At 53.5% G+C, this 57,073-nt stretch carries 55 protein-coding genes and 2 tRNA genes (1 of these 57 cut by a window edge); 27 read left to right on the forward strand and 30 right to left on the reverse strand.

All coding sequences use genetic code 11. The features are described 5' to 3' along the window. Positions 1-301 precede the first annotated feature (301 nt). The 4 genes from AAC086_RS20180 to AAC086_RS20195 form a co-directional block, all read right to left on the reverse strand. Positions 302-1,132: a class III extradiol ring-cleavage dioxygenase gene (locus tag AAC086_RS20180; RefSeq protein WP_339781460.1), complete on the reverse strand. Its 831-nt coding sequence runs from the start codon at positions 1,130-1,132 to the stop codon at positions 302-304. 153 nt (positions 1,133-1,285) lie between these two features. Further along, positions 1,286-1,510, reverse strand: coding sequence for a hypothetical protein (locus tag AAC086_RS20185; protein ID WP_339781461.1), 225 nt, complete (start codon positions 1,508-1,510; stop codon positions 1,286-1,288). A gap of 144 nt (positions 1,511-1,654) precedes the next feature. Then, complete coding sequence (locus tag AAC086_RS20190; RefSeq protein ID WP_339781463.1) at positions 1,655-1,867, reverse strand: DUF3185 family protein; 213 nt, start codon at positions 1,865-1,867, stop codon at positions 1,655-1,657. A gap of 283 nt (positions 1,868-2,150) precedes the next feature. Continuing rightward, positions 2,151-5,867 (reverse strand): vitamin B12-dependent ribonucleotide reductase, encoded by a 3,717-nt coding sequence (locus AAC086_RS20195; protein WP_339781464.1) that lies wholly within the window; start codon positions 5,865-5,867, stop codon positions 2,151-2,153. An 877-nt stretch (positions 5,868-6,744) separates the two neighbouring features. Here AAC086_RS20195 and AAC086_RS20200 point away from each other — a divergent pair. The 4 genes from AAC086_RS20200 to AAC086_RS20215 all read left to right on the forward strand — a co-directional run bounded on the left by AAC086_RS20200 (position 6,745) and on the right by AAC086_RS20215 (position 8,495). Continuing rightward, positions 6,745-7,107, forward strand: coding sequence for an NADH:ubiquinone oxidoreductase subunit NDUFA12 (locus tag AAC086_RS20200; RefSeq protein ID WP_085581472.1), 363 nt, complete (start codon positions 6,745-6,747; stop codon positions 7,105-7,107). Between the two features lie 76 nt (positions 7,108-7,183). Then, positions 7,184-7,675, forward strand: coding sequence for an outer membrane lipid asymmetry maintenance protein MlaD (mlaD, locus tag AAC086_RS20205; protein ID WP_339781467.1), 492 nt, complete (start codon positions 7,184-7,186; stop codon positions 7,673-7,675). Between the two features lie 134 nt (positions 7,676-7,809). After that, entirely contained in the window at positions 7,810-8,052 is a 243-nt protein-coding gene (locus AAC086_RS20210) for a hypothetical protein (RefSeq protein WP_339781468.1), read from the forward strand. Then, positions 8,052-8,495, forward strand: coding sequence for a DUF2155 domain-containing protein (locus tag AAC086_RS20215; RefSeq protein ID WP_339781470.1), 444 nt, complete (start codon positions 8,052-8,054; stop codon positions 8,493-8,495). Before AAC086_RS20210 ends, AAC086_RS20215 begins: the two co-directional genes overlap by 1 nt. Positions 8,496-8,660: 165 nt before the next feature. Here AAC086_RS20215 and AAC086_RS20220 read toward each other — a convergent pair whose 3' ends face one another. Then, positions 8,661-9,356 (reverse strand): alpha/beta fold hydrolase, encoded by a 696-nt coding sequence (locus tag AAC086_RS20220; protein ID WP_339781472.1) that lies wholly within the window; start codon positions 9,354-9,356, stop codon positions 8,661-8,663. A gap of 495 nt (positions 9,357-9,851) precedes the next feature. Here AAC086_RS20220 and AAC086_RS20225 point away from each other — a divergent pair, with 495 nt between their 5' ends. Further along, positions 9,852-11,183 (forward strand): MATE family efflux transporter, encoded by a 1,332-nt coding sequence (locus tag AAC086_RS20225; RefSeq protein ID WP_339781474.1) that lies wholly within the window; start codon positions 9,852-9,854, stop codon positions 11,181-11,183. A 67-nt stretch (positions 11,184-11,250) separates the two neighbouring features. Here AAC086_RS20225 and AAC086_RS20230 read toward each other — a convergent pair whose 3' ends face one another. Further along, positions 11,251-11,730, reverse strand: coding sequence for an Lrp/AsnC family transcriptional regulator (locus AAC086_RS20230; protein WP_339781476.1), 480 nt, complete (start codon positions 11,728-11,730; stop codon positions 11,251-11,253). Between the two features lie 579 nt (positions 11,731-12,309). Here AAC086_RS20230 and AAC086_RS20235 point away from each other — a divergent pair. After that, positions 12,310-12,807: a GNAT family N-acetyltransferase gene (locus AAC086_RS20235; protein WP_339781477.1), complete on the forward strand. Its 498-nt coding sequence runs from the start codon at positions 12,310-12,312 to the stop codon at positions 12,805-12,807. A gap of 3 nt (positions 12,808-12,810) precedes the next feature. Continuing rightward, positions 12,811-13,257, forward strand: a complete 447-nt coding sequence (locus AAC086_RS20240; RefSeq protein ID WP_339781479.1) for an Rrf2 family transcriptional regulator — start codon at positions 12,811-12,813, stop codon at positions 13,255-13,257. Positions 13,258-13,406: 149 nt separating this feature from the next. On the opposite strand, the gene AAC086_RS20245 is transcribed toward AAC086_RS20240, so the two are convergent. Next, positions 13,407-15,650 carry a DEAD/DEAH box helicase gene (locus tag AAC086_RS20245; RefSeq protein ID WP_339781481.1) on the reverse strand — a complete coding sequence of 748 codons (2,244 nt, stop codon included), beginning with the start codon at positions 15,648-15,650 and terminating at the stop codon, positions 13,407-13,409. 206 nt (positions 15,651-15,856) lie between these two features. Here AAC086_RS20245 and AAC086_RS20250 point away from each other — a divergent pair, with 206 nt between their 5' ends. Beyond that, positions 15,857-16,423, forward strand: coding sequence for a hydrolase (locus AAC086_RS20250; protein ID WP_339781482.1), 567 nt, complete (start codon positions 15,857-15,859; stop codon positions 16,421-16,423). An 82-nt stretch (positions 16,424-16,505) separates the two neighbouring features. Here AAC086_RS20250 and AAC086_RS20255 read toward each other — a convergent pair whose 3' ends face one another. Both AAC086_RS20255 and parE read right to left on the reverse strand, forming a co-directional pair. Next, the gene (locus tag AAC086_RS20255; protein ID WP_339781484.1) at positions 16,506-17,117 is read right to left on the reverse strand and encodes a hypothetical protein; all 612 of its coding nucleotides are present in this window, start codon (positions 17,115-17,117) and stop codon (positions 16,506-16,508) included. Between the two features lie 360 nt (positions 17,118-17,477). Further along, entirely contained in the window at positions 17,478-19,460 is a 1,983-nt protein-coding gene (gene parE / locus AAC086_RS20260; RefSeq protein ID WP_339781485.1) for a DNA topoisomerase IV subunit B, read from the reverse strand. A gap of 244 nt (positions 19,461-19,704) precedes the next feature. Between parE and yciA the strand changes: the two genes are divergently transcribed. Then, positions 19,705-20,130 (forward strand): acyl-CoA thioester hydrolase YciA, encoded by a 426-nt coding sequence (yciA, locus tag AAC086_RS20265; protein ID WP_339781487.1) that lies wholly within the window; start codon positions 19,705-19,707, stop codon positions 20,128-20,130. 99 nt (positions 20,131-20,229) lie between these two features. Here yciA and AAC086_RS20270 read toward each other — a convergent pair whose 3' ends face one another. The 10 genes from AAC086_RS20270 to AAC086_RS20315 all read right to left on the reverse strand — a co-directional run bounded on the left by AAC086_RS20270 (position 20,230) and on the right by AAC086_RS20315 (position 29,421). After that, complete coding sequence (locus AAC086_RS20270; protein ID WP_339781489.1) at positions 20,230-20,979, reverse strand: SDR family oxidoreductase; 750 nt, start codon at positions 20,977-20,979, stop codon at positions 20,230-20,232. 166 nt (positions 20,980-21,145) lie between these two features. Further along, positions 21,146-22,096, reverse strand: coding sequence for an AraC family transcriptional regulator (locus AAC086_RS20275; protein ID WP_339781491.1), 951 nt, complete (start codon positions 22,094-22,096; stop codon positions 21,146-21,148). 77 nt (positions 22,097-22,173) lie between these two features. Next, positions 22,174-23,223: a membrane dipeptidase gene (locus AAC086_RS20280; protein ID WP_339781492.1), complete on the reverse strand. Its 1,050-nt coding sequence runs from the start codon at positions 23,221-23,223 to the stop codon at positions 22,174-22,176. A gap of 11 nt (positions 23,224-23,234) precedes the next feature. After that, the gene (locus AAC086_RS20285) at positions 23,235-23,999 is read right to left on the reverse strand and encodes an ABC transporter ATP-binding protein (protein WP_339781493.1); all 765 of its coding nucleotides are present in this window, start codon (positions 23,997-23,999) and stop codon (positions 23,235-23,237) included. A 4-nt stretch (positions 24,000-24,003) separates the two neighbouring features. After that, on the reverse strand, positions 24,004-24,846 hold the full coding sequence (locus AAC086_RS20290) for an ABC transporter ATP-binding protein (protein ID WP_339781494.1): 843 nt from the start codon (positions 24,844-24,846) through the stop codon (positions 24,004-24,006). Between the two features lie 2 nt (positions 24,847-24,848). Continuing rightward, the gene (gene nikC / locus AAC086_RS20295; RefSeq protein ID WP_339781495.1) at positions 24,849-25,772 is read right to left on the reverse strand and encodes a nickel transporter permease; all 924 of its coding nucleotides are present in this window, start codon (positions 25,770-25,772) and stop codon (positions 24,849-24,851) included. A 5-nt stretch (positions 25,773-25,777) separates the two neighbouring features. Continuing rightward, positions 25,778-26,845: an ABC transporter permease gene (locus AAC086_RS20300; RefSeq protein WP_339781497.1), complete on the reverse strand. Its 1,068-nt coding sequence runs from the start codon at positions 26,843-26,845 to the stop codon at positions 25,778-25,780. 13 nt (positions 26,846-26,858) lie between these two features. Further along, positions 26,859-28,448: an ABC transporter substrate-binding protein gene (locus AAC086_RS20305; protein WP_339781499.1), complete on the reverse strand. Its 1,590-nt coding sequence runs from the start codon at positions 28,446-28,448 to the stop codon at positions 26,859-26,861. 462 nt (positions 28,449-28,910) lie between these two features. Next, a tRNA-Asp gene (locus tag AAC086_RS20310) sits at positions 28,911-28,987 on the reverse strand. Positions 28,988-29,344: 357 nt separating this feature from the next. After that, positions 29,345-29,421, reverse strand: a tRNA-Asp gene (locus AAC086_RS20315). 298 nt (positions 29,422-29,719) lie between these two features. Between AAC086_RS20315 and AAC086_RS20320 the strand changes: the two genes are divergently transcribed. Then, the gene (locus tag AAC086_RS20320; RefSeq protein ID WP_339781501.1) at positions 29,720-30,145 is read left to right on the forward strand and encodes a hypothetical protein; all 426 of its coding nucleotides are present in this window, start codon (positions 29,720-29,722) and stop codon (positions 30,143-30,145) included. 351 nt (positions 30,146-30,496) lie between these two features. Here AAC086_RS20320 and AAC086_RS20325 read toward each other — a convergent pair whose 3' ends face one another. The 3 genes from AAC086_RS20325 to AAC086_RS20335 all read right to left on the reverse strand — a co-directional run bounded on the left by AAC086_RS20325 (position 30,497) and on the right by AAC086_RS20335 (position 32,334). Beyond that, positions 30,497-31,009 carry a transcriptional regulator gene (locus AAC086_RS20325; protein ID WP_339781503.1) on the reverse strand — a complete coding sequence of 171 codons (513 nt, stop codon included), beginning with the start codon at positions 31,007-31,009 and terminating at the stop codon, positions 30,497-30,499. Between the two features lie 79 nt (positions 31,010-31,088). Continuing rightward, a complete protein-coding gene (locus tag AAC086_RS20330) occupies positions 31,089-31,589 on the reverse strand; it encodes a response regulator (protein ID WP_339781505.1) in 501 nt (166 codons plus the stop codon). A 217-nt stretch (positions 31,590-31,806) separates the two neighbouring features. Next, positions 31,807-32,334 carry a dCMP deaminase family protein gene (locus AAC086_RS20335; RefSeq protein WP_339781507.1) on the reverse strand — a complete coding sequence of 176 codons (528 nt, stop codon included), beginning with the start codon at positions 32,332-32,334 and terminating at the stop codon, positions 31,807-31,809. 274 nt (positions 32,335-32,608) lie between these two features. Between AAC086_RS20335 and pyk the strand changes: the two genes are divergently transcribed. The 3 genes from pyk (at position 32,609) to AAC086_RS20350 (ending at position 36,941) form a co-directional block, all read left to right on the forward strand. Continuing rightward, a complete protein-coding gene (pyk, locus tag AAC086_RS20340; protein ID WP_339781508.1) occupies positions 32,609-34,033 on the forward strand; it encodes a pyruvate kinase in 1,425 nt (474 codons plus the stop codon). A 406-nt stretch (positions 34,034-34,439) separates the two neighbouring features. Next, positions 34,440-36,005 (forward strand): DUF2336 domain-containing protein, encoded by a 1,566-nt coding sequence (locus tag AAC086_RS20345; RefSeq protein WP_339781509.1) that lies wholly within the window; start codon positions 34,440-34,442, stop codon positions 36,003-36,005. Positions 36,006-36,011: 6 nt separating this feature from the next. Then, positions 36,012-36,941, forward strand: a complete 930-nt coding sequence (locus AAC086_RS20350) for a hypothetical protein (protein WP_339781510.1) — start codon at positions 36,012-36,014, stop codon at positions 36,939-36,941. A 142-nt stretch (positions 36,942-37,083) separates the two neighbouring features. On the opposite strand, the gene AAC086_RS20355 is transcribed toward AAC086_RS20350, so the two are convergent. The 3 genes from AAC086_RS20355 to AAC086_RS20365 form a co-directional block, all read right to left on the reverse strand. Next, positions 37,084-37,425 (reverse strand): ribbon-helix-helix domain-containing protein, encoded by a 342-nt coding sequence (locus AAC086_RS20355; RefSeq protein ID WP_339781512.1) that lies wholly within the window; start codon positions 37,423-37,425, stop codon positions 37,084-37,086. 334 nt (positions 37,426-37,759) lie between these two features. Then, positions 37,760-38,341 (reverse strand): DJ-1/PfpI family protein, encoded by a 582-nt coding sequence (locus AAC086_RS20360; protein WP_339781514.1) that lies wholly within the window; start codon positions 38,339-38,341, stop codon positions 37,760-37,762. A gap of 232 nt (positions 38,342-38,573) precedes the next feature. Further along, on the reverse strand, positions 38,574-39,554 hold the full coding sequence (locus AAC086_RS20365) for a mechanosensitive ion channel domain-containing protein (RefSeq protein WP_339781515.1): 981 nt from the start codon (positions 39,552-39,554) through the stop codon (positions 38,574-38,576). Positions 39,555-39,783: 229 nt separating this feature from the next. On the opposite strand from AAC086_RS20365, the gene AAC086_RS20370 reads away from it, so the two are divergent. Both AAC086_RS20370 and AAC086_RS20375 read left to right on the forward strand, forming a co-directional pair. Continuing rightward, on the forward strand, positions 39,784-40,692 hold the full coding sequence (locus AAC086_RS20370) for an OmpA family protein (protein ID WP_339781516.1): 909 nt from the start codon (positions 39,784-39,786) through the stop codon (positions 40,690-40,692). 181 nt (positions 40,693-40,873) lie between these two features. Then, positions 40,874-41,554, forward strand: coding sequence for a hypothetical protein (locus AAC086_RS20375; RefSeq protein ID WP_339781517.1), 681 nt, complete (start codon positions 40,874-40,876; stop codon positions 41,552-41,554). Between the two features lie 179 nt (positions 41,555-41,733). Here AAC086_RS20375 and AAC086_RS20380 read toward each other — a convergent pair whose 3' ends face one another. Beyond that, positions 41,734-42,180 (reverse strand): CoA-binding protein, encoded by a 447-nt coding sequence (locus AAC086_RS20380; protein ID WP_339781519.1) that lies wholly within the window; start codon positions 42,178-42,180, stop codon positions 41,734-41,736. Positions 42,181-42,439: 259 nt separating this feature from the next. On the opposite strand from AAC086_RS20380, the gene AAC086_RS20385 reads away from it, so the two are divergent. Further along, a complete protein-coding gene (locus tag AAC086_RS20385) occupies positions 42,440-43,312 on the forward strand; it encodes a protein-methionine-sulfoxide reductase heme-binding subunit MsrQ (RefSeq protein WP_339781521.1) in 873 nt (290 codons plus the stop codon). A gap of 49 nt (positions 43,313-43,361) precedes the next feature. Here AAC086_RS20385 and AAC086_RS20390 read toward each other — a convergent pair whose 3' ends face one another. Continuing rightward, complete coding sequence (locus AAC086_RS20390) at positions 43,362-43,997, reverse strand: LysE family translocator (RefSeq protein WP_339781523.1); 636 nt, start codon at positions 43,995-43,997, stop codon at positions 43,362-43,364. A 229-nt stretch (positions 43,998-44,226) separates the two neighbouring features. Beyond that, complete coding sequence (locus AAC086_RS20395; protein ID WP_339781524.1) at positions 44,227-45,024, reverse strand: enoyl-CoA hydratase; 798 nt, start codon at positions 45,022-45,024, stop codon at positions 44,227-44,229. A 159-nt stretch (positions 45,025-45,183) separates the two neighbouring features. On the opposite strand from AAC086_RS20395, the gene AAC086_RS20400 reads away from it, so the two are divergent. The 5 genes from AAC086_RS20400 to AAC086_RS20420 all read left to right on the forward strand — a co-directional run bounded on the left by AAC086_RS20400 (position 45,184) and on the right by AAC086_RS20420 (position 48,696). Beyond that, entirely contained in the window at positions 45,184-46,047 is an 864-nt protein-coding gene (locus AAC086_RS20400) for a hypothetical protein (protein WP_339781526.1), read from the forward strand. Between the two features lie 152 nt (positions 46,048-46,199). Further along, positions 46,200-46,553, forward strand: coding sequence for a PaaI family thioesterase (locus AAC086_RS20405; protein WP_339781527.1), 354 nt, complete (start codon positions 46,200-46,202; stop codon positions 46,551-46,553). Between the two features lie 159 nt (positions 46,554-46,712). Continuing rightward, positions 46,713-47,180: a 50S ribosomal protein L13 gene (rplM, locus tag AAC086_RS20410; protein ID WP_339781529.1), complete on the forward strand. Its 468-nt coding sequence runs from the start codon at positions 46,713-46,715 to the stop codon at positions 47,178-47,180. Further along, positions 47,180-47,665 (forward strand): 30S ribosomal protein S9, encoded by a 486-nt coding sequence (gene rpsI / locus AAC086_RS20415; RefSeq protein WP_339781530.1) that lies wholly within the window; start codon positions 47,180-47,182, stop codon positions 47,663-47,665. Before rplM ends, rpsI begins: the two co-directional genes overlap by 1 nt. A gap of 110 nt (positions 47,666-47,775) precedes the next feature. Further along, the gene (locus AAC086_RS20420; protein ID WP_339781532.1) at positions 47,776-48,696 is read left to right on the forward strand and encodes a GNAT family N-acetyltransferase; all 921 of its coding nucleotides are present in this window, start codon (positions 47,776-47,778) and stop codon (positions 48,694-48,696) included. Positions 48,697-48,752: 56 nt separating this feature from the next. On the opposite strand, the gene AAC086_RS20425 is transcribed toward AAC086_RS20420, so the two are convergent. Continuing rightward, positions 48,753-48,947 (reverse strand): hypothetical protein, encoded by a 195-nt coding sequence (locus AAC086_RS20425; RefSeq protein ID WP_339781534.1) that lies wholly within the window; start codon positions 48,945-48,947, stop codon positions 48,753-48,755. A gap of 232 nt (positions 48,948-49,179) precedes the next feature. Here AAC086_RS20425 and AAC086_RS20430 point away from each other — a divergent pair, with 232 nt between their 5' ends. Further along, entirely contained in the window at positions 49,180-50,517 is a 1,338-nt protein-coding gene (locus tag AAC086_RS20430; RefSeq protein WP_339781536.1) for a hypothetical protein, read from the forward strand. 157 nt (positions 50,518-50,674) lie between these two features. Beyond that, the gene (argC, locus tag AAC086_RS20435; protein WP_339781537.1) at positions 50,675-51,721 is read left to right on the forward strand and encodes an N-acetyl-gamma-glutamyl-phosphate reductase; all 1,047 of its coding nucleotides are present in this window, start codon (positions 50,675-50,677) and stop codon (positions 51,719-51,721) included. A 93-nt stretch (positions 51,722-51,814) separates the two neighbouring features. On the opposite strand, the gene AAC086_RS20440 is transcribed toward argC, so the two are convergent. Then, a complete protein-coding gene (locus AAC086_RS20440; protein WP_339781539.1) occupies positions 51,815-53,230 on the reverse strand; it encodes a PLP-dependent aminotransferase family protein in 1,416 nt (471 codons plus the stop codon). A 114-nt stretch (positions 53,231-53,344) separates the two neighbouring features. Between AAC086_RS20440 and AAC086_RS20445 the strand changes: the two genes are divergently transcribed. The 4 genes from AAC086_RS20445 to AAC086_RS20460 all read left to right on the forward strand — a co-directional run. Beyond that, a complete protein-coding gene (locus tag AAC086_RS20445) occupies positions 53,345-54,217 on the forward strand; it encodes a DMT family transporter (RefSeq protein ID WP_339781540.1) in 873 nt (290 codons plus the stop codon). A gap of 105 nt (positions 54,218-54,322) precedes the next feature. Further along, positions 54,323-54,883, forward strand: coding sequence for a gamma carbonic anhydrase family protein (locus tag AAC086_RS20450; RefSeq protein WP_339781542.1), 561 nt, complete (start codon positions 54,323-54,325; stop codon positions 54,881-54,883). A gap of 196 nt (positions 54,884-55,079) precedes the next feature. Further along, positions 55,080-55,982 carry a DMT family transporter gene (locus tag AAC086_RS20455; RefSeq protein WP_339781544.1) on the forward strand — a complete coding sequence of 301 codons (903 nt, stop codon included), beginning with the start codon at positions 55,080-55,082 and terminating at the stop codon, positions 55,980-55,982. A 142-nt stretch (positions 55,983-56,124) separates the two neighbouring features. After that, positions 56,125-57,073, forward strand: partial view of a cytochrome c peroxidase gene (locus AAC086_RS20460; protein WP_339781546.1) — the 5' portion only. 401 nt of this gene lie beyond the right edge of the window; the window shows 949 of its 1,350 coding nt (coding positions 1-949); its start codon is at positions 56,125-56,127; its stop codon lies beyond the right edge, outside the window.

Consider the following 57,073-nt stretch of genomic DNA (forward strand, 5'->3'; position numbering starts at 1 on the left):
ACTGTTGCAAGACGCCCCTTTCTGTTTCAGGCAGCATTAAAGGAAACGTGCTTTAAAGCACATTTCCTTTAATATGACCCATTTTGTTTGTTTTTGGCGTGTCGTTTGGCAAGGCACAGCGCGCTGCGCGATGCGGCGCATCGGGCGAGCGGTGTAACGCCGCCAAACACCGCCAAAAACAAACCCTGTGGGCCAGCGCAGTCTGCCGCCTGGCCGCGTCGAAATCCTTGTCCGTAAACCCATTACGCCCGGCGGACTTCTCCTTGCCAGGCGGCAGACTGAGCTGGCAAAATGGGGCATATTAAAGGAAACGTGCTTTAGAGGATGGCACCGGATCGTAAAAGCGCAGGGCCGTCATGGCAAGGTTTCCAAATTCGATGCTGTGATGCAATGTCTTGCAGTCATAGTGCGGGTTCGCAGCCCCCAGTGCCACGTAAAACGGCATCAAATGGTCATCGTACGGATGGGCCATGCGGGCGTGGGGGGCCTTGCTGCGATACGATAACAGGTTTTCAATATCGTGCTGGCTGGCGGCATTGACCATCCATTGGCAAAATTCCTCGGCCCACGGGTCGGTATTGGGGCCGTCATTTTGGTCAAGTGCCCGTAAATTATGGGTCATCGCCCCGCTGCCGATAACAAGAACCCCCATGTCGCGCAGGTTTCGTAATTTTTTGCCAAGGGCGAAATGGTCTGCCGGGCTGCCATTTTCAATCATTGAAAGCTGAAATACCGGAATATCGGCCTGGGGCCGGGCCAACATCATCGGCATCCATGCCCCGTGATCCAGCCCGCGGCGATCATCGGTGGCTGCACCCATTTGGGCGGCAATATTGCGGGCAAGGTCGGGGGCGCCAGTAACGTCATAGTGCAACTGATACAGGGCATCGGGAAAGCCATAAAAATCGTGAATGGTTTCCTGGTGTGCGGCTGTTGAAAGGGTGGGGACGGGGGCTTGCCAATGGGCTGATACGATCAGGATGGCGGTGGCACCGATAAGGTGATCGGGCAATTCGCGATGTAAAAAATCGAAAGCAGGGGTGCTTTGCCGCGCCACCAGCATGGGCGAGCCGTGGGAAACAAAAACAGGTGCCAGCGTTTGTGGCAGGGTGTTGGGTGACCGGGGGTGCATTTGGCTCTCTCGTGTAATGAAATCTGTTAGGGATATCATTACGCGAAACCACCTGCCTTACCAGTGCCGGTTTGGCAACAAACTGTTCACAAACCCGTCGGACCGGGCCTTATGGTTCGTGTCACTTAAAATACGGACGTCGCGATGGCCGACTTATTGGCTGCGACCATGTCTGGCGCGAAATTCCGCCTGCAAGGAAAAGGCGGCTTCGACATCCTGGATATTTTCGCGTAGTTCCGGTTGGGGGCCGCCCGTATAGGAAGCATCGATTTCCAATGCCTGAATAAGCATTTCGGCGACTTCTACCTTGCCGTCTTCAACGGCTTGACGATGGGCAATAATGATCTTGTCCGACAGTCGCTGTCCAGTCTGGGACATTTGTGGTTTCTCCCGACGCGAAAACACTTAACATTGCAGCAGTATAACCTCTGCTCGAACAAAGACTATAACGCGTCAGTGCATATGGGAACCGATGATTGCTTTTACATCGGAAGAAACCGTGTTTTTGTGATCTGCGCTGGTTTAGCCGCGACGTCCGCCAAACAGAAACATCAGGATGCCGGCCACCGCAGCGGCCCCGCCACCGACCAGATACCACATGGTTTCATCGGTATAACGCCCAAGGAATGTGTTGGATAATTCTTCAACGGGTTTGTCCGTGGCATTCATGCCAAAAACCAACAAGATAATGCCAACGACCAGCAAAACGGCACCCAGAACTCGGCTCATCGCCATTGGGGAAACTCCTGTCTGAAAGACTTTGTTATTTTTGGTGCTTGCACGCCCTCGCAGGGCGACAACAAGCGAACCCAACGGTAACGCGGCGGCGATAAAGATGTTCCGCTTGTTCGGTGTGTCGGCACATAAATAACAACGGCAGGTGCGGATGTTGAGAGGGGATTGATGAGGGGGACCTTGTGTTCTTTTTGTTGCGTTCAGCGGGCAAAATCAAAACCGGCGGGGAAATTATCCCCGCCGGTTTCATGATCAGATCCGTTTTATGATGTCTTTGCGGCTGTTACGAGCAACCGGTGGTGCCGCCGCAAGAGTCGCATTTCAAACAGGTGCCGTTGCGCACCAGCGTGAAGTTGCCGCAATCAGGGCAGGCATCGCCTTCGTAACCCTTCATCCGGGCTTCGCGGATGCGGTCTATTTTCGCATCGGTTTTTGACATTACTTCTTCGCTCACCGTCAGAATGGCGTTGTTTTGCGAAGCTGATACATTGCCAGCGGATGTCGAGGCCGTTTCAGCATGATGGCTGTGATCATGATCGTGGCTATGCGCATGATCCGTGCCGGTTGCTTTCAGAGCCACGGTTTCTTCTGTGGGCAGTCCACCATTAACAACATACAGGTTGCGACGGACAAACCCGCTTGAAGCGACCTTGCGGATGGTTTCGATGGCCTGGTCTTCGGCCTTGGTATTCTCACCAAGATTGCCTTCGGCAACGCCTGAACCAACGGCGTCGGGCAGAATGTCGTTGGGTTGAACATGGGCAAGATCATTGCGGCCCAGATAGGAAATGGCAAGTTCGCGGAACATGTAATCAAGGATGGAGGTTGCCATCTTGATGGCATCGTTGCCAGAGACCATGCCCGACGGTTCAAAGCGGGTGAAGGTGAAGGCTTCGACATATTCTTCCAGCGGCACGCCATATTGCAGGCCAATGGAAACCGCGATGGCAAAATTGTTCATCAACGAGCGAAAAGCAGCACCTTCCTTGTGCATATCGATGAAAATTTCACCCAGTTTGCCGTCTTCATATTCGCCGGTGCGCAGGTAAACCTTGTGGCCGCCAACGGTGGCTTTCTGGGTATATCCCTTGCGGCGCGATGGCAGCGAACGGCGGTCGCCACGAATAACGCGCTCGATGATTTTTTCGACGATTCTTTCCGAGGCCTGGGTTGCCTTGGCGGCACTCGGCTGATCGATGTAATCATCTTCTTCAACCAGGGCCGAGTTAAGCGGTTGGCTGAGTTTTGACCCGTCGCGATACAGCGCATTTGCCTTCAGGCCCAGTTTCCAGGAATGGATATAGGCATCCTTGCAATCCTGGATCGAGGCATTGTTGGGCATATTGATGGTTTTGGAAATCGCACCGGAAATAAACGGCTGGGCGGCTGCCATCATGCGAATGTGGCTGTCGGCCGAGAGATACCGCTTGCCGGTACGGCCACAGGGATTGGCACAATCAAACACCGGCAAATCTTCGTCGCGCAAATGCGGTGCCCCTTCCAGGGTCATCGCACCACAAACATAGGTGTTGGCGGCTTCGATTTCTTTTTTGCTAAAGCCAAGGGCGGCCAGCATGTCAAAGTTGATATCGCTGATGGCTTTGCCATCCAGGCCCAACTGCTTGACGCAGTATTCTTCACCAAAGGTGTATTTGTTAAAGACAAATTTGATGTCGAATGCGTTTTCAAGCGCACTTTCAACCTTGGCCAGGGCCGCGTCATCAAACCCTTTGGCGCGAAGCGCCTCGTGGGTGATGGTCGGCGAGCCCTTGAGCGTGCCGTAACCAACCGCAAACTTTTCCATGTCGCGGATCTGGTGTTCGGTATAGCCCATGGTTGCCAGAGCCACTGGAACAGTACGGTTGATGATTTTGAAATAACCGCCACCGGCCAGCTTTTTAAACTTCACCAGGGCAAAGTCCGGCTCGATCCCGGTAGTGTCACAATCCATCACCAGGCCGATGGTGCCGGTCGGGGCGATAACAGTGGTTTGGGCGTTGCGATAGCCATGCTTTTCGCCCAGTTCCAGTGCCTTGTCCCATGCCGCACGGGCGGCAACAGGCAATTCGGCATAGGGGCTGTCGGCAGCAATCAGCGGAACAGGGTCAATCGACAGGCCTTCATAACCTTCCTGTTCACCATGTGCCGCGCGGCGATGGTTGCGCATCACGCGCAGCATTTCATCGGCATTGTCGGCATAACCGGCAAAGGCACCCAGTTCGCCCGCCATTTCGGCAGAGGTGGCATAGGAAACACCACACATGATCGCGGTCAGGGATGCGCAAATCGCACGGCCTTCGTCGCTGTCATAGGAAATGCCCATGCTCATCAGCAGGCCGCCAATGTTGGCATAGCCCAGGCCAAGGGTACGATAACGATAGGATAGTTCGGCAATGCGGTCTGAGGGGAACTGCGCCATCAGAACCGAAACTTCCAGAACCACCGTCCACAAACGCACCGCATGTTCATAGGCTGCAACATCAATGCCACCATCATCAGAACGGAAGTTCATCAGGTTCATGGATGCCAGGTTACAGGCGGTATCATCAAGGAACATGTATTCCGAGCACGGGTTGGACGCATTGATGCGGCCAGAAACGGGGCAGGTGTGCCATTCATTGATGGTTGTGTCATACTGGATGCCGGGATCGGCACAGGCCCAGGCGGCTTCGCCAACCTTGTCCCACAAATCGCGTGCGCTGATGGTCTGCGCAATTTTGCCATCGGTCCGGCGGATCAGGTTCCAGTTGCCATCATCGAGAACGGCCTGCAAAAAATCGTTCGAAACACGGACCGAGTTATTGGAGTTCTGACCCGAAACGGTCAGATAGGCTTCCGAGTCCCAGTCGGTGTCGTAGGTTTTAAAGCTTATTTCGGTGAAGCCTTCACGGGCGAACTGAATGATCTTGTTGATGTAAGAATCAGGGATCATGACAGAGCGCGCGGAAATAACGGCTTCTTTAAGCTGCGGGTTGCGGCGCGGGTTCAACCGGTCGTCAGAATCGGCCGCACCATCCCAGTTGTTACACGCGGTCAAAACGGCGGTCAGGTGTTTTTCGGCCAGTTTGGAACCGGCAACAAGGGCTGCAACCTTTTGTTCTTCAACGACTTTCCAGTCGATATATTTTTCAATATCGGGGTGGTCAATATCCACCACAACCATTTTGGCCGCCCGGCGCGTGGTGCCGCCCGATTTGATGGCACCCGCTGCGCGGTCGCCGATTTTAAGGAAGCTCATCAACCCCGAAGAGCGCCCGCCACCCGAAAGCGATTCGCCTTCGCCGCGCACGTTGGAAAAGTTTGATCCGGTACCCGACCCGTATTTGAACAGGCGGGCTTCACGGGTCCACAAATCCATGATGCCGCCTTCATTGACCAGATCGTCAGAAACCGACTGGATGAAACAGGCATGGGGCTGCGGATGTTCGTAAGACCCGGTGGATTTGGTCAGTTTACCCGTAAGGTAATCGACATAGGAGTGGCCCTGTGCCGGGCCGTCAATGCCATAGGCCCAATGCAGGCCGGTGTTAAACCATTGCGGCGAGTTCGGCGCGCCCATCTGATGGGCAAGCTGATAGCGCATTTCATCAAAAAAGGCGCGGGCATCGGATTCACTATCAAAATAGCCGCCTTTCCAGCCCCAATAAGCCCATGTGCCGGCCAGACGGTCAAACACCTGGGTTGCACTAAGCTCGCTGGTATAGCGCTCTTCTGCCGGCATTTTCTCCAGTTTGGTTTTGTCGGCCTCGTGGCGCCAAAGCCACTGGGGAACGTCTTTTTCCTTGACCGGTTTCAAGGCAACCGGAACGCCCGCCTTGCGGAAATACTTCTGGGCAAGAACATCACTTGCCACCTGCGACCAACTTGACGGCACGTCAATGTCGTTCATTTCAAAAACGGTCGAGCCATCGGGGTTTTTGATTTTGCAGGATGACTTGCGAAAATCGATGTCGGCATACGGGCTGACATCTTCCTGTGTGAACTGCCTGGTAATCCGCATGATTTGCTCCGTTCCCGGCCAGAATACGGCGCAATGCGGCCAGTATCCGATAGACCAGATATTGTTTGCTCAAAACGTCAAGCCGCCCCACCGACCTTAAACGAATTGGTCGTGTCCGGTTTGGCCAAATTATTGGTGGAATTCACCCTGGGGCACAAGGCCCGCGGGAGTGCATTATAAGGGGATGGAAAACGCCCCGTCCACCAAACTTTGTGGTTGACATCAAATTAAGCTACTACATGTAGCATTATGCCGCGTCTTTGCTGTTGGGATAGTTTTTGCCGATCTGGTTAATAATAGTTGAACAACCCACAAGCATCTGGAATATCGGGGTTTTTTATCGGCGGTGTCTTTGGGCGGCCGAGGGACTCGCTATACAATACGCTACATATAGTATGTCGATGGCCGCGAAATTCTGTGCGTGGCACAAGCTACCTTTGTTCGCCGTTGAAATCCAGCTTTGAGGGTTAACGAACTGTTATGCGCGCCTGAAATCTGACAGATTCTGACAGCTAAGTTCATGTAATTTATGTGAAAAAAGTATGTGATGCGGATTGGTAAAACTATAGATTTCCCTTGTTTTCAAAGGGTTTCCGCGTCATCGTGGTTGTGGATAACCCGGGGGACAAAACCCTCAAACCGCTTGGTTTCAAAGAGTCGTGCCTTGTCACGTCCTTGTGGGAGAATTTTAACCACGGTTTTTGGAGTGCGGACGGCCGGGCGACGGGATGATGGTGCTGTGCAATGTGCTGGCTTGAAACATTGACTTTGCTATGACATCGGGACATATAAGGTGCGTAATTGTCCTCGGTGCGCGCTCGCGCAACCGTCGTCCTGTCTGGCAGGGCAAAAACAATTTGGAGAGAGAACGCAAATTATGGCCACCGTCGGGACCCGTATCTTTACTTCGCTGTTTGGCAAGCGCGTTGGCGAAGACCGTTATGGTAATGTTTACTATACCGAAAAAAAGGCCGCGCAGGGCCGTAAAGCAAAGCGCTGGGTAATCTATAAGGGCATCGACGAAGGCTCGAAGGTGCCGGCAGAATGGCATGCATGGCTGCATTATACCCTTGATGCGCCGCTGTCTGAAAAAGCCGAAGACCGTTATGACTGGCAAAAAGAACACCAGCCGAACCTGACGGGCACCAAACATGCCTATCGTCCGAAGGGCCACGATTATCAGGGCGGGCAGCGTGCCAAGGCCACTGGTGATTATCAGTCCTGGACTCCGGAAGGCTGATTTTGCAGCCCCCGTTTTGGATCAATTCCGTTTTTAACGGGAAATGTGCGACATTATTGCGAGGATGGAACAAGGTATGAGCAACAGGCTGGTCGAGACACTGGCAGGTGGTGCTGTTATTTGCGTCGCGGTCGCTTTCGCCGTTTTTTCCTATTCCCGTGCGGGGTTGCGCTCGGTCGAGGGCGGGTACGAGCTGAGTGCCAGCTTTAACCGCATTGACGGGCTGGTGACCGGTAATGATGTCCGGATCTCTGGCGTCAAGGTCGGGTCGGTGGTGTCACAGGATCTTGACCCGAAAACCTATATGGCCGTCGTGCATATGAAGATCCGCTCTGATGTGGAACTGCCGACCGACAGTGCCGCAAAAATCGCATCTGACGGGCTTTTGGGTGGCAAGTTTGTCTCGCTTGAACCCGGTGGCGATGTGGATATGCTGGCCCCGGGCAGTTCGGTGGAATACACGCAAGGTTCGGTTAATCTGGAAGAGCTGATCGGTCAGGTGATTTATTCAAACAAATCATCGGGTGGTGGCAATGCCAGCGACAAGGCCGATCCAGCGGGCAAATAGGCCCGTCGCGCGGGGGCGACACGATGATGCGTAACCGGTTGTCATGATTTTGCCCGGTTTGGTTTGCATATTTTGTCCAAGCGCCACTGTTTTACAGTGGGATGTACGGTGCCCTGATGTGGAGCGGAGCCGATATGAGCAACTCAGACATCACAACGGACATGCCAAGGTGGCATAATCCCGAAGGTGCGCCATTGTCCTGTGTCGAGAAAATCAGGGTTCTGAACGAAAACTTTGTCGAGCTGCGTGAAATGATGCAAGACGCGCTTGAAGATGCCCTGTTGATGGGCTGCGACGAAGCACAGTTTCGTGCAGTGATGCGTGATGTTGTCGCGGAACTTGAGAATCCCTATGGGACGGCGGAGAAAAAATCCTGATGAAGGCTCAAATCTTGTTGGTTACAGGTGTTCTTGCAGCCGGTTTTGGGGTTGCAGGGGGCCCCGATGCATCTGCGCTGGATTATCGCAAGTCCGAAGTTGCCCAGCTTCAGGGACTTGATAAAATTACCGCGCGCATTTCAACCTTTGACGTGCCGGTTGGCCAAAGTGTTAATTTCGGTTCGTTGACGATCAAGGTTGATGCCTGCTATCGCACGCCGCCTGAAGAACGGCCTGAAAGTGCCGGTTTTCTTGAAATTACCGATCATCGTTCCGAAGACAAAACCGATGTGAAGGTCTTTGATGGCTGGATGTTTGCCTCAACACCGGGCCTGTCGGCGTTAGAACACCCGGTTTATGATGTGTGGGTCAAGGAATGCATGGAGCCGAGCGATAAAAGCCCGAAGGCAGGTGATGCGATGCCGTCTGAAAATAATGGATAACGCCTGAACTTCTTGGTTCATTTGCATTTTTCGAACCCGCGTCATTGATGAAAACCTCGCCAGTAATGAACTGCCCCCGAAAGTTGGACATCAACCTTCGGGGGCAGTTCACAATCCGGTGGTTTTTTCATCAATATTGCAATCGCGACTGGAAACTGTTTCGCATCATGACAGATGATGCTTGAGAAAATTCCCAGCGATTACAAGGCCTTCTCCGTCAATCCCGTGTGGCAGGCCCGGGCGTTCATACAGGCTGACATCAAAACCATTTTCGGCCAGAACCGTTTTCGCCATATGCGATGCCTGTACCGGCACCACTGGATCGGCGCTACCGTGAATCAGTGTGACAGGCGGGCGCGACACAATTTCGGCGGCCAATGTGTCTGTCCCCAAAAGGGCACCGGAAAAACCGACAATACCGGCCAGTTTGTCCGGGTGTCGGGGCCCGAACTGCAATGCCATCATTGTGCCTTGCGAAAAACCAACCAGAGCAAGTTTGCTGGCATCCAGCTGATGGGTTGCCAGCACGTCGGCAACGAAGCCTGCGATTGATGCGGTATTTTCGCGCGCTCCCCGGGCCAATGCCTTCAGGGCTGTGGGCATGGTTTTGGCATCGCGGCGTAAAAATTCCGGGTCATAGGACGCCAGGCTGAACCATTGTCGGCCAAAGGGCGACATTTCGCACGGGTGGGGCGCGTTGGGTGAATAAAATACGGTATCAGGCAGGAATTTTGCCAGCTCCGGGGCAAGACCGATCAGGTCGTTGCCGTCGGCACCATATCCGTGCAGCAAAACGACGATGCTTTTGGTGTTTCCCGATGCAGCCGGAACGACTGGACCTTCAAGGGTAATTTGCGACATATGTGTGTTTCCAAACCTTGGTCAAACTGAAGTGCACCCTGCCGGAACCGGGGGGACAGGGCAAGGGTTTGTCCTGCAAAGTCAACATTTGACGACAATTGTGGGTAAAATTGTGGATAAATTCTGGGGTCATATGTTCAGTACATTGGCAAATTTTCGATGATCGGCTGTAATATACGCCAATTACAGAATATTTTAACGACACACCCTTGGGTCGAAAATAAATTTAATTCATTTTTATTTTGTGGATAATTGTTCGGGGCGATGTCGTTTGATCGGGAACAAACCCCGTAAAGGATATTGGATACAACCGACAATTCCCGGAAAACTTCCGGGAATCTGACTGTTTTTAACGCGTGCCAGGGTGGTTTTTACAATCAAATCTCGCCAAGGGGACGGGTGCGCGATAAGAAAAAGACACGGTTTCAAAATTGCTGCCAGGTAATTGAAACAAAAACCGTCTGTTGATCTGTTTTCATGTTTTATGAGGTCGCCATGTCAAAATCTCGCCGCTGGCTGGGCAAGGGGGACCGACGTGTTTTAACCCTTACGGTGCCGATTATTTTGTCTAATGCGACGGTGCCTTTGCTGGGCGCTGTTGATACAGCCGTGGTGGGCCATCTTGACAGCCCGCATTATATTGGCGCGGTGGCGATTGGCGCGCTGATTTTCAGTTACGTGTTCTGGAGCTTTGGCTTCCTGCGTATGGCGACGACCGGGTTGGCCGCCCAGGCCGCAGGCAGGCGCGATGCCTGCGAAGTGCGCGCCGTATTTGCCCGGGGTGCTTTGATTGCGGTTGTCGCTGGTCTTTTGGTGATGGTGCTGCAATGGCCGATCATGGAACTTGCCATGCGGCTGATTGCGCCGACACCCGATGTCGAGGCCGCAGCGCGGGAATATTTTCATGTTCGGATTTGGGCATCGCCCGCGACGTTAATGCAATATTGTATGTTGGGCTGGTTGCTGGCGATGCGCGACAGCCGGGCGGTGTTTATTTTTCAGGTGGTCCTGAACTCGCTTAATATCATTCTTGATATTTTGTTTGTTCAGGGCTTTGGCTGGGATGTAAGCGGGGTCGCCGGGGCCACGGTGATTGCCGATTATTCCGGTGTGATATTGGGCTGGTTTTTAATGCAGCCCCATCTGGCACGGTTGGGCGGGCGCTGGCGCGATGTTGCCCTGTTTGATCGCGTGCAACTGTTGCGCTTAACAAAGATCAACGGTGACATTTTTGTGCGCACGCTGGCGCTGACGTCGGCTTTTGCCCTGTTTACCAGTTTCAGTACCCGGTTTGGCGAGGTGACGCTGGCGGCCAATGCCGTTTTACAAAATTTCCTGATGTTCGGCTCGTTTGCGCTCGATGGTTTTGCCCATGCGGCGGAAACACTGGTTGGCCAGGCTTATGGCGCCGAACGGCGCAAGCAGTTTTTGTGGGCGGTGCGCAAAACCACGATCTGGGCGGTGATATCGGCCTGCGCGATGGCGCTGGTTTTTGCTGTTTTAGGGGTGCCGATCATTGACGGGCTTACCAGCATTGATGAAGTTCGCACGACAGCCTATCAATATTTGCCCTGGGCGGTCATGTTGCCGGTAACCGGGGTGCTGGGGTTTCAGTTTGACGGGGTGTTTTTGGGGGCGATGCAAACCCGGCACTGGCGCAATATGATGCTGTGTTCGGTGGCCTTGTTTGCGGTTTTCGCCTGGGGCGCGGTGACGATGCAAAGCAATCATGCCCTGTGGGCGGCATTTAACCTTTTTTTCTTGCTGCGCGGTTTAACTTTGGTGGTGTTGTTTCCCACCATCATTCCGCACAAGGCCGCAGATTGAGCGCCGTTAACCCGCCCGTATTATATGTTTATATGGCCGTTGCAGGTGCTGGCAGAACGGGGAGGGATCAGTCGGTTTCGGGAACGGGCAGGCGGGTGCTGTTTTTGACTTCGTGCAGGGTAAAGCTTGATTTGATGTTTGAGACACCGGGCAGTTTCATCATGACGTCGGATAGGAAGCGTTGATAGGCGGCGGGGTCCTGAACCACGATCCGCATCATATAATCCTGATTGCCGACCATGGCATAACAATCGACAATTTCGGGATGTTGTTGCAATGCGGTTTCAAAGCGGCGGAGCGACGGTTCGTCATGCTGGGTTAGCGAGACGGTGACAAAAACATTTACACCCAGATTTAAATGAGACGGGTTGAGCAGAGCGACATATTTACGAATGACGCCGCTTTCTTCGAGCTTGCGCAACCGGCGCAGACAGGGCGAAACCGAAAGGCCGACCTTGTCAGCCAATTCGACCATCGATATGCGGCCATCTTCCTGAATTTCACGAAGAATATTGCGGTCAATTGCGTCAAAACCGTTGCGCGCCATAGCGTGCCCCACTCCTCTGGACGAAAATGCTGATCGATTGTCAGGTACGGGCTGCGCAAAATTTTTGCCCGAATGGTAATTTTTACGCAGCAATCTCTTTGGCGCGATAAGCCATGACTTGGCCCTTCTGTCAATCATTGCGTGGTATATCGGGGGCATTCTGTTGGTATAAATCCTGTCAATCGTGCGGCGCTACGACGATGGGGTGTGAGCACGCGCATGCCAACGGTTTGATAAGGCTTGCCTTAGGGGGGGATCATAGTGCCCGGCCATATGAAAATCGAAAACGGCTTCGGCCTTGCATTGCCGATGCGCTGCTTTATTGTTCCCAATTGCAATTATCTGTTGCTGCAAAGCACCATGAAGGTTATTGCAAAACCGAAAAGGTGCTTTGCTGTGCCGTGCGATTAAAGCGGGCTCTGCGTTTTGCGCAGGGCGATGACGGAACTTATCATTGCTGCTTGCAATCCTGACAGTGTAGTATAATCGTACTTAATTACGTATTTGGGATGGGCGACATCTCCTGCACAAGCATGTTGGAACCAGTTGGTTGCCAGCGGGACAGGAAAGGCAGTTTTGGTGGACGCAGCACAAGACAAGCCGGGATATAACCTGGTTTTTATCGACGATCATAAAATCAATATTCGGCCCGCCGTAAAAGGGGATCTGCCAACTGTGGTGGATCTTGACGAGCGAACCACAGGCTTGCGCAAGCCCGATTACTGGGACGATTTATTCGTTCGCTATGGCAACCGCAAAGACAGCCGGTTTTTCCTGATTGCGGAAGAAGGTGACACATTGCTGGGCTGTATCTTTGGCGAAGTGCGCTCGTGGGAGTTTAATTCGGTGCCGTGTGGCTGGGTTGGCACGGTCAGTGTCGAGCCGGATTTGCGCATGGGCGGTGTGGGGACGATTTTATATCGCGAAATCTGTAAATGTTTCCGTCATGCCGGTGTGACAAAAGTTCGCACCATGATCCCGCGCGACGCGACCGACCTGATGTCGTTCTTTCGCGCCCAGGGCATGATGGCGGGGCCTTTTATCCAGCTTGAAACCGACATGGAAGAGGAGGGCTAAGCCATGATGTCCCTGCAAAAAGCGACATTGTTTGCCCTGTATGCGGTTTTGGAACTGGCAGAGGACACCCGGCGCCAGCTATCGGCATCGGAAATTGCCGAACGGTATCATATTTCCACGAACCATCTGGCAAAGGTCCTGCGCGATTTGGGCCGGGCAGGATTGGTGGAATCGGTCCGCGGGGCCGGGGGCGGGTATCGTTTTTGTGGGAATGCCAAACGCACAACATTGCTCGACGTGGTTGAATTGTTTGAAGAAGTTGGTGCCGGGCCATCGAATGGCATAGAGCAGGAAACCAATGCCGGTGTCGCCCTGTCACAAGTGATGGACGAGATCGAAGCCATTACCTATGCCACCCTGCAATCGATTTCGATCGAGACGATGTTAAAGCTGATGCGCAAACGCCGACCCGAACGCAAATTGCCTACCGGGCTTTTCCGTGCCGTGTGATCGTTGCAAATACCTGCTAAAAAAAGCCGCCTGGGATGTTCCCGGCGGCTTTTGTTTTTCCGTCATCGGATTATCCCCAACGCTATTCCGATTTTGAACGCAAGGGAGCGACGAAAACGGGGAATGTTCCCCGTTTTTGTCTTAGGGTATCAACCTGCATTTTCCGAGTTGGAGTCGGCGCTGGTACTGACAGTACCTTCGCTGGCCGGTGCATTTTCGGTGCTGGCCGCAGGCTTTTTACGTGGCTTGCGCGGGGCACGGGGTTTGGCAGCCTTTTTAGGGGCGGCTTTCACTTTTTCACCGTCGTCACCACCAGCAGCTGTTTCGCCATCCGCACCGGCGTCGGCTGTTTTTGCCGTTGCTTTGGGTTTGGCGGCTGCGCGTGCACGCGGTTTGCGCGGGGCACGTGCGGCTTTTGGTTTTGCCGGTGCCTTGGCTGCTTTCTCACCGTCGGTCTCTGTGTCCGGCGCTGTCGCAGGGGCATCTGCCGGGCTTGCCGTTTCGGTGGTGTGTGTGGGTGCGGCTGCGGCTGCGGCCGGTTCCGCATGGGCGGGGGCTGCAGGTGCCGGTGCTGCGTCAATTCCCGGTGTTACAGCAGGTGCCGCAGATGCTGATGCGTTTTCGACCTGTGCGGTTTCAACGGCATTGGCCGGCTTGTCGGCATGTTCGGTTTCAGCCGCCTTGTTGGCATCGTTGCGGGCCGGTCTGCGATTGTTGCGCGACGAACCGGTTTTGCGTGTCGATGGCTTGCGGGCCGTTTTCTTTACCGGTTTGGTTTCTTCTTCGTCTTGTTCAAGTTTTGCCGGTTTGCGCAGCGACGATAATGGTACTGCGGTTAGCAAAAATGCCGGAACGTGATCGCCCATACCGATGACCGGTTTGTCATCATGATCATCGCGGTCGCGCCGGTTGTTGTTTTTGCGGTCCCGTTGCGGGCGGCTCTGGTGGCGATCTTCGCGCGGGTCCCGCACATGACGTGAGGGTGCAGGTGAAGACGGTGAGGCCTGTTGCACATTGCTTGCCGGGGCTGCTGCGGGTGCTGCCTGCGCGACCGGGCGTTCTGCCGGTTTTGCGGCTTCTCGCGGCGCTGCCGGTGCGGCATTTTTCTGGTCCTGCGGGCCAGGGCGGCGCGATGCATTACGGCGATTATTGTTATCATCACCATTGCGAGGGGCGTTGCTGGTACGACCGCGTTCGCTGCGTTCACCATCTTTGGCACGGTTGTTACGCTTGTTACGGCGTTTTTTACCGCTAAAGTCCAGTTCCAGAATTTCGATACCTTCAACAGACGTGATTGGAATCGTCATGTTGATGGTTTTGTTAATCGCTTCAACCAGTTTGCCGTCTTCCGGTGTGGCCAGGGTAAAGGCCTTGCCCGCGCGACCTGCGCGGCCGGTCCGACCGGTACGATGCACATAATCTTCGGCGTTGAACGGTACGTCAAAGTTAAACACGTGCGAAACATCGGCAACGTCAATGCCGCGCGCGGCAACGTCAGAGCAAATCAAAACGGTAATGTCACCGGATTTAAATTTGTCGAGTGTTTCGGTGCGTTCACTTTGCACCAGGTCGCCATGCATGCGACCGGCGTTAAAGCCGTGTTTGGTCAAAGATTTATACAGAATATCGACATCTTTTTTGCGATTGCAGAACACAAAAGCATTTTTGATGTCTTCGTTTCTGATCAAACGGCGAAGGGTTTCGCGTTTGTCCATTTCGTCAATAACAACCAGTTTATGCTCAAGCGTGGTCGCCATGCTTGAGGGGGCGGAAACGGTGATTTCCTTTGGGTTGTTCAGGAATTTGTCGGCCAAACGCCGAATTTCCTTGGGCATGGTTGCCGAGAAAAACAGCGTTTGGCGCTGCTTGGGCAACATGTTGACGATTTTTTCGATGTCGGGGATGAAGCCCATATCGAGCATGCGGTCGGCTTCGTCGATGACCAGCAATTTGCAGTCAGACAACAGCAGTTTGCCGCGCTCAAAGGTATCAATCAGGCGGCCTGGCGTCGCGATGATCACATCAGCGCCTTTTTCCAGAATCTTTTGCTGTTCAACAAACGATTCCCCGCCAATCACCAGCGCTTTCGACAGGGGCACATATTTGCCATAAGTGTCGAAATTCTTTGCCACCTGGGTGGCCAGTTCGCGGGTTGGCTCAAGGATAATGGAACGCGGCATTCGCATGCGCGCACGGCCATGATGAAGAATATCAAGCATCGGCAGAACAAAGCTGGCAGTTTTGCCTGTCCCGGTTTGCGCGCAGCCAAGAATGTCGCGTGCCATCATGATAGAGGGGATGGCCTGGCGCTGGATGGGGGTCGGCGTGTCATAGCCGGCGTCAGTGACGGCTTTGAGGATATCTTCGCTCAGACCGAGATCGGCGAAAGTCATATGATTCGGGTTCCCGCAACAAATGCGTTAAAGATTGATTTACTTAAAGACAAATCTGCTTGGGTGGTAAAGCCAAGCCCGTCTCAAGTCAAGAAAAACGCCTTCAAAAAGGTGGTTGGGACGCATTTTTAACGCGCCACATGCTTGTTTGACGGTCTTTGCAGGCGTATCGTAGCCCAAACGTGCTGCCAATCAGGAGACTGACGATGTTAATGGATGTCACCCGTTCCGTTCTGGTTATTGTCGATGTTCAGGAAAAACTGTATCCTGCCTGCCTTGACCCGGTTGAAACGGTCGATGCCTGCTGTTTCCTGCTAAAATGCGCCAACCGCCTGTCGGTACCGGCCATTGTCACTGAACAATATCCCAAAGGGCTGGGCCACACCAGCAAACCCATCCTGGATTTGCTGGAAAATGCAAAAGATGTTGCGCAGGGTGGCAACGTGGTCAGTAAAATCAGCTTTTCCTGCGTTGCGAGCGACGGGTTTATCGACAAGATTGAGGAAATTCCCGGTCGGGACCAGGTTGTGGTCGCCGGGATGGAAACGCATGTTTGCGTCTTGCAAACCGTATTGGAACTGATCGATCGGGGGCGCGAGGTTTTTGTGGTCGCCGATGCCGTTAGCTCGCGCAAGCAGCATGACCGCATTTTCGGGCTGGAACGGATGCGCGATGCCGGGGCCAAAATCGTCACCCGCGAAAGCGTGATGTTTGAATGGTTGCGCGTGGCCGGAACGCCGGAATTTAAAGAGCTTAGCGCCCTGATCCGTTAACAGGTTGCGCTGCCACCCCCGCCATCAATTTTGTGGTGGGGGTGGTGTATGGCGTTTGCGTATTTAACCTTCCCGATCAGGCCTAACAGCCCGGCGACAGGCGCGAGCAATGGTCGTCATTGCGGTCTGGCTGGCTGATGGGGAACAGGTAATGGATGACGGTTGGCGCCAGATTGTTGAGTTTTTTCTGGTCGACCGGGTTTTCAATATTGGCACGCAATTCTGAAACTGCACTGTCGCCCGAGCAAAAGGCAAACCGTACCGGGGTTTGCGCCTGCCCCGGTGTCAGGGGGGCATTTTTCGGGTCCGTACACATTGTATTGCGCGCGGTATTTTGCGTCGGGTTTACCACAACGACCATGCGGTGCCTGGGCCGCAAGGTCGGTTGGTCCGGGCTTGAATTGGCATTGTCCATTCGGGTTTGTGCATCCTGGGGCGTGATAAAATCAAGCTGCGGGGCAAAGCCATGATGGGAAAACATTTTGGCCCAGCTGGCGTCATCGATGCCTGTTTGTCCGTCGTGAACTTCCATCACCATGATGTTGTCGGGCGCGGCATAGCTTTTAAACCCGGCGACATCGGTGGTGTCATAAAACGGGGCTTCGATAGTGCTGGCCCCGCATGCGGCAAGCAGGGGGGCTGTGCTGCCCAGCAAAACAAGAAACAGGGCCTTGGGGAGACGTTTGGCAGACATGGAAGGCGGGCTCCTTATCGGGCATCCCGGTGTTCAAACGTTAAATTTCGGCGGCAGAAATACGCTTTGGTTGCCGGGAAGGAAGGCGGAAATGAGGGTTGGCTGTGAAGAACATAGTCTGTGGGGGCGTAAAATGTCAGTGCCCGTGAAAAATTTAGATCGCCATTTCGGGGGCCGGTATGGCGATGGCACTTTGTTTCTGGCTGACATGTTTAATCGCATCTCCCCCATGTGCGCGCTTGCCCAACTTTTGGTCAGATCGTACGCAGCGCGGTGTTTGCCAATTCAGAAATGAACAGACAAAAAACCCGGCAACGGATTGCCGGGTTTGAAGGGCGGGATATGGCGCAAGACGCAAGATTAAACGTCAATATCCTCGACAAAACGCGCATGTTCCTGAATGAACTGAAACCGCAATTCCGGTTTTTTGCCCATCAGGCGATTAACCAGATCCCTGGTTTGTTCCCGTCCATCGGGCTCGGCTGCGTCGGGTAGGGTGACGCGCAGCAAGATGCGATTTTTGTGCGACATTGTGGTGTCACGCAACTGTTGCGACGGCATTTCGCCCAAACCTTTAAAGCGCGAGATTTCAACCTTGGCCGGGTTCTTGAACTCGGTATTTAGCAGGGTTTCTTTTTCGGCATCATCCATTGCATAGATGCTTTTGCCCCCCTGGGTCAGGCGGTACAGCGGCGGCATGGCCAAAAACAGATTGCCGTTGTCAATCAGCCCCGGCATTTCCTGATAGAAAAACGTCATCAGCAGGGACGCAATATGCGCGCCGTCGACGTCAGCATCGGTCATGATGATAACGCGTTCGTAGCGCAGGTCTTTTAACTGGAAACTGGCCCCGGCACCGCAGCCAAAAGCCTCGATCATGTCCTTGATTTCCTGGTTGGCCATCATTTTTTCGCGTGTCGCCGAGGCCACGTTCAGGATTTTACCGCGCAAGGGCAAAACAGCCTGTGTTTCACGGTCACGCGCCTGTTTGGCCGAGCCACCCGCCGAATCCCCTTCGACCAGGAAAATTTCGGTGCCTGCCGCAATCGAACGCGAACAGTCGGTCAGCTTGCCAGGCAAACGCAAACGCCGGGTTGCCGACTGGCGTTTGGTTTCTTTCTTTTCCTTGCGGCGCTGGCGTTCTTCGGCGCGCATGATAATGCGTTCAAGCAGGTTCCGGGCATTTTCGGTATCACCGGTCAGCCAATGGTCGAAATGGTCGCGAACGGCGGTTTCAACCAGTTTGGTGGCATTTTGCGTGCCCAGTTTTTCTTTGGTCTGGCCCTGAAATTGCGGGTCAGGCAAAAAAACCGACAACATGACGCAGCCGCCGCCAAAAACGTCTTCGGCGGTAATGGCCGCTGCCTTTTTAATGCCGACCATATCGCCATAAGACTTGATGGCTTTGGTCAGGGCATAACGCAACCCGGCTTCGTGCGTACCGCCCAGCGGGGTGGGCACGGTGTTACAATAGGAATGAAAATAGCCTTCGCCGCCATCAGGCCAGCCAACGGCCCATTCGACGCGACCGGGGCTGTCTGAAAATTTCGCTTCGCCTGCAAACGGGCGTTCGGTCACCATATCGCGACCCTTAAGCGTCATTTCGAGATAGTCGAGAATGCCGTTGGGGAATTTCAGAACTTCTTTTTGCGGGGTCGGATCGTCGCTGGTGATCAGGGATGGATCACAGGACCAGCGAATTTCAACGCCCTTGAACAAATAGGCCTTGGACCGCGCCATGCGAAACACGGTGCCCGGTTTTAATTTGGCCCGTGCGCCGAAAATTTCGGGGTCAGGGCGGAAAATAACCGTGGTGCCGCGCCGGTTGTTCACCGTGCCGCCATCCTGAAGCGGGCCAAGTGGCGCCCCCTTGGAATATTCTTGAAACACCAGCTTGCGGTCACGCGCAACTTCAACGCGAAACTTGTCGGTCAGTGCATTGACCACCGACATGCCAACCCCGTGCAAACCACCGGATGTTTCATAGGCATTGCCCGAAAATTTGCCGCCTGAATGCAGCGTGGTCAAAATGACTTCCAGCGCTGATTTTTGGGGAAATTTCGGATGCGGATCGGTTGGAATGCCACGGCCGTTATCGCGGACCAGTACCGTATTGTCGGTCTGAAGTTCCAGTTCAATCCAGTCAGCATGGCCGGCAACCGCTTCGTCCATCGAGTTATCAAGGATTTCAGCCACGAGATGATGAAGTGCGGTGTCGTCGGTGCCCCCAATATACATACCAGGGCGGCGACGGACTGGCTCCAGTCCTTCGAGAACCTCGATATCCTTGGCTGAATACGCGTTTGTGGTGCTTTGGTTTGAATCTTCGAAAAGGTCGGTCATGTTCCCCGGAACGCAACTGGTTGTTTTAATAGAATAATCTGTTGTCCTGACCTCATGGTCCGACGATAGCGCACAACACATCTGTGTTACACGTAACTCGGCGCTGGTGCGGTCTGTCGGTAAACGAGTACCATAAGATTTAAATCCCGGCTCATAAAAATGTTTTTCGTTTTGCAATGCAACCGGGTTAGATAAAAAAAAATACAGGATAATGCCGGATTTCCGGCGTTCAGGAGTGAGCCTGATGGCAGAAAAAAAAGAAATTGCATCGAATTCTGAAAGCCAGATACCCCGTGGCGAATTGTGTACACGGACCTTGGCAATGCCCAGCGATACCAACCCCGACGGGGATATATTTGGCGGCTGGCTGATGTCACAAATGGACATTGCCGGTGGCGTTCTTGCCGGGGGAATTGCCAAAGGACGTGTTGTTACGATCTCGGTCGACGGAATGACGTTTCTGCGTCCTGTCTATGTGGGGGACGTTGTGTGTGTCTATGGCGATGTCGAGCGCCTTGGCAACACATCAATGGTGTTGTCCCTTGAGGCATGGGTGCTGCGTCGCAGGCAGGCACCGCGTATCAAGGTTACGGAAGGCCGGTTTACCTTCGTCGCCATTGATGACGCTGGCCGCCCCCGTGCGATCCCCAAGGATGAAGCGACAGCCTGATCAGCAGGTTGCGCGTCAGGAATTCTATGAAGGACAAAGGCAGCATACAGGTGCTGCCTTTGTCTATTTTAGGCGGAGGAATTAACCGTCAATGCCGGATTACCAGCCTTGTTCGGTTGGCATGATGAAGATTTCTGCCAGATCAACATGGCCGGGTGCCTGCAACGCGTAAAGCACGGTATTGGCGATGTCGTCCCCTTCAAGGAAGGTCATGTCGTTACGCAAATTTTCCATCTGCGCCTTTACGGCCGGATCGCTGATCTGATCGTAAAGTTCAGTCGCAACCGCGCCGGGCTGAATGCAGGTAACGCGGATATTGTGTTTTTTACCCACTTCCATACGCAACCCGTCAGAAAATGCAGTAATGGCATGTTTGGTGGCGCAGTAAACCGTAAGGCCGCTGAATACTTTGCGTCCGGCAATCGAAGACGTATTGAAAATATGGCCTGATTTTGCGGTGATCATGTGCGGTAATACCGCTGCGGTGGTGTTTAAAACACCATTGATGTTTACATCAACCATGCGGCGCCATTCGTCAGTTTTAAACTGGTCGATATCTGAAAGCGGCATCAGCCCCGCATTGTTAAACAAAATATCAATACTGCCTGTGGCTTCAACCAGTTTTGCCACCCCCGCATTCACAGATGAAACATCGCTAACATCCATTTTAATTACCACTGCTTTGCCGCCCTGGGCCTCAATTTCGGTTTTCAGGGTTTCAAGGCGATCAGTCCGGCGTGCTGCGATGCCAACAGTGACACCAGCCTGTGCCAGTTTGCGGGCTGTGGCTGCGCCAATGCCGCTTGATGCCCCGGTAACAAGGGCCGTTTTACCTTCGAGATTGGACATTTGGAACTCCTGTTAAAATAGGATGCCGATCAGCCGTATTGCGCTGGCGTATCGGGTTTCTCAACAGGGGGATCCTACGAGGGGGGGGCATTTTTCTTCTCGCGGTGGATTGCGAAAACTATCGCGTTTTTGCGCAAAGTTTTGCTTTTGACCGGTTGGGAAAGGTTTATTTCTGGCGATACTGTCGAGGTGTTACACCTGTTTCCCGTTTGAAAATCTTCGCAAAATGGCTGGAACTCTCGTATCCCAGCATTAGGGATATCTCCAGAATGCTTAAATCGGTTTCGCGCATCAATTGTTGTGATTTTGCTATTTTTTGCGCGATGAAATAATGCGATGGCGTTGTGCCAGTTGTTTTCTTAAACAGTCGTGAAAAATGATAGGGGCTTAATCCCGCTTCCTTGGCACAGATATCAAGGTCAAATTTTTCGTCAAGATGATCCCTGAAATAGGACTGAACACGATGCAGCCGGTGTGCAGGAAGCCGCGATCCGCTGTTTTTCGCATCCTTATCTGACTGACCATATTGACGCACAAGATGCACGGTAAGGCTTTGCACAATTCCTTCGATATAGGTCAGGCTGGCCGACTGAGTATCGGTTATTTCATTGTAAAGCAGTTCCAGAAATGTGCTGACGGTTTCATCACGAATTCCTGAAACTTCACTAAGAAAATAAGAATGAGATTGGCCTGCAAGCTTCGGTATTTTTCTTGCGACGGTTTCAAGCATGGGAATGGGCAAATAAAGGTGCATGACCTCAAACGGGGTATCGTCATTAGCCTGCCAGCGAATTTCGTAAGGATTGTGAGAATGGGTCAGGAAAAAATCATGTGATTTAACATGAGATGTTTGCCAGTCGCCCCCGATTTCACGTTCTTCGACACTTGCCGATCCGCGAACGACCCAAACCAGCATAGGTTCAGCCACGGCAGGAACCAGAAACGCCGCCGTCTTTGCCTGATGTGAATAGATCTGTATGTAAATGTCGTTTCCGGCGGCACCTTTGGTTCCCAAAAGGTTGCGGCTTGGAACAAAATTATCCATGCCCAGGGGAGACGTAAGCGAGGGCGTTGGAATATGGGTGTCTGTACCTGTCGGGTTGGTCTGTGACGTCAACCGGTGTTCCTGTTATTGTAACGGGTAAGGTTCCCCACCCGTTTTACCGGGCGGGGATCAATATGTTGCCTGGTGCTTTACCAGCTTTCCTTCGCCACCCGGACGAAATTTTCACCCATGATTTTATCAACCATATCAGGCAAATAGCCTTCATTGATCAGGGCGTCGGCAAGGGCAGGGAGCTTGCGCGGGTCAAACACGGCGGCACCGCCCGCATTGGCGCCGTAACCGCGTTCTGCTGGCCAGTAAATGGCGCGATCAACGCCGTCAGGGAAGTCGTTGGCCCCTTTGACCGATGGCATGGTGTCCAGACCGATGCCAACATGGTCCACCCCGACCAGCCGAACCAGATAATCAATATGGCGCACCATATCGGGCACTTCCGGGGCATTGGCCGATTTCATGAAACGCTGAAAACCACAAACGCCAATGACGCCGCCAGTGGCGGCACAGGCCTTGATCTGTTCGTCGTCAATGCAGCGTTCATGCCCGCCCAGTTCTTTGGGGTTGGCATGGCTAAAGACCACCGGTTTGGTGGATACCCGCATAATATCAAGGCTGCTTTGCCGCCCGGTATGCGAACAATCCATGATCATGCCGCCATTGTTTACCGCCTTGACCATCTCGTGGCCCAGCGCAGTTAGCGGGATGTCGTCATCGTGGCAGCCGCCAGCGACCGAATTGTTGCGGTTATAGGCGAAATGGATTTGTTTGACGCCCAGCCGGGCAAAAACCGGCACCATGTCGGGCATGTCTTGCAACATGACCGAACCTTCCAGATCAAAGCCAACGCCGAGTAATCCGGCCTGTTTGGCTCGGGCCAGATCATCGAACGTTTCGATCTGCAGGTATTTATCGGGGTGGGCGGCGATTTTGGCGCGGAAATCGGCAATGACGCGTAAAATATGCGCCACCGAGTTCATATCCATGCCCACATTGATCGACACATAATCGATATGTCCGGCCCGATAGGTATCAAGCAGGTCGATCGGAATGATCGGGTCCAGCGGCAGGCAGGCATGGGCATCCCAGGTGAAGGAGGGGATGTGCTGGCGTTTATAGTCGCGTAATGCGCTATCGGCCGGGGCGAAGGGGGTTGCAAATTCCGTGTTGGTGGCGATTGTCATGGTAACTCCGGTCAGTCCCAATCAACAAAGCTGTCAATTACGGCGCGGTCATAGCCGCCAGCAGCCTTGTAGAGCTGTTGTGAATAGGGATGTTCAAGCGAGCCTTGTGCAAGCTGGCTGGCGGTGGCGCGTTCAACGATGCGACCGTGGTTCATAATGGCAATATCGTCGCACACATGGGCCACAACCGCGAGATCGTGGCTGACCATAATATAGGTCAGGCCAAGGTCCCGGCGCAATGCCGCCAGCAAATTAAGCACTTCGGCCTGGATCGACACATCGAGCGCCGATGTCGGTTCATCAAGCAGCAAGACGCGGGGTTCGAGAATAAGGGCGCGCGCAATTGACACGCGCTGGCGCTGCCCGCCGGAAAGCTGATGCGGGTAGCGAAACCGGAACGAATTATCCAGCCCGACCTGTTCCAGCACCTTGATCACACGGGCATCCGAATTGCCCAGCCCGTGTACGGCAACCGGTTCGCTTAGAATCCGGTCGATGGTATGGCGCGGATGCAGCGAACCAAACGGGTCCTGAAACACCATTTGAACCTGACGGTAAAAATCCTTGTCGCGTTTGCGGCCCAGTTCGTGGCCGCCGACCACCATGTTTCCTTCCCAGTCATCAACCAGGCCGGTCATGGTGCGCAAAACGGTAGATTTGCCCGAGCCCGATTCCCCGACCAGCCCGAACGACCCGTTGGCCGGAACTTTTAGCGAAACGTCTTTAAGGACATGGTTTTCACCAAACCAGGCATTCAGATTTTCAATTTCAATCATGGTCTTATCCCTCGGCCCAGCTTGCCTGACGTTGCAAAACCGGCAGGTCGTCGTGGTTGCCATCCATTTTGGGCAGGCAGTTTAACAGGCCCTGCGTATAGGGATGTTTGGCCTGGTCAAGGTCGCTTGCGCGAATTTCTTCAACCACATGGCCCTGATACATCACCAGAACCCGGTCGCAGAAACTTGAAACCAGATGCAAATCATGGCTGATGAAAATCAGCGCCATGCCGCGCTCACGTACCAGATCATCCAAAATCGCCATCACCTGCAACTGCACTGTCACATCAAGGGCAGATGTCGGTTCATCGGCAATCAGCAATTCCGGGTCAGGGATCAGCATCATCGCGATCATCACGCGCTGCCCCATCCCGCCGGAAACCTCGTGCGGATAGGATTTAAACACACGCTGCGGATCGCGAATTTTCACCGCTTCAAGCATTTCAATCGCACGGTGGATGGCTTCTTTGGTGCCAACCTTGTGATGTTCGCGGTAGGCCTCGATAATCTGGTCGCCAATGGTCATGACCGGATTAAGCGAATATTTCGGGTCCTGCATGATCATGGAAATGCGCGCCCCGCGCACCTTTCGCCATTGTCGCGGCGACAGGTTGCGCAGGTCCACATCATGAAATTGCATTTTATCGGCGCTAATGCGGCCATTGGCCGCCGTCAGGCCTAAAATGGCGCGTCCGGTTTGTGACTTGCCCGAACCAGACTCGCCAACAATGCCCAGCCTTTCGCGGCCCAGATCAAACGATACGCCACGAACGGCATTGACCGGCCCCTTGGAGGTGGTGAAGCTGATGGCGAGGTTTTTAACAGATAACAGGGTTTCACGGGGCATGGTCAGTCTCCTCCACGCGGATCGAGAACATCGCGCAAACCGTCACCCAAAAGGTTAAAGCCCAGACTGACGACAAAAATTGCCAGACCCGGCACGGTCGATACCCACCATTGCGCAAGAAGGAACTGCCGACCTTCGGATACCATGGCTCCCCATTCCGGCATGGGCGGCTGTGCGCCCAGGCCCAAAAAGCCAAGACCGGCGGCAATCAGGATCATGCCTGCCATATCCAGTGTTACGCGTACCACCAGCGAACTGATGCACATGGGGACAATATGGCCGATGATAAGGCCGGTATTTGAAACCCCCTGAAGGCGAGCCGCCTGAATATAGTCTGAATTGCGCACCATGATTGTTTCGGCACGGGCAATCCGGGCGTAGGGCGGCCATGCCGTGATTGCAATGGCAAGAATGGCATTTTCGATGCCCGGCCCCAAGGCTGAAACAAAGGCCAGTGCCAAAATCAGTTTTGGAAAGGCGAGGAAAATATCGGTGATACGCATCAGTGTGGCGTCAACCCAGCCACCAAAGAAACCGGCAGCTGTGCCGATCAAAAGACCAATCGGGGCTGCTGTAATGGCCACCAGCCCAACAATGAGAAGGGTATATTGCGCGCCATAGATCAGGCGCGAAAGGATATCGCGCCCTAATTGGTCGGTGCCAAACCAGTGAGCGGCACTGGGGGGCGAAATGCGGTTGGTCAGGTCCGCCGCCAAGGGGTTGTAGGGGGCCAATAGCGGGGCAAAAATTGTTACCAGAATAAGGCCTACGACAATCGAAAGACCGATCATGGCCAGGCGGTTTTCAGTGATTTTGATCCAGGCGACCCATGACCGACCGCATTTCGCCTGGAATCTTGATTGTGGCTTGTCGGTTGTCAGCCATTGTTTAAGGCCGGTTTTGGGCGTGTGTACGTGTGTTGTCATACTGTTTATTTCCGTGCTCTGGGATCAAGCAGGCGATAAAGCAGGTCAGAAAGCATATTGACCCCGATAAAGACCGTGCCGACAACAATCGTGCCACCAAGAACCGCGTTCATGTCGGCATTTAGCAACGAATTGGTGATGTAAAGGCCCAGCCCGGGCCATGCAAAAATGATTTCGGTCAGCACCGATCCTTCGAGCAGATTGGCATAGGAAAGGGCAATGACGGTGACCAGCGGGACCATCACATTTCCCAGCGCGTGGCGCCAGATGATCCGGGTTTCGGAAATGCCCTTTACGCGTGCTGTCAGGATATATTCCTGGCCCAGTTGCTCAAGCATGAACGACCGTGTCATGCGGGCAATATAGGCCAATGAAAAATAGGCAAGGATTGACGCTGGCAGGACAATGTGGGAGACGGCATTCCAGAATAAACCGGGGTCATCACCCAGTAACGTGTCGACAAGCATCAACCCGGTTCGGGGTTCGACAAAATCAACGTAGAATGAATCCAGTCTGCCCGGTCCGGCGACCCAGCCCAGTTTCATATAGAAAACAAGCAAGCCCATCAGACCAAGCCAGAAAATGGGCATGGAATAGCCCGCAAGACCAATCACGCGGACAATGTGATCCGGCCATTTCCCTTTGTGGACGGCGGCAAAAACGCCAGCCGGAATACCAATAGCCACCCCGATAATGGTGGCCAGTGTGGCAAGCTCCAGGGTTGCTGGGAAAACACGCTTGATATCTGTCAGGACAGGATTGGTTGTAAGAACCGATTTTCCGAAATCGCCGTGCAGGACATTGCTTATATAAATAAAGAATTGCTGCCAGAGAGGCTGGTTTAACCCCATTTCTTCGCGAACCCGGTCATAGACGGCTTGTGGGGCGCGGTCGCCCACAACAGCCAGAACCGGATCTATCGGCAAGATTCTGCCAATCAGAAATGTGACAAGCAGCAGGCCCAGAAATGTAATAACAAGCGAAAACAATACCTTGGTGATGTTTTTGCCGGTGCGATAAAAAGGACGGGCGCGTGTGCGCCCGGTCCCGGTCTGTTCTGAAACAGCGGCCATTCAACCGGTTTCCTTAGTCTTTGGTGACGAAACGATAGAAGTTGGTGTCAAATGACGGGCCAAGGATGAAGTTATTGACATTGGCACGCAAGGACGAAACTTCGGTTTCCTGGAACATGATAACAAACGGTCCGGTTTTCAGGACTTTGTCCTGAAGGTCCTGATACATGGCAGCGCGTTTTGCCGGGTCACGTTCCAGAACGGCGGCGTCAACTTCCTGGGTCATGTCACCCGGGTTCCATGAATTGCGCCATGCCAGAGGTTTGGCTGATGCATCATCGGAATTGTCGGGATTCCAGGCAAAGGTCGACGCGTTGCTGTGCGGGTCCTGATAATCAGCACCCCAGCGACCGATATAAATATCGCTCTGGCGGGCGCGATATTTGGTCAGGGTCTGTTTGTTGTCCCCTGGAATGATTTCAAGATTGATGCCAGCCTGCGCCCAGGTCGACTGGATCGACTGTGCCATCGCCATCACTGCCGTTGTGTTACGGGTATCGATGGTCACCGTAAAGCCGTCTGAAAGGCCTGCTTCGTTTAGCAGCTCGTTGGCTTTTTCAATGTTCAGCGAATAGGGGGTTTCATTGCTCGCGCCAAGGAAGCCATTGGGCAGGAAGGTTTGATGGACAGTGGCACGGCCCGCCATAATGGTATCGGAAATGCCTTTATAATCGACCAGATATTTAAGGGCCTCGACGACTTTGGGGTTGGACAGATATTTGTTTTTCTGCGACAGCCCCAAATACCAGACGGCCCCTTTGCCGCGTTTCATAATCTTGATGTCAGGATTGTCTTTAATTGATGCAATCTGGTCGGCTTCAAGGTTACGTGCGATGTCGATGTCGCCTTTTTCCAGCAATAACTGCTGTGACGCGGCTTCTTTGACATTGCGGATGATGACGCGCTTCATCGCTGGCGCACCATCCCAGTAATTTTCGTTGGCCACCAGGCTCAGGCTTTGACCGGCCGTCCAGTTTTTAAGGGCAAACGGGCCAGACCCTGCATAATGGCTGCTCAGCCAGCCATTTCCGAGGTCACCGTTTTCTTCGTGGGCCAGAACTTCTTTTTGATCTACAACTGCGCCAATCATTGACGTCAGGCAGTTTAAGAAAAAGCTGGGAGCGAAGGGCTTGTTGACTTCGATAACAAGGGTGTCGTCGTCAGTTGCGCGAATTTTGTCTTTTACATTTTCCGCGTCAAAGCCGAATTGGCCCAAAATGAAAGCTGGCGATTTATCCAGCAGAATAACGCGTTGCAAAGAAAATGCAGCATCTTGCGCTGTCATGCTGTTGCCCGAGGCAAACTTGATTCCCGGACGCATTTTAAACGTGTAGGTCAAGCCATCGTCAGAAATGGTCCAGCTTTCAGCGGCCCCGCCGACCAGTTTGGTCGGGTCTTTGATGTCAAGTTCGATCAGACGGTCATAGGTGTTGCCGTTATATTCTGTCGCCGAAAATTCAAACATCTCTGCCGGGTCAAGCGAGATGATGTCGTCAATGGCATTGGCCATGACAAGGGTGTCTTTGGGCGTTTGTGCCATGGCAACAATTGGCGTTGTTGCAAGAGCGGTTCCCATAATCAGCCCTGCGATTAGCTTGCGCATGTTGCGCCTCCCTTATGGTTGATATCGAAAGTGCGAACATTACCACGGTAAAACCATTGTTCGCCTCATTTTTGTAACAGCGAGATGACAGCATACTTTGTTGGGCTGATCAATGCTGCGGCGCAATAAAACACCCTTTTGGCATGTAAATAGAGGCTAAATGCCCGATTGCGGGAAAATACACAGATCAAAACGATTAAAAATTGTGAGATGTGATCGTTATAACTGGAAACAATAATCGGGGCAGGGGCTGAATATTGCTGCAGGGTTGAATATTTTTAAGTGTAATTTTTACAGCACTTGCCGGATTCTTTAACGACGCCAACATATCGATTGTTTCCAGTGTCAGAATCGACACGTGCAGACACTATAATAGACGTCTACCAGGTGGAGGCCTGAAAACAGACACAAAAAAAGCCGCATGATACAAATATCAGCGACTTGTTTGTACTCTAAAAAGAGTGGCGCGAGTGACGGGACTTGAACCCGCGACCTCCGGCGTGACAGGCCGGCGCTCTAACCAACTGAGCTACACCCGCTCGGTGTGTGGCGCGGTTTATATAAAGGGCTGCCGGGTCTGGCAAGCGTTTTTTTACAAAAAAATAACAGGCCTCTGACAGCCGCAGTTTTCTGCCAAAAAATGATCAGGAAGGATGTCTGGTTGATACAAGGGCTACGGAGCGAAAATTTTAAATGCGCCAAAATGAAACGTTATTTGCCTTTTCCGGGCGCTTGAAATGTATCGCGCCTTGGAAATTCGGAACGAAGGGGAGGTGTGAAGCGGCGACGTTAAAGCCTCAATGGCCATGCAGGGATGTCGGGCCAAAAGGCACCAGAAAAACAAAAAACGCCAACGAATAAATCGTGGCGTTTTTTGTTTTTCCCCGATGGGGAAATGGCGCGAGTGACGGGACTTGAACCCGCGACCTCCGGCGTGACAGGCCGGCGCTCTAACCAACTGAGCTACACCCGCTCGGTGTGTGGCGCGGTTTATATAAAGGGTCGTCCGGTCTGACAAGTCCTTTTTTCCCGGAGACGACGTTTTTTTTACCAGTGGAACCTGCGCGATTTTTCAGGTCTGCAAAATGCGCGTTTTAACGCGGTGTTGTCAGGCAGCGGCTGGGAAACATGCTTTAGAAACCTTCTTGATGCTGATCAACGTTTTCGCAGGCGCAAAAAGCTATTCCTGCAACTGCAATATATTTTGGTAAACGAACGCCTCGGAGCCGATATCGTTGGTCAGAGGCGACCAAGCAGGAATGGACCCTGCCATGAAAGATGAAGGACCGATACCGCCTTTGCTGCGTCAGATTAATGACGCATTGAAGCAGGTAAAGCCGCAGCGTAAATCACAGTCGGGGCATGCTGGTTGTTCCGATGGCGACGGGCGAAGCCAGCAGACCAATGTTCTTGGCTTGTTGCGCAGCACAATTTTGTTGTGGAGCGCACAAAACGCCATGTTGCGCGGGGATGCCCCGGCGGCACGCGACTGGATGACAAACCGCCTGGGGGCGGTGTCGGACGAACTCGACGGCATTTTGGCCCGGCTGGAGATATTGGGGGTTGGTCGCCATACACCCGAAAATGATGGGACGCTGCCCGCCTTGACGATGGCGATGGATAACAGTGCCTGTGACGTCGATGATTTTGAGCTGATCGACTTTGCCCCTCATCTGCATGGGCAACGCGGGACGTGATGGGCTAAAGCACATTTCCTTTAATATAACCCATTTTGCCAGCTCAGTCTGCCGCCTGGCAAGGAGAAGTCCGCCGGGCGTAATGGGTTTACGGACAAGGATTTCGACGCGGCCAGGCGGCAGACTGCGCTGGCCCACAGGGTTTGTTTTTGGCGGTGTTTGGCGGCGTTACACCGCTCGCCCGATGCGCCGCATCGCGCAGCGCGCTGTGCCTTGCCAAACGACACGCCAAAATCAAACAAAATGGGTCATATTAAAGGAAAAGTGCTTTATTTGTCTTTTTGCTATGCTGCGCAGTTCAGCCCGCTGCATGCATAAAGCATGGAATGCGCCAGGCTTTGGGGCGGGGGGTTATTCGCGGGGTTCCGCGTAACGCGTTGCCAGCTTGGCCAGGGCGACCGTTGTCGCCTGTTCGATCGACGAGCCAAACCCGGTGACGCGGCTGGCCAGAATGACGTAAATGGCATCAATATGCAGTTGTGTAACCATTAACTGGCGGCGTGAGGCGGTTGTTCGGTCTGCCAGGAAAATTTCAAGAGACTTGGCGATCTGCGTCATAAGCGGATAATCAAAAGTACCGCCTAATGCCTTGGTCGCATAGGCAAGGTCAGCGCTTTTTTCGATGGCAATCGTACGCATGTCGGGGTTTGTAATCGCCTCGATCACAAGTTGCCGGGCTTCGGTCAGTTCATGACCGATGCTGCGCACGAACGAATCGCTGCTGCGTTGAACAACTTTTTCAAGTTCTTCAAGCTGTTCCGGGGCAAGTTCGACGTCGAAACCCTTGGTGAAATTCACCGCGCGCTGTTTTAGTTCAGTGCTGGGCGGGATGACTTGAATTTTCGGCGGATTCTGCTTATTCATCTAAATTGGTCTATCCCGGCAAGTGGAATTGAATGCCGCAAGTTGAGCAATAAACCTTACCTGTTTTAAAGATAGTATTCTAGCGTCTCGTCTCGGTGTTGCGGCGGTCAGGGCCGTCGAATGGTGTTTGCCGACGGCGGCGATCCGGCCCAAAATAGGTGGGGGTATTGATAAAATGCCGGGGGCGGGTGATGGATGATACCAGTCTGCTGTATAATGCCTTGGCATTAAACGGTTTTGCCAGAAATTCGGTGATGCCCAAATCACGGGCCGTTGTCACATAGCGCTGTTCGGAATGGGCGGTTAACATAATAACCGGAACAAAACGATTGGGCGATGATGTTGAATTGCGCAGGGAATCGAGAAATTCCAGCCCATCCATGCCGCGTAACCGCCATTCGGTAATGATGATGTCTATTTGCCGGTTGCGTAGGATGCGAAAGGCATCTTCCGGTTTGCCAACCCGCTGCACATCTATTGCGCCAAGATATGACAGGGTATCATAAACAACCTGTGCTGATATCTTGTCGCCGTCAACGACCAGAAAACTGACTTTGCTAAAATCGATTTTTGCACTCATCAGATCTTGTTTCCGCATGGGGCTGAAGTGGCGATCACCACCGCCGATAGCAACAATGCTGTAAGCCTGCCGCCAGGGTGGCAGGCTGCGTTCCATCGCTTGCCTGTAATTCCTTAGCGGTTTGGCGGGCTGGCGGCAAGTGTGAACTCTATGATGCTATTGGCAAAAATCACTTATTTTTCCGATTTGGCCGGTCATTTTCGGTAACGTTTAGTTTCTATATACCCTTGGGTGGTACCGCGTTTTCCAATATCGGCTCGCCGGGGCTTTCCGCCGTAAGTGCGGTGGTGGTGCCTTCGCCGGTGATCAGCCGAACGCTCACACCGGACTCGCCAAACATTTCGGTTGATATGTTCATGTCATGTTGCCAGCGCTCGAGAAAATCGGGGGTCAGTTTTTGCTGATCGACATAAACTTCGGCAATACCGGCCTGGATAATAGCGCGCGCGCAGTCGCTGCAGGGAAAATGTGTTACATATAATGCGCAACCATCTAGCGATGTGCCGGTATAGCTGGCATTGTAAATGGCGTTGCGTTCGGCATGTTCGGTATAGGCATATTTGGTGGGGCGTTGATGGCGGCTTTCCACCGTGTCATCGACACCACGAGGAAAACCGTTATAACCAACAGCACGAATTTCTTTTTTGGGGCCGATGACAACGGCACCGACTTGTGTGCTGCGATCTTTCGACCAGTCTGCGATATGGGCGGCCAATGCCAGAAAACGGTGGTCCCATTTGCTCATTTCTGAAAATTCCTGATTGGGGCCCCGGATCCTTGATACGGGGCAGTTGTCGATTGATCTTTCTTTTAAAGAGGTGTCGGCAGGGGGGAGTCCAGCGAAAAAAATGTCATTCGACCTTGGCTTAGCAGAAAAGTAACTGTTCAAAGCGGGTGTGATTCACTATTAAGGGGATACCCCCAGATACGAGAAATCAGGATATTCTGGCGCGCCCTGTGTCAATCTGGTTGTCGCGTCAGAATTCAATGGAAACCGAAAAACAACGAGGTAAAAGCGGATGCGCCGTCAACGTAAGGCGAAAATCATCGCAACCCTGGGGCCAGCGAGTTCTAGCCCGGATATTCTTGAAAAGATCGTCCAGGCAGGCGTCGATGTCTTTCGTTTGAATTTCTCTCATGGCGAGCACGCCGAACATCAGGCACGGTTTGAAACCATCCGGGAAGTAGAGGCCAAACTTGGTCGCCCGATTGGCGTTCTGATGGATTTGCAAGGCCCGAAAATTCGGGTCGGGACTTTCGCCGACGAAAAAATCGAACTCGAAGCCGGTGTCGCTTTCCGGTTCGACATGGATAAAACACCGGGCGATCAAACCCGTGTGTCGCTGCCTCATCCCGAAGTTTTTGCCGCCCTTCAGCCCGGCGCAAAACTGTTGCTTGACGATGGCAAATTGCGGATGCGGGTTGATAAGTGCGACGAGAAATCGGCTGATTGCACCGTTGAAGTCGGCGGCCCGCTGTCAAACCGCAAGGGTGTTAACCTGCCTGATGTGATGTTGCCCATGTCACCGCTGACCGAAAAAGACCGGATTGATCTGGTCTATGGTTTGGAAATGGGTGTTGATTTTGTGGCGCTTTCTTTCGTGCAGCGTCCCGAAGACGTTGCCGAGGCGCGCAAGATTATAAATGGCCGTGCTGCCATTGTCTCGAAGCTGGAAAAGCCCCAGGCCATTGAACATCTTGATGAAATTGTCGCTCTTTCTGACATCATCATGGTTGCCCGTGGCGATCTGGGTGTCGAATGCCCGCCTGAAGATGTTCCGATTTTGCAAAAACGCATCATCAAGGCCTGCCGCGAAGCGGGCAAGCCGGTGATCGTGGCAACCCAGATGCTCGACTCGATGGTGTCAAACCCGGCACCAACCCGTGCAGAAGCATCCGACGTTGCAACCGCCATTTATGATGGTGCCGATGCGGTTATGCTGTCGGCCGAAAGTGCTGTGGGCAAATATCCGCTTGAAACCGTTAGCATCATGAATCGCATCATGGTGCGGGTAGAACGCGACGAGCTTTATTTCCGTTTGCAAGAAGCATCTCGTCCGGACCCGGAACATAATGCCCCTGATGCCATTAGTGCCGCAGCCCGCCAGGTTGCAGGAACCATTGGTGCCAAGGCTGTTGTGACTTATACCACGTCGGGTTCAACGGCCTATCGGGCTGCACGGGAACGGCCTGAAGTGCCGATTTTGGGCCTGACACCGAAAATTCAGACCGCGCGTCGTTTGGCACTGTGCTGGGGTATGCACCCGGTATTTACCCGCGATGCCACCAACTTTGGTGAAATGGTTGAAATTGCCTGTGATGTCGCCAAACGTGAGGAATTTGCCGAAAACGGTGATTCTTTGGTGATTACCGCAGGCGTTCCGTTCGGAACCCCTGGTGCGACCAATATTTTGCGAATCGCATGGCTTTCGGGGCGTAGCTGATTGCCCTGATTGCCGGTTTGGCCTGACCTGTGCCAAAGGCTGTATTTTTTCAAAGGGCTGCCTTCGGGTGGCCCTTTGTTTATTGGCTTGTTCCCCGATTCCCGTCGGTGCTGGTCCGCGACAGGCGCGTTTTACGGCGCGATGGTTCGCGTTAAGGGTGTGATCTGGCTAACTATATGACGTTTCTGGGTTTTGCCGTTTGGGCGTTAAGGTTTTTTTGAACATTTCTGTCGATAGTGAAACACATGGGAACCAAACTGCCTTGGGGACAGATTTGCGACAGGTATTTGGTTTTCAAGGAAGTTTTAGGGTGTGATGTTGTTTTGGTCCGCATGGCTTGGTAAAACCGCCGCGCCAGATGACAGACATAGACCCGGGATTTAGCTGATTGTAGCTGAAACCCGGAATGAAACGGGGAAAAAGACAGAACATGCTGGCCTGGATGTTCAATCGGCAAAAGTCAAAGGATGCGGATAACAAGGACCGCGCCAGCGATAAATTGCGCGAACTGGCCGACATTGTTCGTACCGTCGCCCCTGACGAATTTTCAACGACCCGGTCGCGAAATGATGGCAATGCCCGCGCGGAATATATCCCGCGTCACAAGGCCGGTGACGATGATCTTGTTTCCCCTCCGGACGAATCGTTTTTAAGTTTTGCGGCTCGTATTGGCGCAGATGATGATGATCTCGACGATGACGAAGATCTGGCATATTTGCCGTCCCGCCATGGCGAGGATGACAGCGATGCCCGCATGGATGTTGCGCGTCGGCTGCGCCGCCATTTGCCGGATCTAAGTCCGTCGCAACGGCTGGAAATGGTCGATGAATTTATGGATGCGATTGTCCGGCTGGCTGATTGTTACCGCCCGCAGGTTATTGCCCTGATCGAACAGGAACTGGGCCATACGCCGTATTTGACACGGCAGGTTGCCGCAAGGATGCGGCTGGATCTGGCGGCAATTGGTCAGGTTCACATCATTGAATATGTCGAACTTTTAAACGATTCTGATTTTCTCGACCTGATGCGGGGCCGGGGTGAATTTACCACCACCGCCCGTGCACGGGACCGCCTGCGGGCCAATGTTGAACAGGCCCGTCGGTTGCAGGATCGCGCCGAGGCCAGCAAGGGCGGCCTGTTTGCCCGTTTGCGCACGTCAGACGACGCCCCGCGCAACGTTGTCGATATGACGCCGCATCTGGTGCGCAGCCCGGCTGATAAACACGAGACCCCGGAACAGCGTATGCTGAATGGGCGGGATCGGTTGTCGCGCCAGGCGCAACGGCGCATGGCGCATTTTATTGCCGCATCCCTGTTTGATACATTGGTTGAAGAAGGGCGTTTACGTGCCGAAGTTGCACGTGCCCTGCGTCAGGCTGTGCGCCAGCGGATCGAAAAGGTTCGGTTTGATAGCCGCGTTGCGCGTGATACCCGTCCGCCCATTGGCGAAGACATTGCCAATGCCGAATTAAGCCTTGATGCCGCAAGTGCAACTGAAAGTGCCGCGCCGCGTGCACCCAGCGTTGAACAATACGTTCTTGATGCCCTGTCGCGCAGCGATGACGACGCAGTAGTAAGGGAACTGGCGCGGTATGCCCAGTTGCCCGGTTCGGTGATTGCCAAAATTCTGGATTCAGGCAGTGCCCGTGCCATTGCCGCCATGGCGTGGCGTGCAGGCATGTCGGCACAGTCTGCTGTTGTCTTGCAAATCAGTTCCGGTATCGATGAAGAAGCAATTGAAAAACCGGCCATCGGCGGGCGTTATAGTATGCCGCGCGGTGATATGGAGTGGTATATCGATTTCTTTACCGAACTAAGACCTGTCGCACCGCAAGATAGCGCGGCTGCTGCGAATGTCAGTGGCCCTAAATCTCCCAAATCAGGTGATAGCGTAACCGGGCAGGGTGGTTCTGCGCCTGCGGGTACCAATTCCCCCTCCTTGCGGCGCCGTTTCGTGCGTAAGGGAGATTAAGGGGCGATGTCGCTTGATTTCGGGATTTCGTATGACGGTTTAAAATATGCCCTGTCGATCAAGGACAGTTACCGCACGCGTGAACCCTTAACCGTAACCGGTGCGGGCGATAAAAAGCGGTTGTTGATGCCCGAGCATCTTCTCAGCAACGATCTTGCCCTGTTGCAATATGACGATCCGCTGGCTTTGGCCGTGATCGCCACCAAAGATCCCGAAAGCCCGATGGCGCTGGCCGCGGCAACGCGCATGGGGCCGCATGCCAAATGCAAGGAGCTGATTAACGGTATTTTTGAAGTGGTTGGCGATTCGACCAAGCACGAACTGGTGCATGACTGCATCAAACTGCTGACTAAAAATGCCTTCAGCCCCGAATCGATGCATGTGGTACGCAATCGTGCCTCGAACCATGTCGTCGAAATTCGCGAATTTTATCGCAGCGCCATGACTGAAAATTTGCGCGCATTGCTTGATGGTAAACGCGAAGCCCGCGATTTTGTTGACGAATTTATTGAACTGGCAACCAGTGGCAATTTGCGGATCGAGATTTATAAACGTCTTGTGATCAAGCTGATGCGGTCCGATGCGGTCCGCCCGAGCGTTAAATTCATGCTGCTCGAACGGTTGGACTGTTTTCCGCAAATGGTTAAAATTCAGATCGTTTCCGAGGTTAACGCTGCCCCGGATACGGCGGAATATCAGACCCTGAAACAGGAATTACGCTGGATTTACGACGCCAAAACCCGCGAAGCAAAACGCGAAAGCGGTGAAAAGGTCGGCAAGTCCTGGTTGGCACCTGCGAAAATGGATTTTGGGGTGGCTGCTGGTATGCAAGCGAGCCGTTCGTTTGATAGCGGGCGTGGGCGCGATCCTTTGCGTACCGTCAAAAGCCCGGTACCGGGCTTTAACAGCCGCGATATTGCTTCCTGGTTAAGCTAAGCCCGCGCCACGGCCTCGGCTGGCGGCCTCATTCAACCCGTCCTCCAATCTCGCCCAATTCACCTCCAATTTGATATCGCCCCTGGGGGGAGCAATTGCCTGTCGGCTTTGTACCCCTATGGGGAAACCCACGGGCAAGGCATTATTGGCCCAGCGGTGCCTGCATTGCCATATGGTTAAGTGGGCCTGGTCGCCTCGGGTTTCCGGCAACCGGATGTGGTTGTTGCTGTTGTTGCAGATAAACAGTGCAGACCACACGCAGCAGGGAGGCAAAATTGGGAATATCGCCCCGGTGTGCAACCACTTCGTCATGTAACAGGCCCAGAAATTGAGGCGTGCTGTAACCGTCTTTTACGGCAATTTCATCGATAATTTGCCAGAATCGTTGCTCAAGTCGCAAACTGGTCACCACACCATTGATCCGCACAGACCGGGTTGCCGTTTCATAAAGGGCAGGGTCGGTGCCCGAATATATCTTGCACATAAAGTTTCCTTTCCCGGCCTGCCAGGCCGTTGAAATTGCGGCCTTGTTGGCCAATATGGTCGTTGGTGCTGCGGTTTTCCTGGGAAATCGTGGGGGATGGCAGGAAAAATGGCAAGGGAAATGGCACAGCATATGTGTGATGCGACCGGGCAGGCTGTTGCGTGCCCATGTGCTTTGATGGCTGATTTTCAGGTGTGATTGCGGCGCAAAGTTAAGGGTTTTGGGTGTTTGTCATGAAAACGGCCCGGCAATGTCAGGATCGTTAACATTGCCGGGCCAATCAACGTGAAAGCCGTCAGTATGGGGTGGGAAGGCCCTGTATGGGCATCCCGGTTTATAATTCGATTTTCGTGCCCAGCACTTTAAGGAATTGTGCCATCCATTGCGGATGGGCGGGCCATGCCGGTGCCGTTACAAGGTTGCCGTCGGTATGGGCGGCATCAATGTCGATTTCCATATAGGTGCCACCTGCCAGTTGAACCTCGGGCGCGCAGGCCGGATAGGCCGAAATTTTACGATCCCGGATAATATCGGCAGCAGCAAGAATTTGCGCCCCATGGCACACTGCGGCGATGGGTTTGTTTGCGCTGTGAAAGTCCTTGACCAGGGCAATGACTTTCGCGTTCAGGCGCAAATATTCAGGCGCACGGCCACCGGGGATCACCAGTGCATCGTAATCTTTTGCATCTGCGCCTTCAAAATCGGCATTCAGGGTGAAGTTATGCCCGCGCTTTTCGCTATAGGTTTGATCGCCTTCAAAATCGTGAATGGCGGTGCGAACACTGTCGCCTGCAACTTTTTCAGGACAAACGGCGTCAACCTTGTGGCCAACAGCCAGCAGGGTCTGAAACGGGACCATTGTTTCGTAATCTTCGACGTAATCGCCGACCAGCATCAGAATTTTCTTTGCAGCCATTTTGAAAGTCCTCCCATCTTTTTTGAATGTCGCGCCACTATATAATAAGTGCACGCGGGGCGGGTAACAGCTGGCTACTACGAACCTGAAAGATGGCAGGTGAATGGCTGCATGGTTTTACGGTCGAAAAAAAACGGATGGCAGTTGGGCCATCCGTTTTCGGGAAACTTTTTTTGCCTGCGCAGGCACCCCGGTTTTAGGGGCCGGTGTCGGTTGATGTCGGCTTTTTTAATCAGGCTTTGGTTTCGCCGGTGGTGGCGTCAGGTGTCGAATCTGCTTTGCTGCTGGCGGCTTTGGTGGTTTTTGCCTTGGCCGTGGTGGCACGTGCCCTTGGCGCTGGCTTGGGGGCTTCGGCCTTTGCCAGTATGCCAGCCGAACGGGCTTCGGCACTATCGGTTTTCAGATGCAGGTCGCGCTGAGGGAACGGAATGCTAAAGCCTGCCGCTTCAAGTTCGGTTTTCGAACGACGGCTCAGGTCCCAGAAAGCGGCCCAAAAATCAGCGGTATTGGTCCAGCCGCGCGCCGTAATATCAACCGAACTTTCGCCAAGATTGGCGATAAAGGCCATCGGGGCGGGCTCGGCCAGAACGCGGCTGTCGCTGGCGACCAGATTTGTCATGAATTCCAGTGCGGCATCAACATCATCGTCATAGGCAATGCCAACCTTGATGTCGAAACGACGGGTCGGATTGCGCGAATAGTTGGTGATGGCGCTGTTCCAGATTTGCGAATTCGGAACCGAGATAAAGACGCCATCGGCCGTTTTCATCAGCGTGGTAAACAGGGTGATTTCAACAACGGTGCCCGAAACTGACCCGGCAGAAACAAATTCATCAACGCGCAAAGGGCGCAGCATCAAGATCATGACGCCCGATGCAATATTCGACAATGTCCCTTGCAGAGCAAGGCCAATGGCCAGGCCCGCCGCGCCAAGAACCGCGATGATGCTGGTGGTTTCAACACCAAACTTCGACAGTACCGCAATGATGACAAATACAAGAATCGTGTATTGCACAATGCTGGCGGCAAGCGGCTTTAAGGTGCTGTCAACGAATTTGGCATTTCTTAACGCCCGCCGAACCAGCGAAGCTGCTTTGCCAGCCATCCACCAGCCGACAATGAGAATAATGATGGCGCTCAGGATCTGGATGCCCATACCCAGCGCAAATGCGCGAATCATTTCAACTATTGTATTTGCGTCCGTGCCGTCCATGTGAACCTCGTATGCTTGGTCTCTAAAAATAAAGTGAACTTCTTTTCCGGTAAGGAGTATGATGCCAACAGGATTACATGGTTTAGAGGGCTTGAAAAGATCCCCTTGGATCGCAATAAAATAATATCTTGGAACCTTTGGCTTTTTTAGACGTTTCCGGTCATAATAATACCACGTTTGGTACTATTATTAGAGTTTGATAACAACCTGAACTACTGGGGCAAAGAATATGAAGTTTCGTTCGTCTTTCCTTTTGGCACTTGGCAGCGTAAGTATGCTCGGCGCATGTAGCAGCATCGATAATGCTAACAATGCTTTTGCTTATGGCGGGAACCCGCTGACATATGATAGCTCGCTCGACACCGCGATGCATGGTGCCGAACCGACGACTGCTTTCGGTAAAGACCTGAAAGCCGAATACATCGCTTATGCAGAACGCGAAGCCGATGAATGGTACGATTTCTTTGACGCTGACTTCTTTGCGCGCAAGGCTGCAAAAGTCGCTCAAAACGAAACCATCCTTCCGGAAGACCCGGCAAACTGGCGTTTTGACGCCGAGCAAATTGCACAGAAGCGTGCCGTTCGTGACGAATTGATCGGTTTGCTTGACGGCGGTGCTCGTGAAGCAATGCCGGATGTCGCGGCAACCGCGCAGGCGCGTTACGATTGCTGGATTGAAGAAAGCGAAGAAGGCTGGCAGACAGACCTGATCACGCAGTGCTGGAAAGAATATGAAGCTGCCATTGATCAGCTGAAGGCACCGAAAGTTGCTGCTGCTCCGGCGGAAACCCAGCCCGTTGCTGCTGCACCGCGTCTCTTCACCATCTTCTTTGACTTCGACAAATCGGCCATCACCCCGGTTGCCAAACGCGTTCTTGACGCCGCTGCCGACCAGTGGGCTGCTAGCCCGGGTACTGTTTCGATCGTAGGTCACACCGATTCGTCGGGTCCGGATTCCTATAACCTGAAGCTGTCGGAACGTCGTGCCGATGCTGCCGCAAGTGCCCTTGAAGGCCGTGGTATAAAAGCTGATGGCGTGAAGAAAGATGCCGTTGGTGAAGGTGATCTGTTGATCCCGACTCCGGATGGTGTCCGTGAGCCGCGTAACCGTCGTGTTACCATTTCGATCGATAACTAAGATAAACTATCGGTCATTTACCAAATCTTCGGCAACGGGATGGCATCATGTCATCCCGTTGTTTTTTTTGAATAGTCGAAATAATGGGGCGGCGGGCGACGAAAGTCTGCTTGAAATGAACGGATAAACCCATACAGTCGTATGATCGTGATGGTTGAGCGTAGTGAGACCTGGGGGGAAGATGAACACCAAGTTGTTTTGGCAGAAGGGTATTTTGGGTGCGCTTGCGGCAGTGATCGGATTCGGAATTGCAAGTTTTCCAAGCGTTTCTGCGCAAGCTGGCGATCCTACGCCGATTGTGCCCTTTGAAAAACTGTTCGCCAAGGAACGCGGGGATTCGAAAGTTCTGCGGTTTAATGGTTTTTCCGGCGAAATTCCGGGCAAGCGAATTAAGGCATTGTTGCGGTCCGGTCCAATTTTGGGGGACCGCGTTTTATTATCCGAGGATGTCGCTGTTTATTTCCCCGATGGCTATATTGTGCAATCGCAGGCGCGATTGGCAAAATATGTGCCAGCACCTGGATTGCAACCAACCCAGGTTGTCGCCCGTGATAATTTGATGGAAAATCCGCGTTATAATCTGGTTGCCCAGTTCGACGGTGCTTTGGGGCAAGAATGTGCGCGTGTGGTCTATGGTGACGGTTTTGCCTCTCTGCGTATCAACCGTGGCGGTGTTATGTCGCTGATAACCGAAACGCCAGGCATTTTTGATGGACTGGTCAATGAACACACCACCACTTATGATATTACCAGTGCGGTTACACCGGTTTTTATGGGCAATAAGGGCCTGTTGCCTGATTTGATCAGACTGTGTCAGGGCGATCATAAAAAAATTGCCGGGACGTTGACCGCTCAGAAATAGAATCGAGAATTTACGGCGGGTAGTCTGCAATGCACCGCGTATTTTTGTTTTGCTCTGAATAAAAATCGCCCGCTTTGAACCTGCGGGCGATTTTTTGTTTGATGCCGTGCTGTGAATTGGCGGGTATTGACAGGGATTGCGAAATGACCCGCCGAGAATGGCTGGGTCTTGTCGGGTGTCTACGAATCCTTACGCCAGTCAGCGACGAACAATTGCGGAATTTCAATTGCCGGGCAGCGATCCATAACGGCGATGAGACCGGCATTTTGGGCGCGCATGGCGGCATTTTTATCGATCACGTTCAATTGCATCCATACCGACTTTGCCTTAATTGCTATGGCCTCGTCGACAATGCCGCCTGCATCCTCGGATTTGCGAAAAATATCAACCATATCAACGGGCTCAGGGATATCAGCAAGTTGGGCATATACTTTTTGCCCCAGAATTTTCCCACCGGCCTGACCCGGATTTACCGGGACGACATGAAATCCGCGGGCCAGTAGAAACGCCATAACCCGGTTTGAAGGCCGTTCCGGTTTGGGGCTGGCCCCGACCAGGGCGATGGTTGTTGTGGCATTAAACAGGTTGCGCAGCGCGATGGTGTCGGGATTGGTGAAATCAGTCATCGTTCATTCTTTCCGTCAACTGAAAATGGCAAAACGGACATGATCATATCGGTGTATTGCGTTCGTACAATGGCGATAAAGCGTTAAAGCAGATTTTGCCTGCCTTCGCCTCGCGCAGAGTTGATCGCGAGTTTAAGTGACCCGGGCGTTCTTTTTGCGTTCTATGGACCAACAATTGCGTAATTTCTATTGCGTAACATAATTCTGTCATTGGGCTTTACTGCCCGGGCAGGTGAACATCTAGAATAGGGAATCGCCGATGTTTCCGTGGCTTGATCATTCCGGACGGTTTTCAATATTTAAATTGATGGTGTTTGTCGCCATCCTGATCCCCGGATGTGTCGTGCTGTGGCCGGTGCTGTTTCATGACGGCGTTTCCCTGCCTATCAAGGATGCCATTCATGGCAGTGGGGATTGGGCGATCCGTATGTTGCTGATTTCGCTGGCGATCACACCACTGCGCCGGGTGACCAAATTTACCCGGGTTGTTCTGGTTCGTCGCATGGTTGGTTTGGCCGCCATGGGCTATGCATTGTGCCATTTGCTGCTTTATTGTGTCGATCAGTCGTTTGATATGTCGCGCATTGCCAGCGAAATTCTGGTGCGGATCTATTTGACCATCGGTTTCGTTGCCGTGATGGGGCTGGTGGTGCTGGGAGTAACATCGACCAATGGCATGATGCGGCGCCTGGGCCGGAATTGGGGCCGCTTGCATAAAGCCAGTTATGGTATCGCCGTCCTGGGGATCTTGCATTTTTTCATGCAGTCGAAAATTGATGTTACCGAAGCAACCCTGATGGCCGGATTTTACCTGTGGCTGATGATGTCGCGTTTTGCCAGCAAGATGAACTGGAAAATGAAATCGCCGGTGACATTGCTGGGCCTGGCGGTTGCGGCTGCGATTGGCACGGCCGCGATTGAATATGCCTGGTTTGCCATTGCCACCGGGGTGCCGCCGCTGGTGGTGTTACAGGCGAACTTGCACTGGATGTATCCGTTGCGCCCGGCCTGGACCGTTTTGATCATTGGCGTGCTGATTGCAGCCTTTGCGTCGGCCAAACAGGTGTGGGGCAAGTTTACCCCGCAACAAAACAGCCCCCGCCCGGGCCGCGCCCGCGTTGCCAGCCGGTAAGTTCCCTGAAACCGGGGAAACGTGCTTTAGTTGTTTAGTCGAGGGGAAATTAAGATGTTGCGCTGGCCCGCCGCGCCAGTGCCGTTATCAGCCCTGCCGCGATCAAAACAGACCCGCCAGCCCGGCCCATAAGTTGCATGGCGCGCGGGCTGCGGAATTTTTCGCGCATTGTGCCCGCAGCCAGAGCCCATAATAAAATATTTACGGTAGCCAGGCTGACAAAGGTGGCAATTAAAATGGCAAATTGCGGCAGGGCTGGCTGATGCGGGATAATAAATTGCGGCACAAAGGCGATAAAAAAGATAATGCCTTTCGGGTTCAGGGCCGTGACCACATAGGCATGTAAAAACATACGCGACGGGCGGGTGCGCTGTGCTTCATCCGAATCTTCTAATTGGTGGGGTTTTTCCCGCCACATTTTGACGCCGAGATAAACCAGATAAACAGCCCCTACCAGTTTTAACGCGCTAAACGCCGCTGCGGATGTGGCCAGCAATGCCCCGGCCCCCATCAGTGACACTGTCATGGCAGTTAAATCCCCCAAGGCCACTCCGGGCACGGTTGCCCATGCTGTTTGGCGGCCCTTACCCAGCGCATAACTTACCACCAGCATGATCGTCGGGCCGGGAATGGCCAGGACGATGGCACAGGCCAATAGATAGGTCGCCCAAATCTCGAATGTCATGATGTCTGTCCTTGGCAGGGAATATAGCAGGTTGCAAAACTGTGCCGCAAATTTGGGGTTTTGGCAAAGGTTAGCTGTCCCAATTCCGGCGTGCTGCGACGGACTATTCTGAAAGCCAAAAAATATGACGGCGTTTTCATAATGGAATCGCCGCCATATTCTGTGTCGTTATGTCGATTGTTGCACCATTATTCGAATGCCCGATGAGGTGTCTCATCAGGCATTGGTATTATTCGTGGCGCCATGTCGGGGGGCGTTTGTCGACAAATGCCCCAATGCCTTCATTGGCATCCGTGGTCTGCATGTTGGTCGTCATGACGGACGATGTATAGTCATAGGCGGCCCCCAGGGGCATTTCGATTTGCCGGTAAAAGGCTTCCTTGCCGATTTTAATGGTCGATGCCGATTTGGCCGCAATTTTTTCGGCCAGTTCCATGGTTGCGCTTTCCAGTGCGTCATCTGCGACAACGTCGGAAACCAGCCCCATTTGCCATGCCTGCTGTGCGGAAACAGGGTCGCCGGTCAATAACATGCGCATGGCATGTTTGCGCCCGATATTGCGCGATAATGCCACCATCGGAGTCGAACAGAACAGGCCGATATTGACCCCCGGTGTGGCAAAACGCGCATTTTCGCTGGCAACAGCCAGGTCGCAACTGGCGACAAGCTGGCATCCCGCCGCCGTTGCCATGCCGCGAACGCAGGCAATAACCGGTTGGGGCAGGGCAACAATACGCATCATCAATTCGCTGCATTGGGAAAATAAAGCAGCATGTCCATTGCAGTCGGGAATACCTTTTAATTCTTTCAAGTCATGACCCGCACAAAATACCGGGCCGTTTGCAGCCAGAATCACTGCGCGAATATTTTTGTCTTTGGCAATTTTTTCAAGCTCTGTTTGCAAGTGAAACATCATCTTCGAGGATAGGGCATTCCTCTTATGGGGCTGGTTCATCGTAATTGTAACGGTAGCGTCACTATCCTTGCGAAGTATAAAATTTCCGGCGAATTCGTCTTTTTTGATCATTATTTCCTCCTTGATGCAGTTTTTTATGCACGTAACTGTTCTTTTATCATAAAATAAAATCAAGGTCGCTGTTATCGCTTTAGTCAGACTTTACTGGCTTGCAGGTGACCTGAAAAATGCCTTGGTATCTTCAGCAGTTGCTGGCATCAGGTGAGTGTCATGGAAAAGCGCGACACACCGGAACGCAGCCTACGGGACAAAGAACCGTCTGCTTTTGTTTCAGAAAGCAGACTTCGGGAAAGCCAGCGGGTTTTGTCGCCTGCGACGCAATCTTCGATAAACAGATATGATCGTTCCGATGTAATTGAACGTGAACTTAAGGGAAAAAAAGCTGCTGCCATCGAACGGTTGGCGGCCAAGGGGATCAATATTGCGCGAATTGGTCCTGATCCGGCGCAGAAAGGTAGGCAGGAACCTGACCAGTTTGTTTGGGAAACGGCGAATACGCCGCCCGCCGCCCAAGACGAAAACACGGGGGATACCAACCCGAAAGACCCCCCTTCCTTTAAATGGCGCGAAGATGACCCGCATAATGTGGCAGAGGGGCAAAATGCCTCATTTGATGCGGTAACAGGTTTTGTCGCGGCGCACCCGCCAGATCAGACACAAGATGCCATTCGAAAGGGGCAAGCAGGGCATTCAGAAGCAGACGATCTTTTTTCGCGCTTTACGCAAGTGCCTCAAATTAATGAGACGGCATCTGTGCCCAACACGGATTTAACCGACATGGCAATTGAGCACCACGGGTTCCGATTACCTGATAAAAAACCAGGAACTCCACAAACACCCAAACCGGTAGCATCCGCACCCGCCGAACCGCTCCATTCCGGGCGGCGCCGGGCGACAGCAGAAAGTTACGCCGTACCCGACAGTTTGGCCGCGCAGCCGCAAAGACCGAATGCAAAGCTCGAACGACAGGGGGTTGAACGTTGGGCCCCGCATATTGGTGCCTATATGATTGCGGCCATTGCTGTTGGCTATGTTCTGGTTCTAACCATGATGGAACTTTATACGCTGTTTTAAATCGGGTTGACCCTGTCTGGGAAAACCCGCCGGGGCTTGGTTCATTAAGCCTGAGGTTATTGTGCTGATGGCTTGCCGCAAATGCCTGGGCCTCCTGTTTGTTTTTCAAGGCCGATTTTTTCAGCTTTGGTCACGTGGGCGCGGGCGCGCTTGTGACGGAAAGCCTGGAGGGGGCCGTGGCAAGGCTGCGTTTGCCGTTTAATCCACTTTATATAAGACCGGGTAACGTGATTTGTGGTCCGGCCATTTTTGCCCTGGCCGATATTGCCCTATACGCGGTGGCCTGGATGCATGTTGCCGTTGCTGATCATGCCGTTACCACCGAGGCGACGGTGCATTTTCTTGCCGGGGCAAAGCCGGGTGACCTGATGGCCGAGGCCTGCGTCTTAAAGGCGGGAAAACGGTTGCTGATTGCGCAATGTCATATCCGCTTTGTGGTCGATAATGCCCTGTGTGTGCGTGTTATTGGCACCTATGCGATGCCGCCGGTGGCAAAAGCGGGATAAAAAAGTGAAAATCTATGTGGTAAAATAATACCAATTTATATAAGGTGTTGTTTTATAACGAATTATTCCTGTTGCTTTCCCGGTAAAAATTGGCATACTGCGCCCACTTTCAGCGAGGGGCGATTCCCTCCGTGAAAACCAGTTTCAGGTAATGAATTTATGAAAACCTTCACTGCGACACCGAGCGACATTGAGCGCAAATGGTTCGTGATCGACGCACAAGACGTCGTTCTCGGTCGTTTGGCTTCAATCGTTGCCAATCGTCTTCGGGGCAAACACAAAGCGATGTTTACGCCTCACATGGATTGTGGCGATCACATTGTTATCGTCAATGCCGAAAAAGTTAAACTGACCGGTCGTAAACTGACCGACAAGAAGTTTTACTGGCACACCGGTTATCCGGGCGGCATTAAAGAACGCACCATGGACAAGCTCCTGGGGGGCCAGCATCCGGAACGTGTGATCATCAAAGCTGTCGAGCGTATGATGTCACGTGGTCCGCTGCGCAGCCAGGTTCTGACCAAATTGCATGTCTATGCAGGTACCGAGCATCCGCACGAAGCGCAGCAGCCGGAAGTCCTGGATGTGGCGGCAATGAACGAAAAGAATAAGCGGAGCGCTAAGTAATGGCCGACACCAAAACTCTTGAAGATCTCAAGGATCTGGCGCCAGCCGGTCAGGCCGCTGTTGCTGAAGGCACCCTGCCGGAGCCGAAGATTGACGAACTGGGCCGTTCTTATGCGACCGGTCGTCGTAAAAACGCAATTGCGCGCGTTTGGATCAAACGCGGTTCAGGCAAGATCACCGTTAATGGTCGTGAATTCGAACATTATTTCGGTCGTCCGGTTCTGCGCATGTTGATCAACCAGCCGTTCGGTGCTGCTGCGCGTAATGACCAGTATGACGTGTTCTGCACCGTTGTTGGTGGGGGGCTTTCTGGCCAGGCCGGCGCTGTGCGTCATGGCATTTCACGCGCTTTGATCAATTTCGAACCGGAATTGCGCAAAGTTCTGAAAGCTGGCGGGTTCCTTACCCGTGACTCACGTGCTGTTGAACGTAAGAAATACGGTAAAGCCAAAGCCCGCCGTAGCTTCCAGTTCTCCAAGCGCTAACCGGCAGCTATACGCAATCGCGATTTTCAAAAGCCCGCTGGTTACGCCAGCGGGCTTTTTCTGTACTTTTCATTTATATCCCTTCTTCCCCTCAAATTTCAGGAAACACCATGCAGTACAGAATTCTGCACGAAGACGAGCGGCCCGCACTGGAAAGTTTTTTGTCGGCCCATACCAGCAGCACGATGTTTCTGCGCAGTAATCTGCGTGCTGCCGGTATGGGCCGACGTCAACATCCCCTGTCTGCCGATTATTTTGCAGCTGTTTGCACCGATGGCAATGTTCATGCCGTCTTGGCCCATATGCGGGGCGGTAATGTGCTGGTGCAAGGTCCAGGTGACGGTGCCGCACAGGGCGAGACGCAACATAATCACATTATGGATGGTCTGGCTGCTTTCAGTTGCGATCATATCGCCGGTCCGGTAGCGGGAATATTAGGGCCTTCGGCGGATGCCCAAACAGTGATGCATCATTTTGGGCTGACGAGCAGTTGCTATGCTACAAATCATGACGAAACGCTTTATCGGCTTGAACTTGACGAGTTGAAACGGGCAATGCCGCCGCTGGCGGATAGTTATCAGGTTGTTGATGCCGCAAAAATTGACCGTGCCACATTGCTGCGCTGGATGCGGGATTACGAAATGGAAGCCCTGGGGATGCAGGAATCCCCATCACTGGATGGCCGTGTTGCCGCCCGTGTTGTCACCGCCCTTGAAGATCGTTCGTGGTGGGTCTTGATGGTGGAAGGGGAGCCGGTCGCCTTGGCCGGATTTAACGCCCGTTTGCCCGACAGTGTTCAGCTTGGACCGGTCTGGACGCCGCCGCGCCTTCGGAATCAGGGCTATGCCCGTTTGCTGGTGGCGCGGTGCTTGCTGGCGGCACGGGTTCGCGGGTGCAAGGTCGCGGTTTTGTTTACCAATAATCCCGCTGCGGCCCGCGCTTACGAAGCCGTCGGTTTTACGGCAATCGGGACCTATCGCCTGGCGCTGCTAGAACGCGCACAAAACCTTGTCGTCAAGCAGCCTGTTTGATTGCATCGGCCAGGCTGGCACGCATATAAACCCCCGGGCCAAAGCGAGGGCTGCATTTATAAGCGCAGCAAACCGGTTCGGGGTTTTTCCTGGCCGAACGACTTATGTGTGATCGCCCGCAGCACAATCAGCGGCCCGGGAATATAAAGCACAAGATAGATCATTGTGTTGATGACTTCTTTTTGTGCATCCTTGCGCATCTCGGTGAAAGCTGGGCAGAGATGGCGTTTGGGTTCGTCATCAAGGGGCATGGTATCGTCGTCTCGCGGTGGCGTGCCAAAATGTTGCTATTACCCGACGTGCCAACGGTTTAAGGCCAATCTGTCGCAGCGGGGAAAGGGCAGGGGCAAGGCTTTATCCGGGGCAAAGGTTGATTTTGCTGCAACCGGTTGGCAAATGTGCTTTGCCGATTTGACTTTGTTTGCGTGCAATGGCTTGTTGGTTGTGTTGGCAATGTCGCGAAATGTTTGGATATTCGGCAGAATGAACCGGGTGCAGCAACAATTAATGCCGTTTTTAGGCCGTGTTTGGGTGTGTTTGGCCGGTTTAACCGTGCTTGCAACCGGCCCGGCATGGGCGGCCAACCCGCATCAGGTTTTATATCACTATGACCAGCGCCCGCTGGCGGTTGGTAAATTCAGCATGGTTGCCGTTTTTCAGGAACGCCTGTTTGCCGCCGCGGCCCGATGCCGGGGGGGCGCTGCGTCGCAATATGGCGCGCCCGATGGGGCCATTGGGAACAATACACAAAAAGCCATCAATAATTACCTGTCTTGCAGCCCAAGGGCGGGTGGCCAGGTGAACGACCCGGCAGATAGCGGTGCGATCACGGTTGGGCTTTGGCAATCACTGATGCCCGATACCATGCCTTACCCCGATGCGATTGAGCGGGCAAACCAGCTTACCTTTGCGCTGGAAGGAACCGATTATGACCGGGTGGAATTTAATTTTTGCCAGTCGCGTAATCCGTCGACGGGTAAAAAGTTTATCGAAGGTGATCGTTATTGCTATTCCAACGACAAGGCATCCTATCTGACCTGGGGGCCGCGCGGGGCCACGGCGGGGCATGGTGCCGAAATTCAGCAAATTATCGTTCTGGCGGAAAAAGCCCATCCCGGATTGTTGCAAACCGTGTTTGGGCCAGAGGCCGATACCATGCGCCGGGTCGTGCTGGGCGATGAAGACAGTGTGGAAACCATATTATGTGCGGCCTGGGGCAATGCCCGTCGCCGCAGCGATTTAAAACAGCGTTTTGCCCGTTATGGGGCCTTGCCCGAAGTGCAGGAAGCCTACAGCAGGGTGTATGAAGCCGCGAATGCCGATGGCGGCAAGGTGCAGCGGTTTTTTCGCATTTATAAGGCCTTAAAGCCGGTTATTCATCGGGACCCGACCGAAATTGACGTGGCATTTTTTATTGACCGTGCCACGCATGGCGGCGCGCCACCGGGCGATTTGGCCCCGTTGATCGAAAAAATGCAGTATTTTGTCAGCCGCACCCGCATTGTGCCGTCGCCCGGCCAAATGCGCCGCCAGTTGGCTGCATGGTTGCCCTCATCCCACAAATATAATGACCGGTTGGCGCGCGATGCGATTTTTCTGATCGATGATCCCGAAGTGAACCTGTCCGATGCGCATCGTCGCATTTGGCAAAAACGTTCCGGTCTGCGCGCCAGCGCGTTCGGGCTGTCGGACGACCGGTTTGTGCCTGCCTATCCGGCCATGCCGGTTACCGGGTATGAAGCAATAAAAAGATTCGCAACCGCCCGTCCGACCGAGAAAAACGCCTGTCCGGCCGTTGTGCGCAAGCCCCGCAGCCCCTGAGAACACCCGGAAACATGCACGTGATACTGCGTATATGCAGTTACTGCATGGGTGGTTGGCGAAATAGGGCGCGGAATGTCTTGCATCGCGGGGGCATGTTTGCCAACATCTGCCGGTAATTAAACACGAATATATGCTGTAAGGAGCAAGATTTGAAATGAATGACGCCAAGGTTAAAGTCGGAATTCTCGGTGCCAGCGGATACACCGGCGCGGAATTGGTACGCTTGCTTGCGCACCATGCCGCTGCCGAAATCGTCCTGTTGACCGCCGACCGACGCGCCGGGCGTCCTTTTGGCGAGGTGTTTCCCCATCTTGCCCATTTGAAATTGCCCACCATGATCCGCATTGATGAAGCGGACTGGGACAGTGTTGATGTTATTTTCTGCGCCCTGCCGCATGGCACGACGCAGCAAGTGATTGTCGGTTTGCCGACCCATATCAAGGTTGTCGATCTGTCGGCCGATTTTCGCTTGTTTGATGCCGCGACCTATAAGGAATGGTATGGGGCCGAACATGCCGCCCAGGATCTGCAAAAAGAAGTGGTTTATGGTCTGACCGAACTGCACCGCGAGAAAATCGCCAAGGCCCGTGTGGTCGCCAACCCTGGCTGTTATCCGACGCCGGTACAATTAAGCCTGACCCCGCTTTTGGAGCAGAAACTGGTTTTGGCGCAGGACATTATTATTGATGCCAAATCCGGTGCCACCGGTGCGGGCCGTTCGCCCAAGGAAGGGTTGCTATATGCCGAGGTGACCGAAGGCATTCATGCCTATGGGACGGGCGGACATCGCCACGCGCCGGAAATTGAACAGGGGCTGGCATGGGCATCGGGCGAGGATGTGGTGATCAATTTTTCCCCGCATCTGATGCCGATGAGCCGGGGCATTCTGGAAAGCATCTATGTGAAAATGGCTGATGGTGTAACACCTGAACACATTCACGAGGTTCTGGCCAAGCGTTATGAGGACGAACCGTTCGTTCGGGTTTTGCCTTTTGGCGCAACGCCGCAAACCCGCCATGTGCGGGGCTCTAACTATGTGCTGATTGGTGTGGTCAGGGACCGGGTGCCGGGCCGCGTGATTATTGTCGCGGTCGAAGATAACCTGGTGAAAGGCGCTTCGGGCCAGGCTGTTCAGAACATGAATGTCATGATGGGCCTGCCTGAAACCATGGGGCTTGAGATCGAGCCGCTGTTCCCGTGATCTTTTGACCGGGACGGGGTGAATTAATTTTTTAAAGGCGCGTTATCCTGTTTTGGGGGCGCGCCTTTTTGTTTGTCTTCAATGGTTTTAGGGTTATTTCTGCAACGCCACTTCGGTTTTTAGAAAATCAAACAACCGGGTATCTTGCGACTGTGCGACGTTAAAACGCATAAAGTTGCCTGCTGTTTTTGACAGGCTGAAAACATTTCCCGGTGCCAGAATGATGTTTTCGCGCAGGGCCGCATGGGCAAGGGCGGTTGCATCCATATTATGGGGCAGGCGCGCCCATAAAAACATGCCAGCGGCAGGCGGGGTTAACGGGGTAATGCCCAGTTGGCCAAATTTTGCCGTAACGTCGGTCATGGCGCGTGCCAGCCGTTGGCGCACCTGTTCCATATGCTTGCGATAGGACCCGTTGCGCAAAACCGACAGCACAATTTCAGACGATAATTTGCCGCCGCCAAAACTGGTGGCGATTTTAAGGTCGACCAGCTTGTCGATCCACGGGCCTTGAGTGGCGATGTAGCCGCACCGCACGGATGCCGACAGGGTTTTGGAAAAACTGCCGATATGCACAACATTTTCCAGCCCGTCAAATGCGGCCAGGCGCGGGGCCGGGGTGGTTTCAAAATCGGCAAAAATATCGTCTTCGATGAGGGTGACGCGATGTTTTTCGCAAATTTTCAAAACCTTGTGGGCTTTTACCGGCGACAGGCAGGCCCCGGTCGGATTATGCAGACCCGAATTGGTGACATATAGCCGTGGCTGATGCCGGGTGACGGTTTGCGCGAACGCATCCATCGCCGGGCCGTCGGCTTGATAAGGTACCGACACAATTGTGGCACGGTGGGCATGGAGCAGGGCCTGAAAATTGAAATAGCACGGGTCATCGACCAAAACCGTGTCGCCCGGCTCAATCAGCATGCGGCACAAAAGGTCAATCGCCTGCGTGCCCGATTCTGTTAGCATGATCTGTTCCGGGGGTGCGGCAATGCCATAATCACCCATCCGCCGTCCCAGCAATTGCCGCAAGGCAAGGGAGCCCAGGGGAGTGCCATAATCGGTCAGGCGGGTATTATCATCCCCGCGGGCCAGATGGCGTAATGCGCGACGTAGCGCATCATGCGGCATCCAGTCGGGCGGTAACCAGCCACAGCCGGGCTTTAACACACTGTCATTGGTGCTAAGCGACTGGCGCGAGACCCAGAACGGATCAATCGCCCGGTCCAGCCTGGGGGCCAGTTGGGCAATTGACAGGGGCGGCATATGGCCCGCAACAAAAAAGCCCGAACCGCGCCGTGACACAAGGGTGCCATCGGCCACCAGCCGGTCATAGGCATCGACCACGGTGGATTTTGAAACCCCCATTTTTTCCGCACATTGCCGAATAGACGGCAGCCGTGCGCCTGGCACCAGGCGGCGGCTGGCAATGCGGGCGCCAATATGTGCCATAACCTGGCCGACAAGTGTGCCTGAATTGTGATCGGCTGGGGCCGAACTTTTTGCCATCTGTACTTCCAATAATACCAATACAGTTTGGTCAAATTGTACTGGATTATGTCTGGTGCAATGACGTGCAGCAAGCGATTGCTGGTGTCGGTGCTAAACAAAAAGGGGGCCGTGATGAGCCGCACGACACAGGGCTGGATATTTGGATTTTTGGGAATGCTGGTTTTTAGCGGGTCCTTGCCGGCCACCCGTTTGGCGATGACCGGTTTTGATCCGGTATTTTTAACGGTGGCGCGGGCGGTATTGGCGGCGGCAGTGGCCCTTTGCCTGTTATTGATTACGCGCCAATCCCTGCCGATACGGCGCGATTATATGTCGTTGCTGATTGTGTCGTTGGGCACGGTGGTTGGTTTCCCCCTATTAACCGCGCTGGCGTTACAATTTGTCACATCGGCGCATTCGTTGGTGTTTATCGGTTTGTTGCCATTATCGACGGCCATATTCGGGGTGTTGCGCGGCGGCGAACGGTTGCGCCCGGTGTTTTGGCTGTTTAGCGGGTTGGGCAGTGCGCTTATTTGTGGTTATGCGTTGCGCAACGGGCTGCACGGCGCACTGAAAGGCGATCTTTTGATGTTGGCCGCCATTGTGGTCTGCGGCCTTGGCTATGCCGAAGGCGCAACCTTGTCGCGCAAAATGGGCGGATGGCAGGTAATTTGTTGGGCGCTGGTCGCGGCCGTGCCGTTGATGCTGGTATTGCTGGTTTTCACCATGCCCGATGATTTGACTCATATTAACCGCGCATCGTGGTGGTCGTTGGGTTATGTCGCGGTTTTTAGCAGTCTGGTCGGGTTTTTATTGTGGTATCGCGGGCTGGCATTGGGCGGCATCGGGGCGGTGGGGCAGTTGCAATTGTTGCAGCCGTTTTTTGGCATGGTGCTGGCCGCAGCGATTTTGTCGGAAACCGTGGACCCGACCATGGTGTTGGTTACCTTGGCGGTGATTGCCTGTGTTTTTGGCGCCAAACGGTTTGCGCGACCGGTTCGGTAATGTCGGTTTGGGCTGGTTTGGTTCTGCTGTGTGTTTCCTTGTCGGGGCGAAGGCGTTAAGATCGGACAAAATTATTCTCGCAAACAGACTGGGGCGATACATATCATGCCAACGATCCTGAAATATCGCGATGCCGTGCCGCAAATAGACGCCACAAGTTTTATCGCGCCCAATGCCACCATCATTGGCGATGTGGAAATTGGCCCGGAAACCGGCATCTGGTTTGGCTGTGTCATTCGCGGGGATGTGCATGAAATTCGCATCGGATCGCGCACCAATATCCAGGATCTGACCATGGTGCATGTGTCGAAGGGCAAGTTTGGCACTTATATTGGCGATGATGTAACCATTGGCCATTCGGCGGTTATTCATGCCTGCACCCTTGAAGATCGCAGCTTTGTTGGCATGGGGGCCACGGTAATGGATGGCGGCGTGATTGAGCAGGGGGCGATGCTGGGTGCGGGGGCGCTTTTGTCGCCGGGAAAACGCATTCCGGCGGGGGAATTGTGGGCGGGCATTCCGGCGCGCAAAGTGCGTGATCTGACCCGGGAAGAAATCGAATTTTTCAAGGTGTCTGCGGATCGTTATGCTGCGCTGGCCGCCGAATACCGCACCGACATCGCATCGGGCAAGGCGGTTATTTCACTGCCGGATGCGCAAGGTTAACGATAACGCGGTTGTTTTACCTGTCTTTGATTGCTTGCCACATAATTGCGATATCGGCTCTTTGGGCGGGTATCGTAATTTTTATGCGGGCAACAGATTGCTTGAAGCCCTATCCGCCCTGCGATAAACCAATTTTTATACATTATACAATTGTGGAATTGCGACATCAGATCGCAATAGGGAATGGAACGAAACCATGACACGCTGGCAAGCCAATGGCGTTATCCTGTTTGTGGCCCTGATTTGGGGCACGACCTTTGTTGTGCAACAAACCAGTATGGACAGCATCGGCCCGTTTTATTTTACCGGTGTGCGGTTTTTGCTTGGCACGGTGGCGGTGCTGCCATTTGCCTTGCGCGAAGTTTCGCGCCTGTATCTGGCCGGGTATCGCTTTTCGACGCGAGACAAGCTGGGATTGCTGGCGACCGGCATTGCCATGTTTCTGGCCTCCATCCTGCAGCAAATTGGCATTATTGATACATCGGTCACCAATGCCGCATTTTTAACGGCATTTTATGTGCCCACCGTGCCGATTTTGGCCTTGCTGGTGTTTCGCATTGTGCCGCATTGGGCGGTGTGGCCCGGTGGGGTTTTGTGCGTTCTGGGCACCTATATGCTGAGCGGTGGCGATCTTTCCGGGCTGGGCAGTGGCGATTTCTGGGTGATGAGCAGCGCCTTTTTCTGGGCCTGCCAGGTGGTGCTGGTCGGCATTATGGCACAACGTACCCGCGCACCGCTTACCGTTGCGGCGGTTCAGTTTTTTGTTACGGGCGTTTTGGGTATGGCAATGGGGGCTGCGACCGAGGAATTCAGTCTGCAATCCATTTACGGGGCAGGGTTTGAAATTTTATATGCGGGTATCATGTCGGCCGGGGTGGCCTTTACCCTGCAATGCGTGGCGCAAAATTACACCGAGGCCGCCGACGCCGCGATCATCATGAGCGCGGAAGCCGTTTTTGCCGCCATTGCCGGGGCCATCTTTTTGGGTGAACGCCTGTTGCCGATGGAATATGCCGGATGTGGTCTGATATTGGTGGCGATCATTGGGGTGCAGTTAATGCCGCTACTGCGCCGTCGCCGCCATGTCGCCGCTGTGTGAAGCTGTTCATTGACGAGAAGAAGAAATTTAACCGTGTTTTAATGGTGTTGATTATTGACCTTTATCAAGGAATAAGACAAATAGGGGCAGTAGAAAGCAATTCAGAATGATTTGCGATCCCACAGCGCCTGAAGGTCCCATCATGAACAGCTCCACCTTTAAAAACCAACCGTTTCTGCCGGTTTTGCCGGGTCCTTGGCGCAACAGTGTTATGGCCTGCGGTTTGGCCCTTGCTGTTTTCGGGGGGCTGGCGATCCCGGCACAGGCAGCGGATAATGGGGTTGCAACACAATCTGATCCGGTATCGGCGCGAGCTGCTGCGATCGCGATCGCCGCTGCGAACGATCAGCCGTCTGCGGATGAATCTGTGGCGTTCAAAACACTGTCGGAACTGGGCGAAGCCCTTTATTTTGATACCAGTTTGTCAAAAAACCGCACCATGGCCTGTGCCACCTGCCACGACCCGGAAACGGCCTTTCGCGATCCGCGCGATACCATTGCCAACGGGTCGTTTTCGATGGGCGATGACGGGGCATCCTTTGGGGATCGTAATGCACCGATGGCGGCCTATGCCGCACTGGCACCCGATTTTCATATCACCAAAGAGGGTATTCCGGTGGGGGGGCAGTTTTGGGACGGGCGTGCCAAAGGCCTTGCCGAACAGGCCGGTGGGCCGCCCTTGAACCCGGTGGAAATGGGCATGGGCAGTGCCCATGATGTTGTATCGCGCCTGAAAGAAGACCAGGACTATGTGACGGCTTTCAAGGCACTGTTTGAACAAAATATCTGGGATGATGACGATGCCGCCTTTGCGGCCATGACCCAGGCCATTGCCGCGTTTGAAAGGACCGATCAATTTGCCCCGTTCGATTCGAAATATGATCGCTGGTTGCGCGGCGCGTATAAAATGACCCCGAACGAAGAACTGGGCCGGGTGTTGTTTTTCTCGCAGCAATTTACCAATTGCAATGCCTGCCACCAGATAAAGGCGGCCGGGGCCGAAGGTGAAACCTTCACCAATTATCAGTATCACAATATCGGCGTGCCCCAGAACCGTGCCCAGCGCGTGGCCGATGGCCAGAACCCCGATT

The organism is uncultured Thalassospira sp., assembly GCF_963976115.1.
GTDB lineage: Bacteria > Pseudomonadota > Alphaproteobacteria > Rhodospirillales > Thalassospiraceae > Thalassospira.

Coding starts and splice junctions, on each gene's coding strand:
- parE (WP_339781485.1), bottom strand. CDS start 19,460: ATGACCGACCTTTTCGAAGATTCAAACCAAAGCACCACAAACGCGTAT.
- AAC086_RS20360 (WP_339781514.1), bottom strand. CDS start 38,341: ATGGCTGCAAAGAAAATTCTGATGCTGGTCGGCGATTACGTCGAAGAT.
- AAC086_RS20255 (WP_339781484.1), bottom strand. CDS start 17,117: ATGTCTGCCAAACGTCTCCCCAAGGCCCTGTTTCTTGTTTTGCTGGGC.
- rplM (WP_339781529.1), top strand. CDS start 46,713: ATGAAAACCTTCACTGCGACACCGAGCGACATTGAGCGCAAATGGTTC.
- AAC086_RS20185 (WP_339781461.1), bottom strand. CDS start 1,510: ATGTCCCAGACTGGACAGCGACTGTCGGACAAGATCATTATTGCCCAT.
- AAC086_RS20390 (WP_339781523.1), bottom strand. CDS start 43,997: ATGACATTCGAGATTTGGGCGACCTATCTATTGGCCTGTGCCATCGTC.
- AAC086_RS20450 (WP_339781542.1), top strand. CDS start 54,323: ATGCCAACGATCCTGAAATATCGCGATGCCGTGCCGCAAATAGACGCC.
- AAC086_RS20200 (WP_085581472.1), top strand. CDS start 6,745: ATGGCCACCGTCGGGACCCGTATCTTTACTTCGCTGTTTGGCAAGCGC.
- mlaD (WP_339781467.1), top strand. CDS start 7,184: ATGAGCAACAGGCTGGTCGAGACACTGGCAGGTGGTGCTGTTATTTGC.
- AAC086_RS20220 (WP_339781472.1), bottom strand. CDS start 9,356: ATGTCGCAAATTACCCTTGAAGGTCCAGTCGTTCCGGCTGCATCGGGA.
- AAC086_RS20300 (WP_339781497.1), bottom strand. CDS start 26,845: ATGGCCGCTGTTTCAGAACAGACCGGGACCGGGCGCACACGCGCCCGT.
- AAC086_RS20330 (WP_339781505.1), bottom strand. CDS start 31,589: ATGAGTGCAAAAATCGATTTTAGCAAAGTCAGTTTTCTGGTCGTTGAC.
- nikC (WP_339781495.1), bottom strand. CDS start 25,772: ATGACAACACACGTACACACGCCCAAAACCGGCCTTAAACAATGGCTG.
- AAC086_RS20250 (WP_339781482.1), top strand. CDS start 15,857: ATGTTAATGGATGTCACCCGTTCCGTTCTGGTTATTGTCGATGTTCAG.
- AAC086_RS20375 (WP_339781517.1), top strand. CDS start 40,874: ATGAACACCAAGTTGTTTTGGCAGAAGGGTATTTTGGGTGCGCTTGCG.
- AAC086_RS20345 (WP_339781509.1), top strand. CDS start 34,440: ATGAAACGGGGAAAAAGACAGAACATGCTGGCCTGGATGTTCAATCGG.
- AAC086_RS20230 (WP_339781476.1), bottom strand. CDS start 11,730: ATGGCGCGCAACGGTTTTGACGCAATTGACCGCAATATTCTTCGTGAA.
- AAC086_RS20240 (WP_339781479.1), top strand. CDS start 12,811: ATGATGTCCCTGCAAAAAGCGACATTGTTTGCCCTGTATGCGGTTTTG.
- yciA (WP_339781487.1), top strand. CDS start 19,705: ATGGCAGAAAAAAAAGAAATTGCATCGAATTCTGAAAGCCAGATACCC.
- AAC086_RS20440 (WP_339781539.1), bottom strand. CDS start 53,230: ATGGCAAAAAGTTCGGCCCCAGCCGATCACAATTCAGGCACACTTGTC.
- AAC086_RS20210 (WP_339781468.1), top strand. CDS start 7,810: ATGAGCAACTCAGACATCACAACGGACATGCCAAGGTGGCATAATCCC.
- AAC086_RS20195 (WP_339781464.1), bottom strand. CDS start 5,867: ATGCGGATTACCAGGCAGTTCACACAGGAAGATGTCAGCCCGTATGCC.
- argC (WP_339781537.1), top strand. CDS start 50,675: ATGAATGACGCCAAGGTTAAAGTCGGAATTCTCGGTGCCAGCGGATAC.
- AAC086_RS20245 (WP_339781481.1), bottom strand. CDS start 15,650: ATGACTTTCGCCGATCTCGGTCTGAGCGAAGATATCCTCAAAGCCGTC.
- AAC086_RS20425 (WP_339781534.1), bottom strand. CDS start 48,947: ATGCCCCTTGATGACGAACCCAAACGCCATCTCTGCCCAGCTTTCACC.
- AAC086_RS20370 (WP_339781516.1), top strand. CDS start 39,784: ATGAAGTTTCGTTCGTCTTTCCTTTTGGCACTTGGCAGCGTAAGTATG.
- AAC086_RS20430 (WP_339781536.1), top strand. CDS start 49,180: ATGAACCGGGTGCAGCAACAATTAATGCCGTTTTTAGGCCGTGTTTGG.
- AAC086_RS20215 (WP_339781470.1), top strand. CDS start 8,052: ATGAAGGCTCAAATCTTGTTGGTTACAGGTGTTCTTGCAGCCGGTTTT.
- AAC086_RS20335 (WP_339781507.1), bottom strand. CDS start 32,334: ATGAGCAAATGGGACCACCGTTTTCTGGCATTGGCCGCCCATATCGCA.
- AAC086_RS20180 (WP_339781460.1), bottom strand. CDS start 1,132: ATGCACCCCCGGTCACCCAACACCCTGCCACAAACGCTGGCACCTGTT.
- AAC086_RS20455 (WP_339781544.1), top strand. CDS start 55,080: ATGACACGCTGGCAAGCCAATGGCGTTATCCTGTTTGTGGCCCTGATT.
- AAC086_RS20305 (WP_339781499.1), bottom strand. CDS start 28,448: ATGCGCAAGCTAATCGCAGGGCTGATTATGGGAACCGCTCTTGCAACA.
- AAC086_RS20325 (WP_339781503.1), bottom strand. CDS start 31,009: ATGAATAAGCAGAATCCGCCGAAAATTCAAGTCATCCCGCCCAGCACT.
- pyk (WP_339781508.1), top strand. CDS start 32,609: ATGCGCCGTCAACGTAAGGCGAAAATCATCGCAACCCTGGGGCCAGCG.
- AAC086_RS20380 (WP_339781519.1), bottom strand. CDS start 42,180: ATGACTGATTTCACCAATCCCGACACCATCGCGCTGCGCAACCTGTTT.
- AAC086_RS20395 (WP_339781524.1), bottom strand. CDS start 45,024: ATGATCAAAAAAGACGAATTCGCCGGAAATTTTATACTTCGCAAGGAT.
- AAC086_RS20445 (WP_339781540.1), top strand. CDS start 53,345: ATGAGCCGCACGACACAGGGCTGGATATTTGGATTTTTGGGAATGCTG.
- AAC086_RS20190 (WP_339781463.1), bottom strand. CDS start 1,867: ATGGCGATGAGCCGAGTTCTGGGTGCCGTTTTGCTGGTCGTTGGCATT.
- AAC086_RS20420 (WP_339781532.1), top strand. CDS start 47,776: ATGCAGTACAGAATTCTGCACGAAGACGAGCGGCCCGCACTGGAAAGT.
- AAC086_RS20290 (WP_339781494.1), bottom strand. CDS start 24,846: ATGCCCCGTGAAACCCTGTTATCTGTTAAAAACCTCGCCATCAGCTTC.
- AAC086_RS20355 (WP_339781512.1), bottom strand. CDS start 37,425: ATGTGCAAGATATATTCGGGCACCGACCCTGCCCTTTATGAAACGGCA.
- rpsI (WP_339781530.1), top strand. CDS start 47,180: ATGGCCGACACCAAAACTCTTGAAGATCTCAAGGATCTGGCGCCAGCC.
- AAC086_RS20320 (WP_339781501.1), top strand. CDS start 29,720: ATGAAAGATGAAGGACCGATACCGCCTTTGCTGCGTCAGATTAATGAC.
- AAC086_RS20400 (WP_339781526.1), top strand. CDS start 45,184: ATGGAAAAGCGCGACACACCGGAACGCAGCCTACGGGACAAAGAACCG.
- AAC086_RS20385 (WP_339781521.1), top strand. CDS start 42,440: ATGTTTCCGTGGCTTGATCATTCCGGACGGTTTTCAATATTTAAATTG.
- AAC086_RS20285 (WP_339781493.1), bottom strand. CDS start 23,999: ATGATTGAAATTGAAAATCTGAATGCCTGGTTTGGTGAAAACCATGTC.
- AAC086_RS20270 (WP_339781489.1), bottom strand. CDS start 20,979: ATGTCCAATCTCGAAGGTAAAACGGCCCTTGTTACCGGGGCATCAAGC.
- AAC086_RS20280 (WP_339781492.1), bottom strand. CDS start 23,223: ATGACAATCGCCACCAACACGGAATTTGCAACCCCCTTCGCCCCGGCC.
- AAC086_RS20350 (WP_339781510.1), top strand. CDS start 36,012: ATGTCGCTTGATTTCGGGATTTCGTATGACGGTTTAAAATATGCCCTG.
- AAC086_RS20225 (WP_339781474.1), top strand. CDS start 9,852: ATGTCAAAATCTCGCCGCTGGCTGGGCAAGGGGGACCGACGTGTTTTA.
- AAC086_RS20365 (WP_339781515.1), bottom strand. CDS start 39,554: ATGGACGGCACGGACGCAAATACAATAGTTGAAATGATTCGCGCATTT.